Source organism: Mucilaginibacter gossypiicola (assembly GCF_900110105.1).
Lineage (GTDB): Bacteria > Bacteroidota > Bacteroidia > Sphingobacteriales > Sphingobacteriaceae > Mucilaginibacter > Mucilaginibacter gossypiicola.
This window is the reverse complement of the sequence record NZ_FOCL01000008.1, coordinates 288,037-343,348: the sequence shown is the minus strand read 5'-3', so window position 1 is coordinate 343,348 and position 55,312 is coordinate 288,037. Positions and strand designations below refer to the sequence as shown.

Here is a 55,312-nt window from a genome sequence, read left to right as displayed (position 1 = left end):
CATGCAACAGTTTTCTTATCCAACTTACAGGAAATCATTAGCAAACCAGCCCAGGAGAAAATCCATCATGAAGTTTCTAAGCGCAAATACGATTATCAAATAAATAAAAACACCGCTATTGGCATTATGAAGAACAGGGTCATAGGCCTTTTACTTTTTAAAGATCCCGAAAAAATATTAATCCAATTACAAAACCTCTTTGCTCAATATATTGAACCAGTAAGGCCAAACAGAAAACTGCCAAGAGTGAAAAAGCTCAAACGAAGGTCTGGCAAATACAAAACCTTAACCAATTACAAAAGAGCTATATAGTTCCTTAACTTAATGACATTGGCCGGTATCCGCTACCATCCCTAATGCTTTCTGCCTGAACCGGGATTTGGGAGGATTCTTTGGATTTACGGGATTTTCTGTTCCGATCGATAAGAATCCCATAATCCAGCAAATCCTATAAATTCAGGTTCAGACAAAATCGGCGAAATCAAAAATCAATCAGTGTAATCCCAATAAAAAAATCCGAAATCGAAAATCCCAAATCCGAAATCACTCCTGTGGCCTAAACTCCCTCTCACTCTTAGCAATCACAATAGTAGCCACGCCATTGCCTATTACATTGGTTATAGCCCGCGCTTCCGACATAAACCTATCCACACCTATTAATATCGCCAAACCTTCTACCGGGATAATTTTAATGGCTGTAAGCGTACTGGTAAGCACAATAAACCCGCTGCCGGTTACGCCTGCTGCACCTTTGGAGGTAATCATCAGTATGCCAATGATAGTTAACTCCTGCCCTAATGAAAGCGGGATATTAAACACCTGGGCTAAAAATATCACGCACATAGAAAGGTAAATGGTAGTGCCATCCAGATTAAAAGAATACCCTGTAGGGATCACCAAACCCACTACTGATTTGGAGCAGCCAAACTTTTCCATCTTCTCCATCATAGCTGGCAATGCTGATTCGGACGAGGACGTACCCAACACAATCAATATCTCCTGCCTGATGTATTTCAGGTATTCCCAAAGACTGAATTTGAACAGCCTGCAAATGATATTCAATATCACAAAAATGAACAGGAACATGGTCAGGTAAACCGAGCCCATCAGCAGGGCCAGCGGCTTCAATGTTTGGATGCCGTATTTACTCACCGTAAAAGCCATCCCCGCAAAAGCCCCTATTGGCGCAACCTTCATCACTATTTTCATGATGTTAAAAAACACTTTCGAAAGCTTATCAAACAGCACAATAACCGCTTCGCCGCTTTTACCCATCCGGCTTAGGCCGAAACCAAACAATATCGCAAAAAACAGGATCTGTAAAATATCGCCTTCAGCAAAAGCTTTAAACATATTTGAGGGAACAATATGGGCAATAAAATCACCCCAATGCATCTCGGCCGCGGCTTTTTCATAAACGGCCAGCTTGCTGGTATCCATTTTAGCAGCATGGTTTTCAAAGCCGGCACCGGGCTTAATGATATTAGCAACAGTAACCCCAATGATGAGTGCGAATGTGGTCACGATCTCAAAATAGAGCAACGCCTTGCCACCTACCCTACCTACCTTTTTCATATCGCTCATGCCTGCAATGCCCAGCACAATAGTTAAAAAAATGATAGGCGCAATCAGCATGGTGATGAGGCTGATGAATGTTTTGCTAATGAGCTCGGCAGTGGGGGCAAATCCTTTAACGTATAAGCCTGCCACTACCCCAAGGGCAATAGCAATAAGTACCTGGAAAGTTAGGTTTGATAAGAGGCGTTTCATGGTTTTGATAGATGCCCTTAATCAGACCATCGCCGTCTAATTTAAAAACCATGAAAAGCGTGGGACAGTGCGATTCCCCTCTTGAGAGGGGTGGAGGGGTGTGTTTCTGCTTTGCTAAGTTAATCGCATAAACACACCCCTGCTATCGCTCCTTTCCTGCGCGCCCCCTCTCAAGAGGGGACCTATTTCATGTTTAAATTGATGACTATGCTCTAAAAAGAACAAAGCTTTTGTCCACAATATAGTAAGTTATTATGGACGCACAAAAAAGCCCCGTACCGGAAACCGGCACAGGGCATAATTAATTGATTGAAAGATTGTGATTAAGCTGGTGTTGCAGTGCCGGTTATCAGGTCAATTAAGAATATCTTGTTAAGGAAAGTCAGCTTAGCTTTGTGGTTGCCCAGGAAAACAATAGTGCCGCTGTAATCCCAGCCACCGCCGTTTGTTTTTCCTTCCGAACGGAAAGTAGCTGTACCACTGGTGATATCAAAATTATCATCACCGTGTACGTACAGGTTAGTAAACGTGTAAGTATTATGTACCCTGCTAAATGTTTTGTATTTAGTGTACTCGTTATCGATATAAGCTTTCATTGGGCCATCAAGCGAGAAATTTGAGTTATTGGTATTTAAGCCTCTAACTTTATATTTCTGCACAATGTTGTAAACAAATGAATAACCCGGACCGCTGCCCACAGTGTTTAACGAATCAACCGAATCATAACCAACAGTTTTATTGCCATCGCACACAAAGTAGTATTTAGTACCGCCAGTTTTGGTTGCTTTCAGGGTATCGCCCTGGTTAAATACAACATTGAGGCTGGTATCAACATAAAAGCCGCAGCTGTAAGTGCTTTGTACTTTAAGCTTTGATGATGTAGCATTAGTTGATGGGGTAACACCGTCGTTAACGCTGGCGCCGCCAAATGAACCCGCTAATGATTTTGCAAGGTTATCTGCAATTGCAGAGCTTGCTACATTATCGCTTACTTTTGTAGTTGATGAATCGGATTTTGAATTGACCCCTGTTTTTGTACAGGCCGAGTAAAGAACAGCTACACCTGCTAATAAAGGTAATATACTGCGTAGATTTAGTTTCATAAACGTGGTTATCAGATTAAAGTTTAGATCTCTTTTTATGATACTTGGCAACAAGCATACCATTGGTGAAATAATTCGCCAAAAAAAACCTGATCTGTGATTTTGATAGATTTTTTTATTTCAAATAAACACATTCATCAATTTATATTCCTGATAGGAATACAAAACAAGATATTTCCACAGCAGACTTTCCCCATTTCGAGAAATGTTTGTAGAAAATATTCCCCGGCAAAAGACGTTGATTATTAAAAATTCAAAACGTAAAAAGCCCTGCGTCCGGGTTATGGAGCAGGGCTTTTTTTAAAAAAATCCGGACTAATTTACCTCGCCGGTCATCAAATCGGCAGTATAAGCAGTACCATCAATAGTGATCTTAGCTTTGTGACCACCTAAAAACATAATTGTTCCTTTATAATTCCAGGTGTTTTTTCCGATACTTCCTTTACTCGAAAAAGTAGCTCCTCCGCTTAAAATAAAATCCGGATCCTTTGTTGGGTCAACTACAATTGATTTAAAATTATAATTAAAAGTACCCTCAACGTTTGGCTGGTCTGCGGTAGGTTTAGTGTAACCAACTTTAGCATAATAGTTTACAGGGCCATCAAATGAATATTTAGCATGTTCAACACCTGGATTAAGGCTTCTTAAAGTCAGGTTTTCGCCCATCTTTAAAATCATTGAAAAATCGCCGCCTACCATGGTCATGTTTAAGCTATCATTAGCCGTAACGCCCGAAGGTATGCCATTGGTACAGGTAAGCTCATATTTAACCTTAGCCCAAATATCAAGTTTGGAAGTATCGCTTTGATCTAAATTTAACGATATCGTAGTATCTTTTTTAGCGCCGCACTCCGGTTTAGGATCAACTGATTGAACTTTGATTTTACCTTTTTTGTTCAGCGAAAGATCGGTTGGCATACTTAAACCATTCTTAAAATCAAACCCTCCGTTTTCGGGGTTAAAAATACCAACAAGGCTTTGTGCTATCTGTACGCTCGCATCTTTTTTACTTACCGTACTTTTATTAGGTGCCATATCAAGTTTATGGCAAGAGGTGTAAATGGCAGCAATGCCGGTAAGCAGCAATGCTATAATTTTGTAATTGTGTTTCATGTTTAGGATTTTAAATCGCCCGCAAATTTAACTTGTTATCAAATAATTAAAGAAGTTTTGAAGTTTTTAACGGTAGATGGTTATAATGTTATTCGTGTCCATTTGTACGGGCCAGGCATGCAAAAGGTTAGCCAAGATTAAAAGCTCCTATTGACTTTGTTATAGTGGCGGGTGTTGAGAAAACTTAGATTATGCTATTTTCCTTCTTGGGAGCAACGCTGTCAACTTAAGGAACTAAAAGCGGGGCAAGTGCAATTCCCCTCTTGAAAGAGGGGTGTGTTTACACATCTTGTCAATGAATATCCATAAATAAAACCGAATTTCATTTCCGACGAACCTGTTTGGGAATGTGCGGGCGTGGTTAGGAGAAACTATCTCTTGAGCGATAGCGAAAAGTCTTATACGCCCTGCTTTTACAGGTATAGTTGTAGAGCCTGACGTAGAAGATTTCTCTTTCGCTCCACACTCAATCCGCTGCTACTCTATCGAAATGACAATTCTTTAAAGATGCGTCCACAAGATAGTCTCCATAGGGGATTTTTAAAATCTTTTGCCCTGTTGTCTGCGGCTATGCTCTCAAGAAATCAACTTAAACCTGAGTTATTTTGTATACAATTCCCTAACTAATCCACTAATAACTACTAAACTAATAGGGAAATGCTTAATTTCGCAACCTCATACGCGTAAAAAATCAAATGGACTACCAATTTAAAGAGATAGAGCAAAAATGGCAGCAGTTTTGGGCACAAAACCAAACCTTCAAAGCCGAAGATAAAAGCAGTAAACCCAAGTATTATGTGCTGGATATGTTCCCTTACCCATCCGGAGCAGGTCTGCATGTTGGGCACCCGCTGGGCTATATCGCTTCAGATATTTTTGCACGCTACAAACGTTTAAAAGGCTTTAACGTGTTGCACCCTATGGGCTACGATAGCTTTGGCTTACCGGCCGAGCAATACGCCATTCAAACCGGTCAGCACCCTGCTATTACTACCGAAGATAATATTGCTACATATCGTCGCCAGCTTGATCAGATAGGTTTTTCGTTCGATTGGAGCCGCGAGGTACGTACCAGCTCGCCCGATTATTATAAATGGACCCAGTGGATCTTTATGCAATTGTTTAACAGCTGGTATAATAAAGATGCCGACAAGGCCCAGTCAATTGATCAACTGGTTGCACATTTTGAAACCAAAGGCTCTGCCGGTATCAATGCCGTTTGCGATGATGAAATATTAAGTTTTACTGCCGATGAATGGAAAGCATTCAGCAACCAGCAACAGCAGGACGAACTGTTAAAATACCGCCTTACCTACCTGCGCGAAAGCACCGTAAACTGGTGCCCGGCCCTTGGTACCGTATTGGCAAATGACGAGGTAAAAGACGGCTTCAGCGAGCGCGGTGGTTACCCCGTTGAACAAAAGAAAATGACCCAGTGGAGCATGCGCATCACTGCCTATGCCGAAAGGTTGTTGCAAGGCCTTGACGCTATTGACTGGCCCGAGCCTTTGAAAGAAATGCAAAGGAACTGGATAGGCAAAAGTACCGGTGCGAGCGTTAAATTCCCAATAGATAAATCAGGTCATAACGCCGCTTTGGATACCGAATTTATTGAGGTTTTTACCACACGTGTTGATACCATTTTCGGTGTTACCTTTTTAGTGATTGCACCAGAGCATGAGCTGGTGGCTTCACTTACCACCCCGGAACAAAAAGCCGATATTGAAGCTTACATTGCTCAAACCAAAAAGAAATCTGAGCTTGACAGGATGGCAGATGCCAAAACTGTATCCGGTGCATTTACAGGCAGCTATGTACTTAACCCACTAAACGGTCAGCAAATCCCAATCTGGATTGCAGACTATGTATTGGCCGGTTACGGAACCGGGGCGGTTATGGCCGTACCATCGGGCGATCAGCGCGATTTCCTGTTTGCAAAGCATTTTAATTTGCCGATAGTGCAGATCCTCGATATTCAGAATATAGAAACCGAGGCCGATCCAACCAAAGAAGGCACCTACGTCAATTCTGACTTTATCAACGGTTTGGCGTACAAGGAAGCAACAGCTACAGTGGTTGCCAAACTGGAAGAGATCAACGCCGGTAAAGCCAAAGTAAACTTCAGGATGCGTGATGCCATTTTCGGCCGTCAGCGTTACTGGGGCGAACCGGTGCCGGTTTACTTTAAAGATGGCTTGCCATATTTAATTGACGAAAGCCACCTGCCGTTGTTACTACCTGAGATTGATAAATACCTCCCTACCGAAACCGGCGAACCACCGTTGGGCCGTGCCGAGGATTGGAAATATGAAGGCGATTTAGCTTACGAGTTGAGCACCATGCCCGGCTGGGCTGGCTCAAGCTGGTACTGGTACCGCTATATGGATGCAAAAAACGATAAAGAATTTGCATCGCGTGAGGCTATTGAATATTGGAAAGACGTCGACCTTTACATTGGCGGCAGCGAACATGCAACCGGTCACTTGTTGTACAGCCGTTTCTGGAATAAGTTTTTGAAAGATCTTGACCTGGTGGTTGAAGAAGAGCCATTCAAAAAACTGATTAACCAGGGTATGATCCAGGGCCGCAGTAATTTTGTTTACAGGCTGATTGATGAGGAAGGCCGTGGCACCAACACCTATGTATCGCACGGATTGATCAAAGAATATAAAACTACGCCGATACATGTTGATGTTAATATTGTTGAAAACGAAGTACTAAACATTGCGAAGTTTAAACAATGGCGACCTGAATTTGCCGACGCCGAATTTATTCTCGAGGGCGGCAAATACATTTGTGGCGTTGAGGTTGAAAAAATGTCGAAAAGGTATTACAACGTTGTTAATCCTGATGATATAGCAACCCGTTTCGGTGCCGATACCCTGCGCATGTACGAAATGTTCTTAGGCCCGCTGGAGCAGAGCAAGCCATGGAATACCAATGGTATCGAAGGTGTATTCAAATTTCTGCGTAAATTCTGGAGGTTATTCCACAATGATGCCTGGGAATTTGGTGTAAGCGATGCCGCTCCGTCAAAAGCCGAATTGAAATCGCTGCACAAGATCATTAAAAAGGTTGAGGAAGATATCGAACGTTTCTCGTTTAACACTTCAGTTTCCAGCTTTATGATCGCTGTGAATGAGTTAACAGATCTGAAATGTAATAACCGCGCTATATTGCAGGATATGGTGATCATCCTTTCATCATACGCACCGCATATTTGCGAGGAGCTATGGTCGTTACTGGGCAATGCCGATGGTACTTTATCATATGCACCATTCCCTAAATTTAACGCCGAGTATTTGGTAGAGGATGAGTTTGCTTACCCGATCTCTATCAACGGTAAAATGAAAATGAACCTGAGCATCTCCTTAAGTCTTGATGTGAAAGAAATAGAAGCTGCCGTTTTAGCCAGCCCCGATGTACAAAAATACCTCGACGGCAAAACACCTAAAAAGGTAATTGTAGTTAAAGGCCGGATTGTGAATATGGTGGTTTAGCCCCCTCCGCCCCCTAAAGGGGGTACTTTTAGAATTTCCAGCCCCGGTCTTGCGTTGCAAAACCGGGGCTTTTTGTTAAACCTAAAACAAAAAAATGTCATTTCGAAACGAGGAACGAGTGAGAAATCTTATACGCCAGGATAAACCACCATGCTTACAGGATTTGCACGGCGTATAAGATTTCTCTTTCGCCCCAACGCACATGTCCATCTCTGCCCTGTCTGAAATGACAAGCTGTTTATTTATTGTTTTACAAACCCAATTCCTTCTTTATCTTCCCGGGCAGCTTATCAGCAATAAGCCTGTACGATTGCCTGATGTAATGCTCCCATTCCTTTTCACTTAAACTGCTGATATCACGCGCCAGCACCCATTTGTACCGGGCAATGTAGGGCTGTGGTTCCAGCCCTTCTTTGGAGATGATCTCTTCAAAATCCTCGGCAGGTACTTTGAACGATGCCGAAGGCGGCACACCGTCAGGGTAGGTAAACAGGAATGATTTACCGCCAACATTAAAGCACAGGTGTTCGCCCAGTTTAATTTCTTCGGCTACGCCGGGTAGCTTGTGGCAAATGGATTGAAGGGTTTCGATGGTCATGGTCATCTTCTATAAATACCGTAGAGATGCATAACTGCGTCTCCCGAATGCAAGGTAATTAACTGTTTACGGTCTTGCATAATCGGAGACGCAATTATGCGTCTCTACATAAAAATTTATCGCTTCTTCTTTGGCAATTTTATCAAACCGGATTTATACAGGTCAAGAGCCTCATTCAAAATAAACCGGATAGTATCAACAGGCAAATCTTCTTCAGGGTTAAAAACCATGATCTTGATCCGCGCACGATCTTCAAATGTTAAATTGGGATGATGCAGGTGTTTCCCCTCAACCATGCCTAAAAATGGATGTTGCGTTTTTTTATGGATCCACAGGTAGCAAAACATCTTACCCTTGTAATAAAAGAAAGGCATATTGTATTTCCACTCGGCGGTGATATCAGTATCTTGTGCCAGGATAATATCGCGCAGGGCAAGAAGGCAGCTTTTGTTGGGCTCCTCCTTGGTGAGGTAGAAGTGATCTATTGGGGTGAGCTGCATAACCTTATCATTCAGCCATATTGTTCAGTACTTCCAAAAACTTTTCCGATGGATAGATCTCGATATTATTACCCTCTATTTTATACCTCAGTTGTTCAAAAACTCCATCTTTATACCAGATTAAATTATTGTTGACTGTTCCAGGCCCCTGTTTACTCATATTATCAACTATGGGGACAATCGAAGTAACAGCGTTAACAACCGCTAATGTTTCAATTGGATATATAATTGCGGCATGCCGGTGAGGTACCCCGATAATCGCTCCCCAATTGCCAACGAGATGTTGTTTGTCCAGATCAAATATAATATTCGGTGCAAAAAAATGATCGCCCTGTGCAAGTAAGACTTCAAATTCGCCTATTTTTTCCCTCGAAATACTGCATGGATATTTCTTCCTTACATTTTCAATTCCTTTTTCAAATAGCTCATCATAGGTTTTATTCCATTTTGCCGCCCGCTCAGGTGTTATTGTTTTAATTGCATCAGGCAAGTCAAATACTAATACCTGAGCTATTTCACCTGCAATCATGCTATAAATCTTATTTTCTTCACCTCCGTATTCCAAGTAGTCTAAAGGGTAAATGCGGGTAGCAAGATATTTCTCTATCGTTTCGTAATCATCAATAATCTTATTAAAATCCTTATCAAATTGATTAGCCCTTATCATAGCATCAAAATGGCCGGAAATTAATTCATAGTAGTTTCGTCTCTCGTCCTGCCTGCATAATTGTGAAACGTTTGTTAAGCCCAATATATTCAATCCAAAATCATTAGGCCCTACCTTTATCGAGGCATCATCTCCTATCTCGTAACTGATGTTCTTTTTGTAAAAGAACTTATCAATTGCCTTGATAAAATCACGGTATTCAGCTTCACTAAAAAACGAAGCCCATTTGGGAACTACAATAGTATCTTTTTGGCGTTTAAAAAATGAAAACATAGCGTTTAGGATTTTATGTTAAAGATGCCGAACTTTTTTTCATCCACAAACAAATTAACTACAGCTATGGGATTTTCCCCACCATTATTTTGACATTCCCCTACCCAACCTTCACCTGCAAAATCCCTATCTTTGCGGCAACATAAATTACCCATCTATGCTTAAAGGATTTTTTAATGTTCCGGCACCAGTGAATGAGCCCGTTTTAAATTACGGTCCGCGGAGTTTGGAGCGTGTGGCGCTTAAGGCGGCTCTTGAAGCTGGCCGTGCCCAACAAATCGACATACCTATGTATATTGGCGGCAAAGAAGTACGTACCAACACCAAGTTGGAAATCCGTCCGCCGCATGATCATAAACATTTACTGGCTACCTTCAGCGAGGGCGATGCAAGCCATGTTACCGCCGCTATTGATGCTGCCCTTGCAGCTAAAGCCGACTGGGAAAACCTGGCCTGGGAACAGCGTGCCGCCATATTCCTGAAAGCTGCCGAACTTGTTGCCGGACCGTACCGCGCCGAGATCAACGCAGCCACCATGCTTGGCCAGTCAAAAAATGCTTACCAGGCCGAGATCGATTCGGCTTGCGAGTTGGTCGATTTTCTGCGTTTCAACGTAGAGTATATGACCGAGATCTATAAACAACAGCCACCTGTATCAGGCAAAGGTGTTTGGAACCGTGTGGAGCAACGTCCGTTGGAGGGTTTTGTGTTTGCACTTACTCCGTTCAACTTTACTGCTATTGCCGGTAACCTGCCCGCATCAGCAGCCATGATGGGCAACGTTGTGGTTTGGAAACCTGCTTACCCGCAGATCTATGCCGCTAACGTGATCATGAAGATCTTCAAAGAAGCCGGCGTACCTGATGGTGTTATCAACTTGATTTATGTTGATGGCCCGGTTGCAGGCGAGGTGATCTTTAACCATCCTGATTTTGCCGGCATCCACTTTACAGGTTCAACCAAGGTATTCCAGAACATCTGGCAAACAATTGGTACCAATATCCATAAATACAAAACCTACCCACGCATTGTAGGCGAAACCGGCGGTAAGGACTTTGTGCTTGCCCACCCAAGCGCCAATGCTGAAGTAGTAAGTACAGCCCTTGTTCGCGGCGCATTTGAATACCAGGGACAAAAATGTTCGGCTGCTTCAAGAGCTTATATCCCGGCGTCATTATGGCCTGCGGTAAAAGCAAACATGCAGCGTGATATTACCTCGTTTAAAATCGGTCCGGTAGAAGATTTTGAGAATTTTGTGAACGCAGTGATCACCGAAGTATCGTTTGATAAACTGGCAAAATACATCGATGCTGCCAAAGCCGACGAAGGAGTTGAAATTGTTGCCGGCGGTGGTTATGACAAAAGCCAGGGCTGGTTCATTGAGCCAACAGTACTGAAAGTTAAAGACCCGTATTACGTGACCATGTGCGAGGAGCTTTTTGGCCCGGTACTTACGGTTTACGTTTACGAAGACGATAAATTTGATGAGATCCTTGATATTGTAGATAAAACATCAATCTACGCGCTTACAGGCTCTATTATTTCTCAGGACAGGTATGCTATTGAAAAAGCTACTACCCGTTTACGTAACGCGGCAGGTAACTTCTATATCAATGATAAACCTACAGGCGCAGTAGTTGGTCAGCAGCCGTTTGGCGGTGCAAGAGGATCAGGCACTAACGATAAAGCCGGTTCAATGATCAATCTATTGCGTTGGGTATCGCCACGCACCATCAAAGAAACCTTTGATCCGCCAAAAGATTACAGGTATCCTTTTTTGGCTAAGGAAGTTTAGAATTAGAATCAGGAAGTCAAGATTCAGGAAGCAAGAATTAGCTTCTTTGAATAGATGACAAAAGATTAAAAAGAAACGTCATTGCGAGGTACGAAGCAATCCCCGATTTACAGAGCCGATCTGTATAGTTTGGGATTGCTTCGTACCTCGCAATGACGTTTTGTGTATATTCTTTTATTTAGTCCTTCTATCTTGATTCCTGAATCTTGGCTTCTTGATTCTTGACTTCTTTCTTCTTGGCTCTTGAATCTTGACTTCCTGACTCTCTTACTTAAATTTAAACACAGCATCCATCTTTTCATTGCTGGATGTGCTTACTTTCATATCGTTGATAACACCAGTGCTTAAGCTGTAAACCCAGCCATGTACAGAAAGGTCCTGGCCGTTTTTCCAGGCGTTTTGTACTATGGATGTTTTGCAAAGGTTGTTTACGTTCTCGATCACGTTTAACTCAACCAGGCGGTTGCTGCGCTCAGTTTCATCGGTAATGGCGTCAAGCTCATCGGCATGTAAACGGTAAACGTCTTTAATGTGGCGCAGCCAGTTATCAATCAGGCCGAATTGATTGTTACCCATAGCGGCATTAACACCGCCACAACCGTAGTGACCGGTTACAATCACATGTTTTACTTTTAGTACGTTTACCGCGTAGTCAAGCACGCTCAGCATGTTCATATCCGAGTGGATAACCATGTTGGCAATGTTGCGGTGCACAAAGATCTCGCCCGGGGCGGTATTGGTGATCTGGTTGGCAGGTACGCGACTATCGGCACAGCCAATCCATAGTACCGGTGGTTTTTGACCATTAGCCAGCTTATCAAAGTATTCTGGATCTTCGGCTAAAGCGCCTTCAATAAACTTTTTGTTTCCTTCCAGTAAACCTTCGTAGGTGATGTGACTGGTGTCATGAATTTGAGAACTCATAATTTTTTAAGATTGATGTTTTAAGATGCGGTTTGGCGTTTGCCCGGTGCAAACATACGGCTTAGTTTATGCAAAGCAAGCGGCGAAACGTCATAATACATTATGGTGAGCAAAATGAGTGGAATAAAGTAAAAAATGGCAAACTCATACAGGTTAAAGAAATAACCGCCGGCCAGTCCGCCAAATAAATAAAAGCCAAGCACGGTGCACCTTATCAGTATTTTATTGCCTGCTGCCTCGGTGTTTTTGGTACGCGGATGGAACCATTCGGCCACCTCACTGCCCAGGTCGGTAAATAAACCGGTTAAGTGGCTCGATTTGATCAACCCGCCCGAGATATTGGATACCAGACTGTTCTGCAGCCCCATCGAAAATAAAATAGCGCTGATCACTATTTCGCGTTCCAGTTGGGTTTCCTGGTAAAAATTATGGCCGTAAACGGCAACAGCCAGCAAAATAATAGCTTCTATTATCATGGGGGTAGAGTTTGCCCGCCACCGGCTCTTTTCCTCAAATGACCGCACTATAAAGCTGGATACAAATGCCCCGGCGAAGAACATCATCAGCCACACTAAAAAGATGATCATCTGGTGGTAATTCTGCTCAACAATATGCTTGGCCAAATTAGCTACATGCCCGGTTATGTTAGATGTAAAAGCCAGAAAAGCCAGCATCCCCGCTACGTTGGTAACCCCGGCTACAAATGCAGTCGATGAGGCCAGCATCAGGTTTTCTTTTAGCGTACGTTGTTCTTTTACGGCTTTAAGCATAGATATTTTCGCGGCAGAGGTTTCTGTTAAAATTACAAAAACTTAACCGCGTTTATGCTTGCTTGTTTGATACAACGGATAATACTTTAAACAGAATGGGAATAATTTTCATATCCCCTCTTCAGAGAGTAATAGCCCATGATTAGACAGTTAAATCAGAGTGGTGTGGCGCATAGTTGACTCACCCGGTCTGCGCTACGCTGGACCACCCTCTCTTCGCCTTTGGCGGAAAGAGGGTAAAGAAAAAATGAGAAGGAGGCCCCTCTTTACGCTTGCGTAGAGAGGGGTGACAAGCGTAGCGATGTCGAGGTGAGTCGATACGGCGGTTGTTCCTTACTTATGTCTTTTCATGGGCTATTACTCTCTTGAGAGGGGGCACCGGAGGAAAGAGCGACGGCAGGGGTGTGTTTCGTCCGCTATCCAATAACTGCATTGCTAAACACACCCCTCCGCCCCTCTCAAGAGGGGAATCGCACAAGTTCCCGCTTTTTAAACCCTTCCAGGGTGGGGTGCTGGCACAAAAAAATCCCGGCCACTTCCTAAGAGCCGGGATCAACTTAACAATCAAACCTCCCTTCGCCCCTTACAGCGTCGGAAGCACTGATCAAATTATATTTTAGTGTGCAGCCACCTCTTCAGTAGCAAACTCGTACACATAGCCTAAATTATGTGGGCTGCTGCTCGTAACCTGTTGGTCTTTAACCAGGCCACTGGCCAGGTCAATTACCCAACCATGCACTTCAAGGTCATGACGTTCTTTCCACGCGTTTTGAATAATGGTGGTTTTGCACAGGTTATAAACCTGCTCGCTCACATTCAGTTCAACCAGGCGCTTAACGCGGTCTGCTTCGTCAGCAATAGCGTCAAGCTCTTTGGCATGTAAACGGTAAACATCTTTAATGTGGCGCAGCCAGTTATCAATTAAACCAAACTGCTTATTGCTCATGGCTGCAGCAACACCTCCGCAACCATAGTGACCGGCAACAATAACGTGCTTTACTTTAAGTACGTTTACAGCGTAATCAAGCACGCTCAGCATGTTCATGTCAGAGTGTACGCATACGTTAGCAATATTGCGGTGTACAAACACTTCGCCGGGTTTGGTACCGGTTACTTCGTTGGCAGGCACGCGGCTGTCTGAGCAGCCTATCCAAAGCACTTCAGGGCTTTGGCCTTTGGCCAGGTTGGTGAAAAATTCGCTGTCTTCGGCCAGTTTACGCTCAACCCAGGCGGCATTGTTTTCAATTAACGTGTTATAGCTGTTTGCCTGAGCCAGTTTAATGTTGTTGATATCTATAACGGCTTTACCGTTTGTATTTTCTTGTGTTGACATTGTTTTTCGATTTTTTAGTTAGGGTTATAAACCATTTCTTTTAAAGGAGGTACATCATACTTCTCCTTTACTTCGTTCAGTTGCACAATAATGCCTTTTGTATAGGCATTGTGCTTGTAATTATGGATGATCTCCAGTACATCCGGATCAATATATCTTGAGCCCGATCCGTCGATCACTACTTCGGCCCCTTGCGGTAAGCTGGTAAGCGTTACCTGTATGGCAGCCTTGTTCAGGAAGGATACTTCCTCGGCAAGCTTGATTCTGATAACTTTTTTGCCGCCGTTTTTTTCCAGATGATAGAAATAAGGGTTACGCAGGTTAGTACGCAAAATATAAAAGATCCCTACCAGCATACCTATGCCTACACCGATAAGCAAATCGGTCATAACAACGGCTACAATGGTAACCACGAAAGGGATAAACTGGCTCAAGCCCTGATGCCACATGTGCTTGAAAAGGCTTATACGAGCCAGTTTATACCCAGTCATGAGCAGGATCGCTGCCAAACACGACAGCGGGATATGGTTAATCAAGGACGGTATCGCCAATAATGCAACCAATAAAAATATACCATGTATGATAGCGCTCATTTTGGTACGTGCGCCGGCATTTACGTTTGCCGATGAACGCACGATAACCGCAGTCATAGGTAAGCCGCCAAGCATACCGCTTACTATATTGCCCGCACCTTGAGCAAGTAGTTCGCGGTTGGTTGGCGATATGCGTTTGATAGGATCTATTTTATCTACAGCTTCAAGGCTCAGCAGTGTTTCCAGACTGGCCACAATGGCAATAGTGGCAGCCGTTATCCAAACCTGCTTGTTACCTATCTGCCCAAAATCCGGCGATTTAAACAGCGCGAAAAACTCAGCACTGCTGTTCACCAGCGGAATACGTACAAACTGCTTATCAAGCAAGGCAAGGCCTGTTCCGGAAAACGCAAGGCTTAGCCCGATACCGGCCAATACCACCAATAACGGGGCCGGAACTATAGCCAGCTTTTTAAACTTAGGCCAGTAGATCATAAAAGCCAGGGAGACGATACTTATGATCACCGCACCGTAGTTTATCCGGGCAAAAGCCCGCGTTATACCCGAAAAAGTATTGTGTTCGTCAATCTGCTTAAAACCTTCATCACCTTCAAAATCGGCATCATAGCCAACTGCGTGCGGAAATTGCTTCATGATTAAAATGATGCCAATTGCCGCCAGCATCCCTTCAATAACCGATGATGGGAAGTAGTTGGCTATAGTACCAGCTTTAATTATCCCCAGTATAATCTGGAAAGCGCCGGCAAGCACCAGGGCCATCAAAAAGGTTTCATAAGCACCTAATGAAGTGATTCCGTTAAGTACAATTACTGTTAAACCTGCCGCAGGGCCGGCCACGCTCAGTTGTGAACCGCTAAGCGTACCTACCACTATCCCGCCGATAATACCGGTTAATACACCGGCAAAAAGCGGTGCGCCTGAGGCCAGTGCTATGCCTAAACACAGCGGCAAAGCCACCAGGAATACAACGATACTTGAAGGAATGTCCCTTTTTAAGTTTTTGGACAAAAAATATTTTTTCAGGTTGAGATTGCCCATAGCAGACTCACCTTGCTTGATTTGCATAAGAATGAAAATTGAGTAAGATTGTTAAAATGAATTAAAAAGCATTGCTATCCGGATAGGGAAGTATCCGGTTAAATTCATTTTAAACGTTGGGCGGCGGTGTGGGTACTACAGGATGATATACCTGTTTGTATAAAGCATTTTCCTGGTTATGGAGAACCTTGCTTTCGGTAATGAATGTGATGAAGCTGATGGTGTGCAGGTCATACTCATCGAAGGTTTTTTTCTCCTTCATGAGGTCTTTCTCGGGGCTTTCCTTTTCAGTTTTGCTTTCCTGCTCCAGCTGGAGGATCACCGCACTTACCGTTTTATTATCAAGATATGAAAACAGGGGAGCAAGCGAAATGCCCATCTTTATTGCAAAGACGGTCATGAACAGCGCCACTACCCATATTTTATTATTCCTGATCTTCATCAACACAAATATATAAAAATCCGTTATCAAACTATCAGAATAAGTGACTAAAAGCTATTCTTACAATATAATTACTATTTTTAAGCAATTACTAACAACCTGAATTGTGGATAAAAAGCTTGATCTGTTAAGGCTTAAACGTCATGAAGCCATGCAGGGCGGAGGCCCGTTACGTATTGAAAGTCAGCATAAAAAAGGAAAATTAACGGCCCGTGAGCGATTACATTTCTTATTGGATGAAGGCTCATTCCAGGAAATAGGGATGCTGGTTACCCACCGCTCCATTGATTTTGGCATGGAGAAAGAAAAATATCCCGGCGACGGTGTTGTTACAGGTTACGGCACCATAAATGGGCGGCTCACCTATGTATTTTCGCAGGATTTTACGGTATTCGGCGGCTCACTTTCCGAAACCCATGCCGAAAAGATCTGCAAGATCATGGACCTCGCCCTTAAAAACGGGGCTCCCCTTATCGGCCTTAATGATTCGGGCGGTGCACGTATCCAGGAAGGCGTAGTATCCCTCGGCGGCTATGCCGATATTTTTTATCGTAATACTATGGCCTCGGGCGTTATCCCGCAAATCTCGGCCATTATGGGCCCGTGTGCAGGCGGCGCTGTTTATTCGCCCGCCATTACCGATTTTATTTTGATGGTTGAGCATACCTCGTACATGTTTGTTACCGGACCTAATGTTGTAAAAACCGTAACGCATGAGGTGGTAACATCCGAGGAGCTTGGAGGAGCCAACACTCACGCCAGTAAATCGGGCGTTACACATTTTGCCTGCGCTAATGAAATAGCCGCCATTCAGCATATCAAAAGCCTGTTAAGCTACATGCCTCAGAATTGTGAAGATAAGGCCCCTGCCGTTCCGTATGAAATTGGCGACGAGCTCAGGCCTGAGCTTAATACACTGTTACCTTCAGTTGCTTCTACTCCTTATGATATCCGTGAGGTTATTGATCATATCATCGACAAGAGTTCTTTTTTAGAAGTGCATAAAGATTTTGCCGAAAATATAGTGGTTGGCTTTGCGCGCCTGGCAGGGCGCAGCATTGGTATTGTTGCCAATCAGCCTGCTTTTTTGGCCGGTGTGCTTGACATTCATTCATCAACCAAGGCAGCACGCTTTGTGCGGTTTTGCGACTGTTTCAATATCCCGCTGCTGGTATTTGAGGATGTTCCCGGCTTTTTGCCCGGCACCGACCAGGAATGGAATGCCATTATTACCAACGGCGCCAAACTGTTGTATGCTTTTTGCGAGGCTACCGTTCCGCGGGTTACGGTAATTACCCGCAAGGCCTATGGCGGTGCTTATGATGTAATGAACTCTAAACATATCGGTGCCGACATGAACTTTGCCTGGCCATCGGCCGAAATTGCGGTGATGGGTGCCAAAGGTGCAGCCGAAATCATTTTTAAACGCGAGATCAGCAAGGCCGAAGACCATGAAGCCAAATGGCTGGAGATGGAGCAGCTGTATTCAGATACCTTTGCCAACCCCTATCGTGCTGCTGAGCGCGGCTTTATCGACGAAGTTATTGAACCCGCTGAAACCCGCATTAAGCTGATCGCCGCATTTAAAATGCTGGAGAATAAAGTGGTAAATAACCCAAGGAAAAAACACGGGAATATTCCGCTTTGATTTGAGGTGAAAGGCGAAAGGTAAAAGGTAAAAGGCGAAAGGTAATACCCAAAAGCGTCATTGCGAGCGGAGCGTGGCAATCCCCGATTAGCAGGTCCGCCTGTATAGTTCGCGATTGCTTCGTTCCTCGCAGTGACGTCTTTTTAATAGCATTTGACCTTTATAAGTTCTATTCCGTTTACTGGCGCAAGTATTGTGCGGCTGTCGGTGCCGGGATTACTTGTGCCTTCCGCATAAGACCTGATTGGACTTTCAGCACCAAATCCAAATTGAAAAGTCAGATTTGTTTACCTTTGCACTTCTAATTCCGAAATCGAACATCCGAAATCCGAAATGACAAATATCTCCATCGAACAAATCCGCCCCGAGCTTACGTGGCGGTTAAGGCAACGTATACTATATCCCGAAAGCAAGCTTTATGAAATGGAGATGGAGGAGGATAATCATGGGTATCATTTTGCTGCGTTTAATGATAATAATATCATAGCGGTAATATCCCTTTTTAAAAAGGATAACGACTGGCAGTTTCGAAAATTTGCTGTTGATGATACCATGCAAAACATGGGGATAGGTCGCACGGTATTACAGCATATCACTGATTTTGTCATTACAAATGGTGGTACCCGTCTGTGGTGTAATGCAAGGTTATCAGCCATAAACTTTTACCTTAAGGCTGGCTTTAACCATACCGGTAATTTCTTTTCAAAAAACGGCTTCGATTACGAGATCCTCGAAAAACAACTTATTCTTTCATCAAATCAACAATAATGGCTTTAGCAAAATCATTGGGTTGTTTTTGGTTTGATATTTTAGCCACATCAAGGGCAGCATCAATATCGCCCTGGGCTTCGTATACTACGGCAAGGTTGTAGGCCGCACGACTGGCAAGCTTCAGGTCGGGTCCATCAATAAGCGGATTAAGTACCTTGAAAGCCTGATCAAACTTTCCGGCTTTGATCAGTTCTACCGAACTGCTTAGCTGATCGCCATTGGCATACAAGGGCCTGTCATGATAATCGGTGTAGGGCAGATAGTCCTTCAGAGCGTCCAATGCCGAGTTGCGCATAGCATCAAATAAAGGGCCACCATGGGTAAGCAAGCTCGACGCACTGGCGTATGGATTGGTATCGTAGATCTCGGCTTCGCCATTTAACTTTTTCGAATAAATGCCGTTTGCTTCGTAAAGGGTAAAACTGGTATTGATCACTGTTGCGCGATAAACGGAAGGCACACCGTTATAGTTATCCTGCTTCCATTTGGTTTCACCCTTAAAATCTTCAAAGGCAAGCACATATGCAGCTTTATATTTTTTTGCCAAAAACTTAACCGAATCGGCATTGGCCGTAAAATTTACCGAATCAACCAATTGTACCACTTTTACCCCTGGCAATGCATGAAGCTGGATGGCGGCATTGTTGATAGCGGTATAGGCGGCAGCTTTAAATGTAGCCAATACGCGTTTGCCCCGGTTACGGGTTGAGTCGGGCATATAATGGTTAATCACCACTATGGTTGTTCTGGCCCGGCTAAAATTTAGTTTCGGAGCATAATCAACCGGTACATTTACATATTGAGGAACGCTGCATGCTGCTAAAAAACATGCGGCAAATAAGATACAAGTAAGCCTTAATAGTTTCACTTCAGTAAAAATTAAATATCGCGGAAAGGTATAACATAAGCATGAAAGCATTATGAAATAGCCGGTCATTTTTGTATCAAAACAAACAAGAGCCTTTATTGTGACTAAATATTTGCAACAACGTTTAACGGTACGGCAAATTTTGTTAACTCACGTTAAGAATATTATATCAGATTGTTAAAATCTAATTTATTAATAGTCCTTATCGAACATTTTAATAAAAAAACACTTTAATTAATATGAAATTGTTATTTTAGCTACCAATTAAGCTGTTGAAATTTGCAGCATTATTTAATTAGGTTTAATGTAAATATGGCTAAAAAGAAATCTGACGCTCCGCAGCATACCTCCGTTGTAAACGAAACTTCACTCGCGTTTTTCGAAAAATATATCAATAACCCGTCGCCTACCGGTTTTGAATGGAAAGGCCAGGAGCTATGGCTGGAATATCTGAAGCCTTATATTGACACCCATTATGTTGATAACTATGGCACTGCAGTTGGCATCATCAACCCCAAGGCAGATTACAAAGTGGTTATCGAGGCCCACGCCGATGAAATTTCATGGTTTGTGAACTATATCACCAACGATGGTTTAATATATGTTATCCGCAACGGCGGTTCAGATCACCAGATAGCGCCTTCAAAACGTGTTAATATCCATACCGATAATGGCGTTGTTAAAGCTGTTTTCGGCTGGCCCGCTATCCACACCCGCCTGGGCGGCGATAAGGAAGAGGCCCCTACCCTTAAAAATATCTTTTTAGATTGTGGCTGCACCTCAAAAGAAGAAGTTGAAAAACTGGGTATCCACGTAGGTTGTGTTATTACTTACGAGGATGAGTTTATGGTGCTTAACGACCGTTATTATGTTGGCCGCGCGCTTGATAACCGTGCCGGCGGCTTCATGATTGCTGAGGTAGCCCGTTTGCTCAAAGAGAATAATGTAAAGCTACCTTTCGGCCTGTATATAGTTAATGCAGTGCAGGAAGAAATAGGTTTACGCGGTGCCGAAATGATAGCCCATAAAATAAAACCCAACGTGGCTATTGTTACCGACGTAACACATGATACGCAAACGCCAATGATCAACAAAATTACCCAGGGCGATCTGGCCTGCGGTAAAGGTCCGGTTGTATCGTACGCTCCTGCAGTTCAAAATAACCTGAATAAGCTGCTTATTGAAAGTGCTCAAAAGGCAGGGATCCCGTTCCAGCGCCAGGCATCATCACGTTCAACCGGTACCGATACAGATGCTTTTGCTTACTCCAATGATGGCGTACCATCGGCATTGATCTCGTTACCATTACGTTATATGCATACCACTGTGGAGATGATCCACAAAGAGGATGTTGACAACGTGATCCGTTTGATATATGAATCGCTTTTAAATATACAGGCCGGCCAGGATTTCAGGTATATCAAATAACAAAAATGAAATTTGCAAAACAATAAAAGCAAAAATTCATTCATACATAAAAATTTAGTTAAGTATTAAAAATCACTCTTTTTAAATAACCCCCTCATTTATCTATGAAACCAACCTTACTGATACTGGCCGCAGGAATGGCCAGCCGCTATGGTAGCATGAAACAAGTTGACGGCTTTGGCCCCAACGGTGAAACAATTATTGACTATTCGATCTATGACGCTATAAAAGCCGGCTTTGGTAAAGTTACATTTATCATCCGCGAAGAGTTTGTTGATAGCTTTAAAGCCATTTTTGAGCCTAAACTGGCTGGCCGTGTTGAAACAGATTATGTTTTCCAGAGCTATGATCTTAAGCAATTCGGTATTGATAAAGAAATTGAGCGCGCTAAACCATGGGGAACAGCTCATGCAGTGCTTGCTGCACGCAACCAGGTAAACGAGCCTTTTTGCGTGATCAATGCTGATGATTACTATGGTTATGATGCATTTGAAAAAATGGCTAAATTTTTAACTACCGAAGTTAAAGACGACCTGTATTCACTGATCGGTTACCAGATTGACCGGACTTTATCTGATTACGGCTCTGTATCGCGCGGCGTATGTAAAGTGGACGATAACGGTAACATGGTTGAAATTAACGAACGTACTGAAGTTTATTTTAAAGAAGACGGCAGCGTGGCATACAAAGATGCTACAGGCGAATATGCGCTTCCTAACGATACCCGTGTATCAATGAACTTCTGGGGCTTTACTCCGGCTATCTTTAAACAAAGCGAGCAAATGTTTGTTGACTTTGTTGCTGCTAACGAAAACAACCCTAAAGCCGAATTCTTTATCCCGCTTGCCGCAGATAAACTGATCAAAGATGGTACTGCTGCATTTAAAGTGATCCCAACTGGCTCAAAGTGGTTTGGTGTTACTTATAAAGAAGATAAGCCTATCGTTCAAAAAAGCATATCTGAACTGGTAGCTAATGGTGTTTATCCTGAAAAGCTTTGGGACTAAATAGCTAACGAGTTTAAAAAGCAAAGCTCCCGCCGGTATAACCGAACGGGAGCTTTTTATTTATATATGTTTAATTAAAAATTAGTCCTGATAAATAAAGAATGTTTTTTGATTGTTTTCTTCGTAAACGTGTAAGGTTTTCTTAACCACCTGGTTGTTTGTTTTAACTTCCATGATGTAATCACCGTCTTCAAGGTTAGTTAAAACGTAGCCTCTTTCAACATCTGTTTTAGTTGATACCACATCTTTAAGCAAAAGCTCATTTTGTTTGCTGTAAACGCGTACAAATGAACGGCCGTTGTCTGATTTTGCAAGGGTCAATTTAACACCGCGGTCGTGATCAAGTGCGCGGAAGAATACAACATCTTTTGCTTTCGGGGTTACATCGGCTGCTTTAGCTGCTGTGGTAGCAAATACACCTGCGGTTAATAAGAAGAATAATGCTGATAATTTTATTGAAGTTTTCATGATTTTGAGCTTTTAAGTATTGTTAATATTTTGTGTTTGTTATTTTCAATGATCAAATGAACAACATTAATTTTAACTGCTAAAAAGTGTTATACCAGCGCTTTATAAATATAGACCAATGCCAAAAAGCACTCGGCAAACGCTTAAAACCTATTAATTATCAATATTTTACAAGTTGGTCGAAAATTCCGGGGCGTTGATCGGGCAGGAAGGCGGGTTTGTCGTTTTTGAGGGTGGAATAGAAAATTTCGTGCAACGTTTTGAAAGTTATATTTAAAGAATCAACAGCCTTTTAATACCGCCCCTTTAATCTTGCGCTCGTTTGTAACGAGCGCTTAATATGGTGTAGCGATTGCATCGCCAGTTGCGTTATAAACGCAAACCCAGGTTACGCACTCGTTACAAACGAGCGCGTAACCATAAGTTTTAAATAAAAAATTGTCATTTCGATAGAGCAGAGGAGGCCTAAGCATGGGAGCGAAAGAGAAATCTTATACGCCCTGTAGAGCCGCTTTACATAGTTTAGAGTTGGATGTATAAGATTTCTCCTCACCACATCCGCACATTCCCCCAACCGGGTTCGTCGAAATGACATCTTCTTTTAATTCATCATATAATTAAAAGATATGGATGCACGACAGATTACAAACGAGCGCGAGTCGATAAAAATAAATGCAACGTTTTCAAAATCCACATTTAACAAAACCAACCAAACCAAACAACGTTGCCTTTAAGTATCCTATCCATTCCGGATACATCACAGGCATGAATTTAGAAATAGCAGGCAACGTACAAGGCTTTAAACAACAGGATGGTGCTTTAACAATCAAAACTGCCGAAGCCGAAGCAAGGGTTTATATCTATAGTCCAACTATTATCCGGGTTAACATCAGCAAAAATTTTAATCCTGATGACACATCCTTCGCGGTGATCAGGCAGCCATTGGCCGATTTTGACTTTGACGAGTCATCAGCCAATATTGATATTATCACATCTGCCTTAAAGCTCAGCATCCAGAAATCACCGCTACGGTTCAACTTCTTTACTACAGATGGTATCTCACTGAGCGAGGACGACAGCCGATTTGGCACCAACTGGCAGGGCGAACGGGTAACCTGCTTCCGCCGCTTATTTGAAGGAGAAAGGTTTATCGGCTTAGGAGAAAAAACCGGTAACCTTGACAGGCGCGGTGCAGCCTATGTAAACTGGAATACCGATGCGCCTAACTATACACCCGAATCTGATCCTTTATATAAAACCTTTCCCTTTTTTATAGGTCTGCACAGCGGGTTAACCTACGGCCTGTTTCTCGACAATACCCATAAAAGTTATTTCGACTTCGGCGCATCTACAGATGAGGAAACAAGCTGGTTCGGCGCTGATGGCGGCGACCTGAATTATTATTTTTTCGGGGCGCAGGGAGTTGCTAAAATCATTGAAGACTATACCTGGCTCACCGGTCGTATGGAAATGCCGCCCCTCTGGAGCCTTGGCTACCAGCAATGCCGCTGGAGCTATATGAGTGCCGATGAAGTATTGAACATCGCCCAAACGTTTCGCAAAAAGCAAATCCCTTCCGATGTGATGTATTGCGATATCGACTACATGGACGATTTCAAGATCTTCACCTGGAACAAAAAAACCTTCCCCAAACCCAAACAACTGCTGGGTAAACTTAAGGCGATGAACTTCAAGCTGGTTACTATTGTTGATCCAGGCATTAAGGTGGAAGAAGGTTACAAAGAATATGATGAAGGCATTGAACGGGATTATTTTGCCAAATATCCCGATGGAGAAAATTATACCGGCTATGTATGGCCCGGCCGCTGCCACTTTCCCGATTTTTTCAGGGAGGATGTGCGCGAATGGTGGGGCGCAGCGTTTAAGGCTCTTACCAATCCTGGTGTTGAAGGTTTTTGGAACGACATGAATGAGCCCGCCGCATGGGGACAAAATATCCCCTGGATAGTAAAATTTGGTGATAAGTTTATGCCAGAGGTACGTAATGCTTACGGTATGCAAATGGCCCGGGCCACTTATGAAGGCACCAGGAAGATCCTGGGCAATAAACGACCGTTTGTACTTACCCGTGCCGCTTACTCGGGCACACAACGTTATTCGGCTGTGTGGACGGGCGATAATACCGCTACCGATGCCCACATGCTGTTAGGGCACCGGTTAGTGAATAGCCTTGGCCTTACAGGTATGGCCTTTGTTGGCGTTGATATCGGTGGCTTCAGCGGCAACCCTACGCCCGAGCTGATGGTACGGTGGAATTCACTGGGTACTTATATCCCAATGTTCCGCAATCATGCCATACAGGGCAGCAAAATGCGCGAGCCATGGGAATGGGGTGAAGATAATGAGCAGATCATCAAAAAAGATATAGAGCAACGTTATAAACTCCTGCCCTATTTGTACAGCAGCTTTTATCAATCAACCCAAACAGGTTTACCGGTAAGTCGTACATTGGCTATTGAGCACACGGCAGATGAAAACATTTTCGACAAGCGTTTTCAAAATGAGTTTATGTTTGGCGATGCTATGCTGGTTGTACCGGTTGAAAGCACTAAACTTAATGAAGATATTTACCTGCCTAAAGGATCCTGGTACCGGTTAAGCAGCGATCAGCTTTATGAGGGTGAACAGATTGTCAACGTGCCGGCGCCATTAACAGATCTGCCTGTATTTGTAAAGGCCGGCAGCATTATCCCTATGCAAAGTGTTGTTCAAAGTACCAATGATAAAGGCGATGGGATATTGCAAATCCATATTTGGAATGGCAGCGAGGCTAATAGCTTTGTTTATTATGAAGATGATGGTGTGTCATATGATTATGAGCAGGGTGTTTATTATAAACGTGTGATCCGTTTTGATCCTGTAAATAAAAGCATCAGTTTATCGGTGGTTGAAGGGGCATTTAAATCGCGGTTTGTGCAGTTGAAACTTGTTTTGCATGGGTTTGAGGGGATAAAATTGAACGATGAGGTCATTGTGAATGACAATAGGGAGATTCAGGTGAAATTATAAATCGTCATTGGTCATTTTGAAATTCTTGTGATACTAATTACATTCGGTTAAGTATCATCAAATAATGGCCAATACCTTTTCGCAGATTTACCTTCAATTTGTTTTCGCAGTTAAAGACAGGTATAATCTTATATCAGGCAATAATAAAGAAGAATTGCATAAATATATCACCTCATTAATTCAAGCCCGAGGTGCAAAATTGCTTGCTGTAAATTGCATGCCTGATCATATACACATTTTTGTCGGATTCAAACCCACCATATTAATCTCCGATTTTGTAAAGGAAATTAAGGTGCAAAGCAACGAATTTATTAATAGCAAAAATTGGATAAAAGGTAGATTTCAATGGCAGGAAGGGTATGGAGTTTTCTCCTATTCGCAATCACATATCAACTCGGTGATAAAATATATTCAAAACCAGGAAATCCATCATCAGAAAAAGACATTTAAGCAAGAATATATAACGTTGTTGGAAAAATTTGAAGTTCCGTTCGAAGAGAGGTATTTATTTGATTTTATTGAACAATAACGTATTCGTGATAAAAAGCTGTGAACACGAGGCACCTACGGAGCCGGAAAGCTGTTACTTGGTTATGCTATAAACACGTGACTCCTACCGGAGTCCTTAGACCGATTAGAAACAAAAAGAGCATACTTACAATTAAACCCCATAGGGGTACCGTGTTTATAGCAAATGAATAGAAATCTTTCCTGGCTCCGTAGGTGCCTCGTTCAACTCCATGCTTTAGCCACAAAGCTTCCCATCCCACAAAAAAGCCCGGTCTGGAATTAACCAAACCGGGCTTCTGTTATAAAACAAAATTAATTATTTCACTTCTTCAAAATCAACATCTGTTACAGTGTCAGAGTTGTCTTGTGCACCTGCACCGTTATCACCGGCATTTGGTGCACCTTGAGCGCCTTCGGCAGAAGCTTTGTACATATCTTCAGATGCAGCAGTCCAGGCAGTGTTAAGCTCGGTTTGTGCAGCTTCGATAGCATCAAAGTTTTTAGCTGAATAAGCTTCTTTCAATTTAGCTAAACCAGCTTCGATAGGTGCTTTTTTATCAGCAGGGATCTTATCGCCGTATTCTTTCAGTTGTTTTTCTGTCGAGAAGATCAGGGCATCGGCAGCGTTCAGTTTTTCAACTTCTTCTTTTGCCTTTTTGTCAGCATCAGCATTAGCTTCAGCTTCATCCTTCATCTTTTTGATCTCGGCATCAGTTAAACCTGAAGAAGCTTCGATACGGATTTTTTGCTCTTTACCTGTAGCTTTATCTTTTGCAGATACATGCAGGATACCGTTAGCATCAATATCGAAAGTAACTTCAATTTGTGGTACACCGCGAGGTGCTGGTGGAATGCCATCCAAGTGGAAACGACCTATAGTACGGTTACCCGCAGCCATTGGGCGCTCACCTTGTAATATGTGGATCTCAACTGATGGCTGGCTGTCGCTGGCGGTTGAGAAAGTTTCAGATTTTTTAGTAGGGATAGTAGTGTTTGACTCGATCAATTTAGTCATTACACCACCCATAGTTTCGATACCTAATGAAAGCGGGGTAACGTCAAGTAACAATACGTCCTTAACCTCACCTGTTAATACACCACCCTGGATAGCAGCACCGATAGCAACAACTTCATCTGGGTTAACACCTTTTGAAGGAGCTTTACCAAAGAATTTTTGTACAGCTTCCTGGATAGCAGGGATACGGGTTGAACCACCTACCAAAATCACTTCGTCGATATCAGAAGTGCTTAAGCCAGCATTTTTCAAAGCTGATTTACAAGGCTCAATAGTACGTTTGATCAGGTTATCAGCCAGTTGCTCAAATTTAGCACGGGTTAAAGTTTTAACCAAGTGTTTAGGCATGCCATCAACTGCAGTGATGTATGGCAGGTTGATTTCAGTTTGAGCTGAGCTTGATAATTCAATTTTAGCTTTCTCGGCCGATTCTTTTAAGCGTTGTAAAGCCATTGGGTCTTTACGCAGGTCGATACCTTCATCGCTTTTAAATTCTTCTGCCAACCAGTCAATAATTACCTGGTCAAAGTCGTCACCACCTAAGTGAGTATCGCCATCAGTTGATTTAACTTCGAAAACGCCATCGCCCAACTCCAGGATAGATACGTCATGCGTACCACCACCGCAGTCAAACACAGCAATTTTCATATCCTTGTGTGCTTTATCAAAACCGTAAGCCAAAGCAGCAGCAGTAGGCTCGTTAATGATACGGCGAACTTTTAAACCTGCAATTTCACCGGCTTCTTTAGTAGCCTGACGCTGAGCATCATTAAAGTAAGCAGGAACGGTAATAACCGCTTCGGTTACTTCGGTACCTAAGAAATCTTCGGCAGTTTTCTTCATTTTTTGAAGGATCATTGCAGAAATTTCTTGTGGGGTATATTTACGGTCGCCAATTTCAACACGTGGAGTGTTGTTGTCGCCTTTAACTACTTTATAAGGTACACGTGCCGCTTCACTTGTAACTTCACTAAACTGGTTACCCATAAAGCGTTTGATTGACGAAATGGTTTTTGTAGGGTTTGTGATAGCCTGACGTTTTGCAGGGTCACCAACTTTACGTTCGCCATTATCAATAAAAGCTACTACAGACGGCGTAGTACGTTTACCCTCGCTGTTAGCTATAACTACAGGCTCGTTGCCTTCCATTACAGCAACGCAGGAGTTAGTTGTTCCTAAGTCGATTCCAATTATTTTAGACATATATGATTGTTTTTTCTTTTTGATTTATTGTTTACTTACCACCGCTATTCATCAATGCGTGTGCCAATATGCCAATGGCAGTAAAAATTGCATGTAATTGTCAGTTCATGAACAAGGCGACAGGATAGCTTACTTTGTGATGACAGGTTGGCAGGGATTGTGGAGGTAGTTTAAGGTGAAAGGCGAAAGGTTAAAGGCAAAAGGTTGTTTTGTATTTGCTAATTGGCAGTATATCGTCTAACTTAAAACACGTTATCATAACACCGCTATGAAATATATCAGAGAAGGCAATAACAGGTTTGGAACCGTACTTTATACTATCGACGGCAATTATGTGCGGAAAGGCCAGGGCCGTTTTGGCGATATCTTATATACTATAGACGGCAAAATAGTAAAAAAAGGACAAGGGATGTTTGGGGATGTAGTTTGCAACATCGACGGTAACCTGATCAGGAAAGGCCGGACCCTTTTTGGCGATGTACTTTATAATATCGATGGAAATTTTGTACGCGAGGGTCGCAGCCGGTTTAATGATATCAAGTTTTATATTGATGAGTGACGGGTAAAGTTGTATTTGTATGAACGGGAGCTTATAGAATCAAGAAGTTAGCAGAATGTCGGGCAATTTTAAAAATTCTTTAATTCGTTTAATTCGAATTCAGACAAAAAATCAGCGGAATCAATGCAATCATTCTAATCAACGGTTCTAAGTAATGGCGTTGCCTGCGGCCCGGGCTATCCGCTACAAGTCCTCGCCTTACCTGCGCGCAAACCCTACCCACGCTGTGGGCTTTCCGCTACTATCCCTAACGCACTTTACGTTTTTATAATGCTAAAGGCTTTTAATAAAATCCTTACATTTATATCAATAAATAAAACGCCTCTGTTACTTAACACACTCAACAGGCTCATCACACTGCCTGGAATTGTATAACAAACAGCCAACAACACACCGGCTGTACCTTCTCTTTAAAAAAGCGAACTGGTTTCTTATTGTTATTTAATTCCCAACATCAAATGTTTTCTATACAGTCACAACGGTTACAAATGATACCGTTAACACACGAACAATTATTATTACTTAAACAAGACCGTAAGCTGCTGGAACTATCTATCGGCTTAACTCCATCGGCTATGCTGATCGATCCATTATATATCAAAGAGATTGAGGACGCCTTCGATAGTTTCTGGCTGCCCAATACGCTTGCCTTCCCCGATAAACACCTTTGGTATACCGGCTGGGAAATCGTTCTTAAAAGCACCAACACCGTTATCGGCGGCATGGGCTTCGCCGGATATCCTAATGACTTGGGCGAAGCGGAGATAGGTTATATGATCGATGCCAATCAGCAAAACAAAGGCTTCGCTACCGAAGCGTTGCAACTGCTTTCGCAATGGGCATTTACCCATGAATTTGTGAAAGCAATTATAGTGCATACCTATGCCGATAACCTGCCATCAAGAAGGATCCTTGATAAATGCGGGTTCACGCTAAGAGGTGACGAAGCAGGGTTGCTTACCTATAAGTTAAACAGGTAACAGTATCAAAAAAAGACTTACGATTATTCCCCCAGAGGGCGTCGTAAGTCTTTTAATATCTAAAACGTTTAACTTTCTAACTACTTTGAAGCATCGATAAGTGGAGTTTGATCGTAATAAGCTATCTCTACTGCAATTTTGCCGGCTTTATTAAACTCATCAAACTGTACCAGATGAAATTTAGCCGTTTTCTTTGTTTTTTTATTTACAGCAGTTACCGTCCACCACGATTGTACAGTAAAAGGATCTTTATCATATTGAAGACCGTCCGGGTATCCTACCTTCACTATTTTTATCTGGCCCCAATCTTTCGCTATAGCAGCCCAGCCCTTTTTCTGATCAGCAAGGGAAATTTTCTTAGGACTTGTTGGATCATAAAATATAGCTGTATCGGCATACAACTTTGCGAGGCCATTCCAATCCTGCTTTATAAACAGGTTGGTGGAGTTATTAACAATAGTAATATATGGATGTTCTTTATAAATGGTGCCGTTCTTTTTTGGCGCCTGGGCTAATGTATTACCAGCTAACAATACAAAAAGCACGATCAAAAAATTTTTCATTGTTTTAGGATTTAAGGGTTAAACTTGATTACAATACCACTTAAATTTAACAACAATAAATCAAAAAAATACGCTAATCAACTGACTATTAGAAATTTATACAAAAATTGTAAAATTTCTAACAATGAAACTTTTGTAAGCCTGAGAACATTAAAACAATACCAGGAGTTAAAGATTTAGTAAAACGCGTTCGGGGTTGGCGAAACGCACATTTACATCCACCGTTCAAAACAACCCGCTTACAGATAAAAGAAGCCAATTAAAACAAAAACGGCCTGCTCAATGAGCGGGCCGCTTTTAGTATCTGTTGAGATGAATAATTAATTATTCGCCTTTTTCAGCATTTTCTTCGTTTTCAGAAGGTGCAGGTGCTTCAGCAGCCGGCTCTTCTTTAACGTCTTCAACTACTACAGCTTCTTCTGCAGCTACAGGAGCAGCAGTTTTAGCTTTCGCACCAGAACCACCACGACGACGGGTTGATTTCTTAGCAGGAGCAGCAGCGTCAGCACCGTAAACAGTGTTGTAATCAACAAGCTCGATGATTGCCATTTCAGCATTATCGCCTAAACGGTTTTCTAACTTGATGATACGGGTGTAACCACCTGGGCGGTTAGCAATTTTCTCAGCAACTTCACGGAACAAGATTGAAGTAGCATCTTTATCCTGAAGGTAGCTAAATACTGTACGACGTGAGTGCGTAGTATCGTTTTTTGATTTTGTTAAAAGTGGCTCAACATAACCGCGTAAAACTTTTGCTTTTGCTAATGTTGTAGTGATACGCTTGTGTAAAATAAGCGAAGTTGCCATATTAGCCAGCATCGCTTTACGATGGGCTGTAGTACGGCCTAAGTGATTGTTTTTGTTTCCGTGTCTCATTGTTTTATATATTTCACGTGCATACCGTTGGGCGATAGGCTCAAGCCCTCGGAATTATGCTTTCGCTTAATGTTTGCAACAAGAACCAAGAGTTAAGAAATCAAGAAACAAGACATAATATCTTGATTCTTGCTTCTCAGCGTCTTGCTTCTTTCTTATTCTTCGTCTAACTTAAATTTAGACAGGTTCATGCCAAAAGATAAGCCTTTTGATTTAACCAGGTCCTGGATTTCAGTCAACGATTTTTTACCAAAGTTCCTGAATTTTAACATATCAGCAACATCGTACGATACCAGATCAGCCAGGCTGCGGATATCAGCAGCTTTAAGGCAGTTAAGGGCACGTACAGAAAGGTCAAGATCAACCAATTCGGTTTTAAGGATCTTGCGCATGTGCAGGATCTCTTCGTCAACTTCTTTGGTTTCTTCTTTAGCCTGTGCTTCAAGCATCATGTTTTCATCGCTGAACAGCATAAAGTGCTGGATCAGGATTTTAGCTGCTTCTTTCAAAGCATCTTCAGGATGGATTGAACCATCGGTAGCAATATCCAATACTAATTTTTCATAGTCGGTTTTTTGCTCAACACGATAGTTTTCGATGGTATATTTTACGTTTTTGATTGGGGTATAGATCGAGTCGATAGCTATAACACCAACATTAGCGTCAGGATTTTTATTTTCCTCGCTTGGTACATAACCACGGCCTTTACCTACAGTAAGCTCAACTTCAAGCGTTACTGAAGGGTCCATGTTGCAAAGTACCAAATCAGGATTTAATACAGTAAAGTTGTTAGAGAATTTGGTAATATCTCCTGCTTTAAATGCATCCTGGCCATTTACAATAACAAATATTTTCTCGCTGTCGCCAGATTCACCTGTTTTCTTAAAACGAACTTGTTTAAGGTTCAGGATGATCTCGGTTACGTCTTCAACAACACCTTTGATGGTTGAAAATTCATGAGTTACTCCCGAAAAACGAACAGAAGTAATTGCATAACCTTCAAGTGATGAAAGTAAGATACGACGCAGAGCATTACCAATGGTTACACCAAAGCCTGGTTCTAACGGACGAAATTCAAACGTACCATCAAAATCATTTGCTTTTTGCATGATAACCTTGTCTGGTTTTTGAAATGCTAAAATTGCCATTTATATCCTTTATTTATTGTTTACTAATTAATAGATCTGAGATTTGAGATATTAGATTTAAGACATTTAACCGTCTTTGTTCAACTATCTGGTACCTAAGAACATTCTTATGATTGATTTGTTTACGTATGTAACCAGAAATGAGATTTGAGAACAAGTCCCAAATCTCACATCTAATATCCAATATCTTATTATTTTGAGTACAACTCGACGATCAGGTTTTCCTTGATGTTTTCAGGGATCTCATCGCGGTTAGGATAGTTAAGGAATTTACCTGTTAAGTTATTCGCATCCCACTCTAACCAGCTGTATTTGTTGATTCTTCTACCGGCTACTGAAGTAGTGATAGCCTCTAATGATTTAGATTTTTCACGTACTGCAACCACGTCACCAGCTTTCAATGCATATGAAGCGATGTTTACAACAGCACCGTTAACAGTGATGTGTTTGTGGTTAACCAACTGACGTGCTGCTGAACGAGTAGGAGCAATACCTAAACGGAAAACAGCGTTATCTAAACGTGCTTCTAAGAATTTCAACAGGTTTTCGCCTGTGATGCCTTCTTTAGCTGAAGCACGGTGAAATAAGTTTTCGAACTGACGTTCTAATACACCGTAAGTGTATTTAACTTTTTGTTTCTCTTGCAACTGAGTTGAATACTCTGATTGCTTTCCACGACGTTTTGACGCGCCATGTTGGCCCGGTGGATAGTTTTTACGATCTAACGCTTTATCCGGACCGAAGATCGGCTCACGGAAACGACGGGCAATTTTGGATTTTGGTCCTGTATATCTGGCCATTTTTGTGTGTTCTTAAAGTATCAGGCAACCTGTAGCTGCTGAATCTTAGCTTTAAAAAATATGTTAATTAAACTCTTCTTCTTTTTGAAGGACGGCAACCGTTGTGCGGAAGCGGTGTAATATCTTTAATCGTAGTTACTTCGATACCTGCAGTTTGCAAAGTACGGATAGCAGATTCACGACCGGCACCAGGGCCTTTTACAAACACTTCAACTTTACGTAAACCTAAGTCATAAGCAACTTTACCGCAATCGGCAGCAGCTTGTGAGGCAGCGTAAGGAGTGTTCTTTTTTGAACCTTTAAAACCCATTTTACCAGCTGATGACCAAGATACTGCCTGGCCGGTTTTGTTGGTAAGGGTGATGATGATGTTGTTGAAAGTAGCATTGATATGCGCTTCGCCAACAGGCTCAACAATCACAATGCGTTTTTTGGTAACTTTTTTAGCTTTAGCCATTTTTTTAATTTTTGAATTAATGAATTACTGAATTAGCGAATAACTCGGACTCATTAATTATAATTTTCAAATGAGGTATTCCTGGCGATCTTAAAGCGACAACTACTCACCGCTCTCTGCTCACCAATCACTTACTACTTAGTAGCTTTTTTCTTGTTAGCAACTGTTTTACGTTTACCTTTACGGGTACGTGAGTTGTTTTTAGTACGCTGACCACGTAATGGTAAACCTTTACGGTGACGTGTACCACGGTAGCAACCAATATCCATCAAACGTTTAATGTTAAGCTGTACTTCTGAACGTAAAGCACCTTCAACTTTAATTTGCTCGTTGATGATACCACGTATAGCAGCTAATTGCTCATCGGTCCAGTCTTGTACTTTGATATTTACGTCGATGCCTGCTTCAGCTAAAATCCTTTGAGCTGTTGAACGGCCGATACCGTAAATGTAAGTAAGTCCGATTTCTCCTCTTTTATTCTTTGGTAAATCAATACCTGAAATCCTTGCCATATTTCTTGTAGTTTATTGAGTTATCGAATCATTGAATTATCGAATCGCTATCATCAGTAATTCAACATTCTCCAATTCAGTAATTGTTATTAGCCCTGGCGTTGTTTAAACTTCGGGTTCTTTTTGTTAATAACGTAAAGTTTCCCGTTACGGCGGATGATCTTGCAATCAGCGCTGCGCTTTTTGATGGATGCTCTAACTTTCATCTTTTTATTTATATCTATAGGTTATTCTACCCTTTGTTAAATCGTATGGGCTCATTTCCAATTTCACCCTGTCGCCAGGAAGAATTTTAATGTAGTGCATACGCATTTTGCCCGATATGTGCGCTATAATCTCATGACCATTTTCAAGTTCAACCCTGAACATTGCATTTGACAATGCCTCCCTAATTGTACCGTCTTGCTCAATCGAAGATTGTTTAGCCATATTTTGTTGATTATTACTTAATTATCCGCCCTAAAACCGGGATGCAAAATTAATAAAAAATTATTTAATTATTATTTTTTTCTTTTAAAACATTTTCTACGTAATCAAACGTCGATAAAATGTCTGGTGTACCTTTGCGTACTGCTACCGTATGCTCATAATGTGCCGAAGGTTTCTTGTCTGAAGTTGAAACTGTCCAGCCATCATCCCAGAATTTAACACCGGCACGGCCGGCATTGATCATCGGTTCGATAGCTATCACCATTCCTTCTTCAAGCTTGATGCCTGCGCCGCGTTTGCCATAATTAGGAACCTCAGGCTTTTCGTGCAGTTTTAAGCCAACACCGTGCCCTACCAATTCCTTCACTACGCCAAAGCCATTCTTTTCAGCATGCTCCTGTACCGCATGACCTATATCGCCTATACGCATTCCTACAACCGCTTTCTCAACACCCAGCTTTAAACATTCCTGGGTAACACGCATCAGTTTCTTAACTTCAGCGCTAACCTCACCAATAGCAAAGGTATAAGCCGAATCGCCGTAGTATTTATTTAAAATAACACCGCAATCAACAGATACCAGGTCGCCTTCGGTTAAAACATGCGATCCGGGGAAGCCATGTACAACCTGATCGTTCAGAGAGATACACAGTGAGTAAGGAAATCCGTGATAGTTTAAAAAGGCAGGCACACCGCCGTTGTCCCTGATAAAGGTTTCGGCAAGCTTATCCAGTTCTATTGTTTTAACACCCGGAGCGATAACCTTAGCTATCTCTCCGAGTGTTTTAGAAACAAGTAAAGAACTTTCTCTTATGAGTTCTATCTCTTCGACAGACTTATAATTGATTTTTGACATTACTAATTAAATCGCTGTCGGACTGGTACCGGCAGCGGCAGGCATAGCTGTACGTCCCTTAATCCGTCCGGTTTTCATTAAACCATCATAATGGCGCATCAACAAGTGACTTTCTATTTGCTGTAATGTATCAAGCACAACACCCACCAGGATGATCAGCGAAGTACCGCCAAAAAACCTTGCAAATACCGGAGATACACCAACCAAACTGGCAAGTGCCGGAATGATTGCTATAATAGCCAGGAATACTGATCCTGGTAAAGTTATCTTTGAAATTACGCCATCAATAAACTCAGCAGTAGTACGGCCTGGTTTAATGCCCGGTATAAAGCCACCGTTCTTCTTCATATCATCAGCCATTTGGTTAGGATTAACTGTAATAGCTGTATAGAAATAAGTGAACAGGATGATCAGGATACCAAACAACAGGTTATGCTCCCATGAGTTATAGTTAGCCAAAGCTATTAATATACCATTTGATGATACATTAGGGAAAAACTGCGATACAGTTTGCGGTATAAACATTAATGCCTGAGCAAATATGATTGGCATTACACCGGCAGCATTTACCTTTAAAGGTATATACTGGCGCACACCACCATATTGTTTGTTACCCACAATACGTTTAGCGTATTGTACCGAAATTTTACGTGTTCCCTGTACAATCAGTATAGTAAACATTACCACACCAATAAGGGCCACTATCTCAACAATAAATGCGATCAAACCACCTGCGCCGCCATTACGCGAAACAAACTCGGTAGTAAATGCCATTGGTAACTGGGCTATGATACCCACCATGATGATGAGTGATATACCATTACCGATACCTTTATCAGTGATTTTTTCACCTAACCACATTACAAATAATGTACCTGCCGTTAACACGAAAGTGTTAAGGAAGATAAAGGTGAAAGGATCTGCGATAGTCCTTGCATCGGCAGCAACCTGCGATTTAAGATAGCCTATAGCCTGTAAAAAGGTAATACCTATTGTTAGGTAGCGGGTCCATTGGTTTAGCTTGTTGCGGCCGCTTTCACCTTCTTTTTGCAATTTGGTAAAATACGGAACGGCAATACCCAGCAGTTGCACCACAATTGAAGCCGAAATGTAAGGCATAACACCTAACGCGAAAATAGAGGAACGTGAAAACGAACCTCCTGCAAACATATTCAGCAATCCTACTAATCCTTCTGCCTTTTGGGTTGATGCTATCGCAGCGTTAACGCCGGGTAAAACAACGAATGAGCCTACACGATATATTAAAAGAAATAAGAGTGTGTTAATAATACGCACTCTCAGATCTTCGATTTTCCAGATATTGGATAATGTGGTGAAAAATTTCTTCATCGAAATTATAACTTAACTATGGTACCACCTGCAGCTTCAATAGCTTTTTGAGCTGTAGCAGTAAATGCATGTGCTTTAACTTCTAATTTGGCAGTAAGCTCACCACGGCCCAGGATCTTAACCAGGTCGTTACGTGATACCAAACCGTGCTCTTTCAAAGTATCAAAATCAACAGCAGTAAGTGAAAATTTTGTTACTAATTCCTGAAGTACGTCAAGGTTTACACCTGTGTACTCAACACGGTTAGGGTTTTTAAAGCCTACCTTAGGCACACGGCGCTGTAAAGGCATCTGACCGCCTTCAAAGCCTACTTTGGTGCTGGTGCCTGAACGTGAACCGGCGCCTTTGTGGCCACGGGTTGACGTACCGCCACGGCCAGAACCTGTACCACGGCCAATTCTTTTTCTATTTTTGGTTGAACCTTCTGCAGGTTTTAAATTACTTAAATTCATGATATTAAATATTTTCAACCGCTACCAGGTGGTTCACTTTTCTAACCATCCCAACTATAGCAGGTGTAGCCTCAACTTCCACACTGTGGTTAATTTTACGCAAGCCTAAAGCCTCGATTGTTTTTTTCTGGCGTTCCGTTCTGTCGATCACGCTCTTAATCTGTGTTATTTTGATCTTAGCCATGACTGATTATCCGTTAAATACTTTACCTAAACTAATTCCGCGTTGTTGTGCTACTGTATTTGCATCACGTAACTGGGCTAATGCCGATACGGTTGCTTTTACCACGTTGTGCGGGTTTGATGAACCTTTTGATTTTGCCAATACGTTGTGTACGCCTGCCGACTCTAATACGGCACGCATAGCACCACCTGCAATTACACCGGTACCATTAGCTGCTGGTTTAATGAAAACAAAACCACCGCTAAATTTACCAATTTGCTCATGAGGTACAGTTCCGTTAATGATTGGAACTTTTACCAGGTTCTTTTTAGCATCATCAATGCCTTTTGCAATAGCTTCAGTTACCTCTTTAGCTTTACCCAAGCCGTAACCTACAACACCGTTTTCATCACCTACTACCACAATGGCAGAGAAGCTGAAAGTACGGCCACCTTTGGTTACTTTGGCAACACGCTGTATGCTTACCAAGCGGTCTTTTAATTCGATCTCGCTTGTTTTTACTCTTTTTATGTTGATTGTTGACATTTCTCTTTTCGATTAAAAGTTTAAACCACCTTCACGTGCACCTTCGGCCAATGACTTAACACGGCCATGGTACAGGTAACCGTTCCTGTCGAAAACCACATCTTTAATACCTGCAGCAATAGCTTTTGAAGCTACTAATTTACCTACAGCTACTGATTGATCTGATTTTGTACCTTCAGCGGCAAAATCTTTTGATAAAGATGATGCTGAAACTAAAGTTTTACCGGTTACATCGTCAATGATCTGCGCATAAATACCTTTATTACTTCTAAATACTGACAGGCGAGGACGCTCTGACGATCCTGAAAGGCGTTTTCTGATGCCTTTTTTAATCCTGTCTCTTCTTGATAGTTTAGCTCCCATGACGATTATTTTTTAGATGCTGATTTACCTGCTTTTCTTCTTAAAATCTCGCCCTGGAACTTGATACCTTTACCTTTGTAAGGCTCTGGAGCACGTAATGAACGGATTTTAGCTGCTACCTGACCAATTAACTGTTTGTCAATTGACTCAAGGATGATGGTTGGGTTTTTACCCTTATCAGCAGTGGTTGTAACTTTAATTTCTTGTGGCAATTCAAATACGTAGTGGTGAGAGAAACCCAACACTAAATCTAATGTATTGCCTGTATTGGTAGCACGGTAACCTACACCCACTAATTCCTGGGTTACTTTGTAACCTTCGGTTACACCAATTACCATGTTATTTAAAAGCGCGCGGTATAAACCATGTAACGCTTTGTGACGTTTTTGATCAGACGGGCGTTGAACCAGTAACTGACCGTCTTCCTGTGCAATAGTGATATCGCTATCAATTGCCTGCTGCAACTGGCCTTTAGGACCTTTTACGGTAACAACATTATCTGCTGCAACTGTAACGGTTACTCCTTGTGGCAGTGCTATCGGTGCTTTTCCTACTCTTGACATTGCTTAAATTTCTTCGATTAATAAACGTAGCATAAAACCTCACCACCAACATTTTGCTGACGAGCTTCTTTATCAGACATAACGCCTTTAGAAGTTGACAGGATGGCGATACCTAAACCATTTAATACACGTGGCATGTTTTCCATACCTGCGTATTTCCTCAAACCTGGTTTGCTGATGCGCGAAATGCTGCGGATAGCAGAAATTTTAGTTATCGGGTGGTATTTCAAAGCAACTTTGATAGTGCCCTGAGGACCATTTTCCTCAAACTTGTAATTTGCAATGTAACCTTTGTCGAAAAGCACCTTAGTGATTTCCTTCTTCAGATTTGATGCAGGAATTTCAACAACCCGGTGGTTGGCTTTAATAGCATTCCTTACTCTTGTAAGATAATCTGCGATTGGATCTGTATTCATTTTATTGTGTTATGACGGTGGTTTCCTTCCGGTAACATCCCGGGCGACCTTCCATCGGTTAATTCATTCATTTCAAGCTTAATGCATAAAGCAAAAAGCCTAAAGCTTTTATGCCTTACGCTTTTCGCATTTTTGCTTTCAGCTTTTGCTTACCAGCTTGCTTTTTTTACTCCCGGGATCTTGCCTTCAAGAGCCATTTCACGGAATGTAACACGTGAAATGCCAAACTGACGCATATAACCACGAGGGCGGCCGGTTAATTTGCAACGGTTGTGCAATTTTACCGGTGATGATGCTTTTGGTAATTTATCTAAAGCAGCGTAATCACCTGCTTCTTTCAAAGCAGCTCTTTTTTCAGCGAATTTAGCTACTAATTTTGCGCGCTTTACTTCACGTGCTTTTACACCTTCTTTAGCCATTGCTATTTTGATTTTTAAATGGTAAACCAAATTGTTTCAACAACTCCAATGCTTCAACATCGTTTGTTGCGGAGGTTACAAAGGTAATATCCATACCTTGGATTTTATTGATTTTATCAATATTTATCTCAGGGAAGATAATTTGCTCAGTAATACCTAATGTATAGTTGCCTCTTCCGTCAAAACCTTTATCGTTAATGCCTTTGAAATCACGGATACGTGGCAGGGCAACAGCGATTAAACGATCCAAAAACTCATACATTGTGTTGTCACGCAGGGTAACACGTACGCCAACCGGCATATTTTTACGCAATTTAAAGTTTGAGATATCTTTTTTAGATTTTGAAGATACTGCTTGCTGACCAGTGATGGTAGTTAACTCAGTGATGGTGTTCTCGATCAATTTCTTGTCGGTAGTTGCACCACCTACACCCTGGTTAATGGCAATTTTCTCCAATTTAGGAACCTGCATTACGCTTTTGTACTGAAATTTATCTTTCAGTGCGGTGCGGATCTCTTCCTTGTATTTTGATTTTAATCTTGGTACGTAAGTCATTACTTAATTTCCTCCCCTGATTTTTTTGCTACCCTTACTAATTTGCCGGCTTCGTTTTTCTGACGGCCAACACGGGTTGTATTACCTGTTTTAGGATCAACCAGCATTAGGTTTGAAATATGTATAGCAGCTTCTTGTTTAACAATTCCGCCGTTAGGGTTAGCAGCATTAGGTTTAGTATGTTTTGATACCATATTGGCACCTTCAACAATAGCCCTGTTCTTATCTACCAAAACCTCAACGATTTTGCCTTGTGATCCTTTTGAATCGCCGGCGATAACTTTAACCAGGTCGCCTTTACGGATCTTTAATTTTACTTTCTTTTCCATGTTACAATACCTCCGGTGCTAATGATACAATTTTCATAAATTGTTTCTCGCGCAGTTCCCTTGCAACAGGGCCAAAGATACGTGTACCTCTTGGCTCGTCCTGGTTGTTTAACAACACAGCTGCGTTATCGTCGAAACGGATATATGAACCGTCTTTTCTGCGGATCTCTTTTTTAGTACGCACAACTACGGCTTTTGATACGGTACCTTTTTTCACGTTACCTGATGGTAAAGCGCTTTTTACGGTAACCACAATTTTATCGCCGATTGATGCATACCTTTTACCGGTACCACCTAATACACGGATCACTAAAACTTCTTTAGCGCCGCTATTGTCGGCTACTGTTAATCTTGATTCCTGTTGTACCATCTTATTTAGCCCTTTCTAAAATTTCAACTAATCGCCAGTTTTTGGTTTTGCTCAGCGGGCGGGTTTCCATGATCAATACTGTATCGCCTACGCCACAAGTATTGTTTTCATCATGAGCCTTGAATTTGGTAGTTTTCTTTACGAATTTACCATAGATAGGGTGTTTCACCTTACGCTCAACGGCCACAACAATAGATTTTTCCATCTTGTTGCTTACTACGAGGCCGGTACGTGTTTTTCTTAAATTTCTTTCCATTTTTACTAATGTTTAAAAAATTAATTCTTTTCAGAAGCGGCCGCCGCTTTACGTTTTGTTAATTCAGTATTTAACTGAGCAATTCCTTTGCGTACTTTGGTTATACGGGACGGGTTCTCAATAGCTGAAACTGCATGAGCAAATTTCAATTTGGTTAGGGTAGCCCTTTCCTCGCTGATTTTAGCAACAATCTCTTCAGTTGATAGGCCCAAAATTTCTGAGTTCTTCATTTTTCTTTGTTATTTGTTGTCTGTTGGCAAGTTTAAACGTTGTATCGTTTTATTAATGATGGGTGAAATTCGGCATCAACTTCACAACATTAAAACTTTACAACTCTTCAACTAACTCCTCAATTTATGCTTCTACGTAATCCCTACGTACAATAAATTTAGTTTGCACTGGTAATTTCTGTGCTGCAAGGCGTAAAGCCTCTTTAGCAACTTCCAAAGGTACACCTTCGGCTTCAAAAATGATCCTTCCGGGGCGTACTACCGCAACCCAGTATTCAGGAGCACCTTTACCTTTACCCATACGTACCTCTGCAGGTTTTTTAGTTACAGGTTTGTCAGGGAATATCCTGATCCAAACCTGTCCTTCACGTTTCATAAAACGTGTTACAGCGATACGTGCAGCCTCGATCTGACGGCTGGTGATCCATGCCGCTTCGAGTGATTTAACACCAAAAGATCCGAATGAAAGTTCAGCACCACGAGTGGCTAAACCTTTCATCCTGCCTTTTTGCATCTTTCTGAACTTCGTTCTTTTTGGCTGTAGCATTTTCTTAAGCTTTTATATCGTTATTCGATATTTGTCTTGTACTTTAATTATTATCTCTTACCTGGGCCACCTGGGCGGTTTCCACCTTGTCCACCCGGACGGTTTCCACCTGGCCTGTTACCACCACCACGGCGGTCGCCACCTGGTTTCCTGTCGCCACGACGCTCACCGCCGCGCTCGCCGCCTCTTTCGTTACCACGGCCACCAAAGCCTGGCGCACCGCCTTCTGGCCTGCCACCTTTGCCGCTTGCGCTGCTGGTACCGCCAATGTTTGGAGAAAGATCGCGTTTGCCATAAACCTCGCCTTTGCAGATCCAAACTTTAACACCTATTTTACCATAGGTAGTTAATGCTTCTGCCAATGCGTAGTCAATGTCAGCACGGAAAGTGTGCAAAGGAATCCTGCCTTCTTTATATTGCTCGCTACGTGCCATCTCAGCGCCACCTAAACGGCCTGAAGTCATTACCTTGATACCTTCGGCACCCATACGCATGGTTGCAGCGATTGTGGTTTTCATGGCACGACGGAAAGAGATACGTGCTTCTAATTGTTTTGCAATGCCTTCTGCTACTAATTGTGCATCAAGCTCAGGGCGTTTGATCTCGAAAATGTTGATCTGAACTTCTTTTTTAGTAAGTTTTTTCAACTCTTCTTTGATCTTGTCAACTTCCTGACCGCCTTTACCGATCACAATACCCGGACGGGCAGTGTGGATAGTTACGGTAATGCGTTTTAAAGTACGCTCAATAACTACTTTAGATACACCACCTTTAGCAATACGAGCTGAAAGGTATTTGCGGATTTTTTCGTCTTCAACTAATTTGTCGGAGTAGTTGTTACCACCGAACCAGTTAGAATCCCAACCTCTGATGATTCCTAACCTGTTACCTATTGGATGTGCTTTCTGTCCCATTTCAAATTAATTGTTTTCGTTTTTACTATCCACAACAAGTGTTACGTGGTTTGAGCGTTTGCGGATACGGTATCCCCTTCCTTGCGGAGCAGGGCGTAACCTTTTTAACTGACGGCCACCGCCTACAGATACTTCCTTAACAAAAAGGTTGCTGTCTTCAACACGTTTGCCTTCGTTTTTTGCTTCCCAGTTTTTGATTGCTGATAACAAAAGTTTCTCTACACGAATAGCAGCTTCTTTGTTAGTAAATTTTAATATGTATAACGCTTTCTCAACGTTTTCACCGCGGATCAAATCAACCACCAAACGCATTTTGCGTGGTGAAGTTGGACAGTCCTGTAACTTAGCAACAGAAGCGCCGCCTACAAGAGCTTTCGCAGCTTCTTTTTGTTGCCTGATCAGTACAGACTTTTTAATTTTTGTTGTTGCTTCCATTGCCTGTTATTTTTTCTTTTCTGCGTGTCCGCGGAATGTACGGGTTGGGGCAAACTCTCCAAGCTTGTGACCAACCATGTTTTCTGTTACGTACACAGGGATAAACTTGTTACCGTTGTGTACAGCGAATGTATGACCAACGAAATCAGGAGAGATCATGGAACGACGTGACCATGTTTTTACAACTGATTTTTTATTTGCATCATTCAGCACCATAACTTTCTTGTCTAAGTTATGATCGATGTAAGGTCCTTTTTTTATTGAACGAGCCATTATTTCTTCCTTCTTTCAATGATGTAACGATCCGATGTTTTCTTCTTGTCACGAGTTTTATAGCCTTTAGCCAATAAACCTTTACGTGAACGTGGATGACCACCTGAGGCACGGCCTTCACCACCACCCATAGGGTGATCTACCGGGTTCATGGCTACACCACGTACCCTTGGCCTGCGGCCTAACCAACGGTTACGGCCTGCTTTACCTAACACAGCATTTGCCCTTTCGCCATTTGAAACGGTACCGATAGTTGCCAAGCAAGTTGACAATATCATACGTGTTTCGCCTGAAGGCAATTTAATGATAGCATATTTACCATCACGTGCTGACAATTGAGCGTATGTACCGGCGCTGCGGGCAATTACACCACCCTGGCCAGGATTTAACTCAATGTTGTGGATAATTGAACCAAGAGGGATATTTTTCAATGGTAAAGTGTTACCTACTTCAGGAGCTGCTGTAGCACCTGCAGTAACAATTGTACCTACTGTTAAGCCTTCCGGAGCAATCATGTATCGTTTCTCACCATCAGCAAAGTGTAGCAGGGCTATACGTGCCGAACGGTTAGGATCGTACTCGATAGTTGCAACTTTTGCCGGGATATCAAACTTGTTACGTTTAAAATCAATTAACCTGTATGCTTGTTTATGACCACCACCTAAGTAGCGCATAGTCATTTTACCGCTGTTGTTACGACCGCCCGATCTTGTGTTGGCTGCTACAACCAACGACTTTTCAGGAACGTTTGTTGTAATATCTGAGTTAGATACATCAACTCTGAAGCGGGTACCCGGGGTAACCGGTTTAAATCTCTTTACTGCCATTTCTATAATTATATATTGCTGTAAAAATCAATTACTTCTCCGTCCTTCAACGTAACGATCGCTTTTTTGTAAGTAGCTGAACGGCCTTGAACAGCGCCAGCCTTAGTATTGCGGGTTTTTAGTTTACCGACGTATTTCATGGTGTTCACCGCAGTGATATTTACACCATACATTGCCTCAATGGCATTTTTGATCTGAATTTTGTTAGCCCTGTGATCAACTTTGAAAGCATAACGGTTAAGCTTTTCAGTTAACTGAGTAACTTTTTCAGTAAGTAGGGGTTGTTTTAAAATTTCCATAATTACTTAGCTAATGCTTCCTCCAAAGTTTTAACAGCACCTGTAGTAAGCAAAAGTTTGCCAGCATTCAACACATCATAAGTGTTTAATTGCTCAACAGAAATTACTTTGCTTTTTTTCAGGTTTCTGCTTGATAAATAAACATTGTTATTTTCAGCGCCTGCTACTACTAATAATGTTTTATCATTAGTAACATTCAAATCGGCCTCCAACTTAATGTAGTTTTTAGTTTTGATGTTATCAAAATTAAAATCCTCTAACACTAAAATGTTGTTATCCTTTGCTTTGTATGATAAAGCAGAGTTACGGGCCAGTGATTTAAGCTTTTTGTTTAATTTGAAGCTGTAATCACGTGGTTGCGGACCGAATACACGGCCACCACCGTTAAATAATGGTGATTTAATACCACCGGCACGGGCACCGCCTGTACCTTTTTGCTTATATAGCTTGCGGGTTGAACCTGCAATCTCATTACGCTGTTTTGATTTGTGTGTACCCTGACGTTGATTAGCAAGATATTGCTTAACATCAAGATAGATAGCGTGATCATTTGGCTCAATACCGAAGATCGATTCAGGAAGCTGCACCTTGGCACCTGTTTGTTTACCTGATACGTTTAATACGTTAACTTCCATCTTATTTATCCACTATTACAAATGAACCCTTAGCTCCGGGGATGGAACCTTTAACTACTAACAGATTCTGCTCAGCGAAAACCTTAACTACTTCAAGGTTTTGTACTTTAACGCGAACATTTCCGGTTTGACCAGCCATACGCATACCTTTAAATACACGTGAAGGCCATGATGACGCACCCAAAGAACCTGGCGCACGTAAACGGTTATGCTGACCGTGAGTTTGCATACCCACACCGCCAAAACCATGACGTTTTACCACACCCTGAAAACCCTTACCTTTTGAGGTACCTACCACATCAACAAAATCTCCCGCAGCAAAAATCTCGACAGTAACGGTGTCGCCTAATGATTTTTGATCTTCGAAAGTTTTGAATTCAACCAATTTACGCTTTGGAGCGGTGTTGGCTTTCTGGAAGTGTCCTTTTAAAGGGGCAGAAGTGTTTTTTTCCTTTTTGTCGCCATACGCTAACTGAACAGCAGCGTATCCGTCTGTTTCCACAGACCTAACTTGTGTTACTACGCAAGGGCCAGCTTCGATTACTGTACAAGGAATGTTTTTCCCTGTCTCGTCGAAAATGCTGGTCATTCCTACTTTTTTACCAATAATTCCTGACATTTTTTTAATTGTTTTTGTGCCCATCGAAGCAGTAGGGCTTCGTTCAAGGCATATTTCTCCCCCGAAAGGGACGGCAAAGATAGAAACTTTGTATTAATTATCAAATAGTTAGTACGTTATTTTTTTATAATTTTTGCACCTGTGTTTTAACATATGTTTGAAAGGTATTTAACTAAGCATTAGCTGGTTTAATTTTTTGACTTTTCGAAGCCATTTTGGATGGCATGTTACCGCACCATCCAATTGGCGGCGTAAAACCGGTGATGGGTTGAGGAAATTTTTAAGGATTGATAAGCTTAACACGGCAATCAACCAAAAAATCGCCGGTATTATCTAATTCAGAAAACCCTGCCTATCTTTACCGCATGAAACCTTATTACTTTACCGTAGCTGCCATGCTCATGGGCCACGTTGTATTTGCCGGCAACGCCACGCAAACCGACACTACTAAAAAAGCGAAACATTCCGCAGCTTATACATCAATTGAACAGGTACCTGAATTTCCGGGTGGCCTCGCCGCCTTTGGTAATTATATAAGCAAAAACCTAAAATACCCGGAAATAGCGCGTTTGATAGGAATTAATGGCAAGGTTGTTTTATCGTTTATAATTGAAAAAAATGGCGAAGTAAGCACCGTTATGCCCATGAATTGTATTGGCGCCGGTTGCGAGGCTGAAGCTGTTAAAGTTTTGGAACAGAGCCCTAAATGGCTTCCGGGTATACAGAATAGCAAACCTGTGCGGGTGCAGTATACAGTACCTATAACTTTTGTGATACCACAGGGCCGGATTAGTTTTAAAGACCTCCAAAATTCAGATTATGGCTTCATTTTCGATATTAAGGGTAAACTTTATACCGCTGCCGAAGCTCAGGCCATATTGGGCAGCAACTTCCCGAGTACTGACATACAAATTGCCGAGCCTTATTACAACTATGATAAAAATCAGCAATTTACAGTGGCCGGTAAAAAAGAAGTATACCTGATCAGAATGAAAGATAATTAAAGACGGCTACGGCAGCTACCTTCAATAAGGTACTGCAAATCCTGAAGACGTTTCAATTACGTATTTTGCATTAGTTACTTTAAAGGAATCACGAGCATTCCCCCTAACCCTACGCCGCATACCCGCGTGGCTATATGCTATAAATGGAGTATTTTTCCTCCTTATCGTTAGTAAAACGCCTGTATACTTAATTTAGTCCTTTATCCTGCCCTATTTATTCCCTATACTTATACCCGAAAAGAGGTATGATTTACTTAGAACCACAGGGGGGGCTGGCCAACAGGCTGCGGGTTATTGCAAATGGCATCTGGCTTAAACGGATGCTCAATACCCAACTGTGCATTATCTGGAACGAAACGCACGAGCTTAACTGCCCCTATCACCTGCTCCTTGAGCCAATTGCCGATTTTACCATTATCCCCAAAAAGCGGGTATTTGATTTTGTAACGCGCACCGTTCAGCCCGATAAAAAAAGCACGGTTAAGGCCAAACTTAAAAACTTTATTGCCCGGGTTGACATCTGCATTACCGATGCAGATTACCAGCTTGCAGATGTTTACGAAACGGTACGCCATCATAAACGCATCTACATAAAAACCTGCCAGCGCTTTACCGATAGTATTGACGAGTTTAAGCTTTTTAAACCTATTGCCATGCTTAGCTTTAAAATTAATGAACTGTTAAGTACACTTAACCCAACCGGCGTGGGCGTACAGGTTAGACGAACGGATAACGCAATGGCAATAGCTAACAGCCCGCTGGAGCTGTTTACTGCCCGCATGCACGAACTGCTGGCTGCCGATGATACAACCCGTTTTTTTCTTGCAACAGATGATGTTAACGTTGAACTTGAATTGAAATTAACATTTGGCGACCGGATCATCAGCCCCCCGAAAGACCTGAGCCGCCAAACAGTTGCCGGTATCCAGGCCGCTGTAGTTGACCTGTTTGTACTTGCCGGTACAGGGCGCATCCTGGGTTCGTACTGGAGCTCATTTTCGGAAGTGGCAGCCTGGATGGGCGACATCCCTTTGGAAGTAATTAAAAAGGACAGCGTAAACGTGTAAATAAAAGTTACCTTAACCCTGATCTTTGCCAGCCAGCTCATCAAGCATTTGCACGGTTTCCTGTTCAGCTTCTGCCTGGCGGGCTTTTTGTTTCAGAGATGGATACAATGCATACCCAAACAACAGGCCACTGAGCAAGCCGCCTATATGCGCAGCATTATCAATGCCGCCCGATAAGCCCGCCAAAAGATTATATCCTACAAAAACAGCAGTATTGAGCAAAAATGGCTTCTTAAATTCGGGAGGGAACAAATTGGTAGTAAGCAGTGCCAAAAACACGCCATACATGCCAAATATGGCGCCCGAGGCCCCTACGCTAACCGTAGCGGGGTGCCACCAGATACTGGCAATACTGGCTATTATTCCTGTTAACAGGTAAAGTACGGTGTATTTGCCGGTACCAAGCAGGGGCTCCAGAAAGATGCCTACAAACAGCAAGCCATACATATTAAACAATACATGCATGATGCCGCCATGCAAAAACATATTAGTTAACAACCGCCAGTATTGCCCGTTTTGCACCGATGGCCTGAAATTGCCGCCCCAGATCAACAAGTCATGTGTGTTGAAATTAATAAAGCCCAAACCACTGCAAACCATAATGATAAACAGCAGCAGATTAAGATCAATGATGATAGCCGTACTAAAAAAGCCCTGACGCGGCACTACCAGATCTCTGATTATTTTAAAGCCAAAAGGGTCGGCCGGCTTTTGCGATACCGGTTCGGCATCAACATTTAGTGGCCAGTAAGCTATTATCATTAACAGGATGACGCAGCAAATACCCAAAATAGCAAATACCCAAAACAGCTTATTACCATTCCTGGCCGCGAAAGGTTCATTTACCGGCGATAAAATAACAGGATAAGCCCTGGTCAGGCTATCTTTTGTGCGCACTGCAGCAATATAATTGTCCCTCATGCTGCTGGGGCCAAGCCTTTCCAGGTAAACAAATTCATTTAAGTTTTTAGCGTCAAAATCGCGCTGGCTTTCATCGGCAAAAACTTTATATTCTGCCTGTTTTTCTGAATCTGATAACCTGTTGCTAATGGTTTTGCTATAGCTGGTTGTTAACCACGCAACCGGCGGTGTTATAGAGGCCGGCACCGGCGGGTCTGTAATTTCAGCCAGTATATCTTCAACTTTGTATTGTTTTTTCAGGCTGATTAATAATACACCATTCTTTCCCCTATCGCCATATATACTAATTGCGGCGTTGCCATGTAAAACATTTACGGTTTCAACCTTATCCGGATCTATCTTTTTTAGCTGTTGCCCTGTAATAGGCTTGCCATTAAGCAGCACAAAGGGATTTTTAAAATTACCTTTTGGGTTTAACATTTTGCCGGTAGTGTCTGGCTGGGCAAAAGCTGTATCAAGTACAGGGCTTACGGCATATATGCCCATATCAAAATTGTTATTGTGCTTGCCGCTTACCTTAAATGTAACTTTAAAGCGCGCAAACCGCTTATCGGTATGAAAATGGTTTACCTCATAATATTTGGTTAGGGGCAAATGGTTTAAACTGCTTATATGATCAAGTACAGTGAGTTTGCCTGTAGCCGTTTCCATATATGTTTGTGCAATAATACAGGGCCCCAGCATGCCTATGTAAGTTATCAACAGGGCAAAACTGAGCGGATCGCTGCGCCTGTTACTTACCATGTTAAGCAGTTTAAGGCGCGGCTTCATCCATAACAAAATAATTACCAACGCTATTACCCCCGGACCGGCAATTTCCGTAAACACATCATCAACAACAAAAAGACTAAGCTTTACAAATATGAACCAGTTTAAAAAGGTATAGGTAGTTATAAACAATACCGTAACCGCAACAAAGGGGACAAATATTAATTTGAGTTTGGTAAAAAATTGGTTCATGATAAGGCGCACTGTTATTTTGTAAAGCTAATATATCATATTAGCCGCAATTAACAGCAAACTGGTCGGCGCCCTCATTTTCAATTTATAACCACCGAACTCGTGGGCACCTCATCGGCATGCGAAAACGAGCGTGTAAAACCGGCCTTGTAATAAGGCAGCTTATCGGTACGGTTTTGCGCCTTTAAACTTTGGTACATGCCCAGCATCGACCAGCCGTTGCCCGGGTTGCGCTCCAGATCTTCACGGAAAACAGTTTCGGCCTGCGGGTTATAATCTGTCTTGAGCAGGTAGGCGCCCAGGAATTGCCGTGCCGGGATAGGCCACTCGGCGGGTTCTGAGTAAATCATGTTATCTTCTGTTTGCACTGCTTTTTTAAACGCCGCCATACCATCATCAAACTTATTACGGCCAAGCAAAATAGCACCATCCAATATATTTTCGGCAACGGTTGCGCCATCCAGAGCGGTATTAAAAGGGATATGCCGCTGTTTTAAAGAGGCATCATCAAGCCTGCCACGCAATAAAGCAAGCTGGGCAACGGCCGAATCCTGCCCGCCGGTATACAGGAATGCCAGTCCCCGTGCAAAATGGTGCAGCACCCGTGCATAAGCCCAGGCAGAGTTAGGGCCAATACTATCTTTCAGCAACTCATGCCATTTGCCAAGGCGCACCATGGTAAGCACGGGCATCATATACAGGTATTGTGAATAAGTATCGCCTGCCGAAGGTTTTACAGCATTGCGGCAGCGTTGTGCTGCCTCCATCCCCCTGTTGTACATAGCACCGTTAAAGGCACAAAGCGTTTCAACCGCATAAAAGTGCGAATTGACTTTTGTCAGCTTTAAATTGGGGGCCAGGCTGGCATAAGTAACAATACATTTAGCCGCTTTTTCATTGGCATCAACACCCTGAAAATACAAGCCGCTTCGCTGATAAACATGGCTCGACATGTGTACCATGTGCCCGATACCCGGAAACAGTCTTTTTAAAGCCCCGGCATTGGCCAATGCAACACCGGGGTTACGCGAGGCCTCCGTTAAATGGATGTAATAGTGCAACGCTGCCGGATGATCAGGATTGGTATTTAAAACGCTTTTACACAGCGTAACCAGTTCGGCGGTCCAAGGTTTATCGGTACCGTCGGGAGCCCAAAAATCCCAGGGGTGAATGAGCATTACCGCGTCGATGTACAGCATTTTAAGGTCGGCATCGGTTGGGTAAGCCAGCATCAGCTTTTTCATACCCTGGGCGTAAGCTTCGTTGTCACTTGCATTAGCACCTGCTTGTGGATAACGCAGGTTCATTACCGCTATCAGTGCCTTTTCCTTTTCAGAGGCGTTGCCGGTAACAGCATTCATTTGTTTCAAAACAGCAGGTAAACCGGCAGGTGCAACATAAGGTCCGCCGGCATTATAATAAGGGCCAAGGCTTAATGCTTGTCCCCAATAAGTCATAGCCGCAGCGGGATCAAAGCGCGATGCCTCCCTGAACGAGGCAAATGCCTCTTTCATGTGATAGCTATAATACATAGTTAAACCCTGGTTAAAGTAAAACCGCGCACTATCGTTACCGGTAGTTATAGCATAACTGTGATGTCCCCAGCCGGGCAGGCGCTGTACAAACTTGCTGCTGCCTGCCGTGTCTGCATCATCTGCTGCACCCGATGAGCACATTACCGGGATTACCGGTTTTATTTTACCCGGTACTTTTAGCTTTTTTCCCTGGAACGCAAACAAATATGTAGCGAACAGCACCACAGGAAACACAAATAACAGCGATACCTTTTTCATGTTCGGCTTTTTTTAAATGAGAAACCGGAATACAATTGGCTGGTTGTGAAAACCTATACTAATATAAGGTATTATAGGCAGGAATGGATGGGGAATTGAATTGAATTGAGATGTGTTTAGGTAGAATGTAGTGAATATAAATTGAGATGAAAGGGAGGAAAGGTTTTATTTAAGAGTTTAGGTTTTGATGAGATGTTCAATCCTCTACTGAAAGCAGCTAATGGCGTTGCCTGCGGCCCGGGCTTTACGCTGCAAATCCTCGCCTTGGCTATACCACGAAGGCTACCCGCGCTGTGGGTTTTCCGCTGCAATCCCTAACGCTGGGTGGCGGAACATTTATTCATTAGTTGGCCGACTCACTTATTATCTTTAACTGAAAAAAAGCAAAAGCTTAGAGTCAAAAATTCAAAAATCAAACTATACGTTACCATGAATATAATTTCAGTTAGTGCAATATCAAATTTAGACTCATTGATGGATTTTCTAATTTCTTCCGGCCCGTAAGTTAAGATAGCATTGTTAGCATTTCCCGTTTTAGCAATCATGTATCTTAAATCACTATTCATCTTAAATGGTAACAGAATAGAAGTATCATATTTGGATATATTTATATTTTGCATCTCAAACATGATAATATAAGCTATAAAAGTCAAACAAAACAATAAAAGAAAAACTAAACCCCAATTTCTCAATTTCGGCCATGGTTCTCGTTTAATCTTCGAAGATTTTACCTGAAATGCTATAATGGTCAAGGCACCAAGACTTTCAGTAATTCCAAATACCACACCTCGATTTAATTCTACTGGCAACCATAAGTTATAAAAAATTGCTAATAGCCCAGGAATCAGCATCCAAGTAGATTTGGCAGATTTTAGTGTTTTTTCCATCTCTATCAATTTAATTTTCGATAAATTGAATCCATTGGATTGAGGTGGTTTGGTTCAAACTGAGATATTACAAACTTTTTTTTGTAAGCAAAAACAGTGATATATACATATTCTTGAACTATAGTAGTAACAGGGGTTAAGCCTTGATTAACTCGATAAGGGTTCAGGGCTTGTAAGTTGTATTTAGCTAATTGATGATTTCTCTCCCAATACAACTTAGGTATTAAATAAACTTCAGCACCTGATGGATCAGATTTGATTTTAACTTTTATTTGAACAATTGATTGTTCTTTTTCTTGCAAATACCCAGATATACCCCCTTTAGTTTTACTGCCCAAATACAAAAATGGACTTATGGAAATCATCGATCCAACGGAAAAAAAATTATTAGGAACTGCTAAAGAAAAAGACACTGAATCTCTCCATTGAAGGAGCTCGTCGGCTTTGATAAACAAAGAATCTATTTTTTTTCCTCTTATTGATTGATATACCTCTGCCCCTGCTGATTTGAATCTTGCAGTGTCAGAATAGGCAAAACTGTTTTTTGAAGTTAGTTTTTGAATAAAATAAATTTTGGTTGTCTGTTGAGGTAAACCTGCAATAGGTCTTACAAATAATAATATTAATAAAAGTAATTTCTTTATCATCTATCTTAAATAATCTAATCTTTTAGAAAAATAATCACGAACAAATTTCTTCATATTTTTTATGTCAGTATCACTTGTAGGTATAGAAAGAGGATTAATAGCATAGTCACGATTTTTTTGTTCCTTAAATTCTTTTTCATCTTTTAAAGAAATCTCAAAAACTTCTGTGGCATTATCCATTTTTGAATCCGTGACGGTAATAATTATTTCGTTATCTAACTTTCTAAGATTAAAATTTGGATAGATGGCTTTCTTCGCGTCATTAACAGATACTATTCCGATATTGATCCCTCCAGTAGATTTTTCGCAATCCGTTTGGAAATTAAAATCACTTTTAATTTTATATTTCACTCCCTTGCTTAACTCATAGTTCAGGCTGCTAATAACTGTTCTAATTCCTATTTCGTAAATCCCGTTAAACAATGTAGTGAGCTTACCACAAAATTCATCCTTTCTTATTTTTTCGACGAATGATGGATCGCTATTTATTTCATCTTTAAACTTTTTTAGATTAAGTTCAGGATCAATTTCATTTTTCCTGTTTTTCGTTTGTTCTTTAACGGAAAAAATGGAAACGTGCTTCTCTTCCGGTAGCCATACGAAACCAGTTCCATCGCTGGAAAAAGCTAACCCTTTAGGCGATGTGACGAAAGGCAGTGATTCAATAATCTCGTTATTGCCATTACTGATCATTAATATTTTAGAGCTGCTCATCGCAAATACATACTTTGAGTCTTTTGTGAACGCAAACGAAGTGGCTTCGCCTACAACAGTATTCAAAATTTTAAATGTATTTATGTCAATTATGTTGATTTTGCTATCATCCGAATTACTCGTATAAAGTTTTTGATTATCTGGAGTAACCCCTATGGCCTTGCCTATAAAGCCCTCGCTGCTTTTCATTTTTATCTTTTCCAGCCGCGCGTCAATAATCGTTAAACCATTGGGTAAGGATTTAGGAGAGAGATACAGGTATTTGCCATCTGCGGACATAATCATCTTTGATACACCATTTTTTATCGCACGAGTTTTCGTCACCTTATTTGATGCTATATCTAAGTAAGACACGTAGCCGCTTTCTTTGTTATTTCCTGAAATATATAAAATTTTATTATCAATGGATGGTATTATATCGCTTGGAACATAATCAAGTTTCATGTGCATCGAAAGTTTGTTGGCTTTCACATCAAAAACATTTGCTGTATGTCCTATACTGTCAATATAATAAAGCCACTGTTTATCTCTCGCATTTAGAGATACCAATTTACCAACTCCATTTGCTAAAGTTGAAATTATATTTGTAGTTTTCGCATCTCGTATATTTATTTCCCCTGTGCCCGTTTCAACAGTAAACAAATATTGCTCATCACTTGAAATTACCATTTCCGACGATGGTTGGAGGAAAGTTGATTTCTTTAAATCATTCGAAAATTTAAGTTTTCGAGACACACTAAAGCAATAGTCCGAAATAAACGAGCTATTTTTGAAAGGTTTCTGTCTTCCCCCGGTTGATGTTGTTACATATGCGTTTACACGCGTAAATATCTGATCTATTGTAAGGTCCGGCACAGTTATATTCTTCAATATTCCCTCTGTATAGGCTCCATTTCTTCTTTCTCCATCCGATGCTGTTTCACCGGGAGTAGCAGCAAAGCCAATAAATGTTCCTTTCGCTGCCATTGAAGCCAAACCTTCGTTAGATGCCCCTCTTGACCAACTCTTTGTAAATGGATTATTTCGACATGCATCCAAAATCAAAATGCTATACTTCAGATTGCTATTACTTAATCTATCGAGTATTTTATTTGCCGAATATGCTGAATAAGCTAAGTCTGATGGACCTTTGGGATTAATATCAACAGGAAACAGATAGTTTTTTCCATCCACTTCCGCTCCATGCCCGGAAAAATAAAATAAAGCAACATCATAGTTTTTAATTTTATCGAACCAATGATCGATGTTA

The 55,312-nt window shown here is 41.9% G+C and carries 62 protein-coding genes (1 of these 62 cut by a window edge); 13 read left to right on the top strand and 49 right to left on the bottom strand.

The window, feature by feature from the left end:
- Nucleotides 1–312: hypothetical protein (locus BMX50_RS34780; protein WP_208864790.1), on the top strand; the 312-nt coding region annotated here is incomplete at its 5' end.
- A 231-nt stretch (nucleotides 313–543) separates the two neighbouring features.
- Here the strand turns inward: BMX50_RS34780 and dctA are convergent.
- The 3 genes from dctA to BMX50_RS24840 all read right to left on the bottom strand — a co-directional run bounded on the left by dctA (nucleotide 544) and on the right by BMX50_RS24840 (nucleotide 3,986).
- The gene (dctA, locus tag BMX50_RS24850; RefSeq protein ID WP_091216088.1) at nucleotides 544–1,770 is read right to left on the bottom strand and encodes a C4-dicarboxylate transporter DctA; all 1,227 of its coding nucleotides are present in this window, start codon (nucleotides 1,768–1,770) and stop codon (nucleotides 544–546) included.
- Nucleotides 1,771–2,093: 323 nt separating this feature from the next.
- Complete coding sequence (locus tag BMX50_RS24845) at nucleotides 2,094–2,873, bottom strand: hypothetical protein (RefSeq protein ID WP_091216084.1); 780 nt, start codon at nucleotides 2,871–2,873, stop codon at nucleotides 2,094–2,096.
- A 315-nt stretch (nucleotides 2,874–3,188) separates the two neighbouring features.
- Nucleotides 3,189–3,986 (bottom strand): hypothetical protein, encoded by a 798-nt coding sequence (locus BMX50_RS24840; RefSeq protein ID WP_091216080.1) that lies wholly within the window; start codon nucleotides 3,984–3,986, stop codon nucleotides 3,189–3,191.
- A 695-nt stretch (nucleotides 3,987–4,681) separates the two neighbouring features.
- Between BMX50_RS24840 and leuS the strand changes: the two genes are divergently transcribed.
- Complete coding sequence (gene leuS, locus BMX50_RS24835; RefSeq protein ID WP_091216076.1) at nucleotides 4,682–7,486, top strand: leucine--tRNA ligase; 2,805 nt, start codon at nucleotides 4,682–4,684, stop codon at nucleotides 7,484–7,486.
- 250 nt (nucleotides 7,487–7,736) lie between these two features.
- Here the strand turns inward: leuS and BMX50_RS24830 are convergent, their stop codons facing one another.
- From BMX50_RS24830 to BMX50_RS24820, 3 genes are all read right to left on the bottom strand, one after another.
- Entirely contained in the window at nucleotides 7,737–8,084 is a 348-nt protein-coding gene (locus tag BMX50_RS24830; protein WP_167668104.1) for an MmcQ/YjbR family DNA-binding protein, read from the bottom strand.
- A gap of 116 nt (nucleotides 8,085–8,200) precedes the next feature.
- A complete protein-coding gene (locus BMX50_RS24825) occupies nucleotides 8,201–8,584 on the bottom strand; it encodes a DUF1801 domain-containing protein (protein ID WP_091216068.1) in 384 nt (127 codons plus the stop codon).
- A gap of 7 nt (nucleotides 8,585–8,591) precedes the next feature.
- Nucleotides 8,592–9,524, bottom strand: a complete 933-nt coding sequence (locus BMX50_RS24820) for a DUF1444 domain-containing protein (RefSeq protein ID WP_091216064.1) — start codon at nucleotides 9,522–9,524, stop codon at nucleotides 8,592–8,594.
- A 157-nt stretch (nucleotides 9,525–9,681) separates the two neighbouring features.
- Here BMX50_RS24820 and pruA point away from each other — a divergent pair, with 157 nt between their 5' ends.
- On the top strand, nucleotides 9,682–11,319 hold the full coding sequence (gene pruA, locus BMX50_RS24815) for an L-glutamate gamma-semialdehyde dehydrogenase (protein WP_091216060.1): 1,638 nt from the start codon (nucleotides 9,682–9,684) through the stop codon (nucleotides 11,317–11,319).
- 267 nt (nucleotides 11,320–11,586) lie between these two features.
- On the opposite strand, the gene can (BMX50_RS24810) is transcribed toward pruA, so the two are convergent.
- From can (BMX50_RS24810) to BMX50_RS24790, 5 genes are all read right to left on the bottom strand, one after another.
- Nucleotides 11,587–12,243: a carbonate dehydratase gene (gene can / locus BMX50_RS24810; protein WP_091216057.1), complete on the bottom strand. Its 657-nt coding sequence runs from the start codon at nucleotides 12,241–12,243 to the stop codon at nucleotides 11,587–11,589.
- Nucleotides 12,244–12,263: 20 nt separating this feature from the next.
- Complete coding sequence (locus BMX50_RS24805; RefSeq protein ID WP_091216054.1) at nucleotides 12,264–13,013, bottom strand: YoaK family protein; 750 nt, start codon at nucleotides 13,011–13,013, stop codon at nucleotides 12,264–12,266.
- 616 nt (nucleotides 13,014–13,629) lie between these two features.
- Nucleotides 13,630–14,346, bottom strand: coding sequence for a carbonate dehydratase (can, locus tag BMX50_RS24800; protein ID WP_091216048.1), 717 nt, complete (start codon nucleotides 14,344–14,346; stop codon nucleotides 13,630–13,632).
- Nucleotides 14,347–14,360: 14 nt separating this feature from the next.
- On the bottom strand, nucleotides 14,361–15,965 hold the full coding sequence (locus BMX50_RS24795; RefSeq protein ID WP_394332325.1) for a SulP family inorganic anion transporter: 1,605 nt from the start codon (nucleotides 15,963–15,965) through the stop codon (nucleotides 14,361–14,363).
- An 82-nt stretch (nucleotides 15,966–16,047) separates the two neighbouring features.
- Nucleotides 16,048–16,380, bottom strand: coding sequence for a hypothetical protein (locus BMX50_RS24790; RefSeq protein ID WP_091216044.1), 333 nt, complete (start codon nucleotides 16,378–16,380; stop codon nucleotides 16,048–16,050).
- A 106-nt stretch (nucleotides 16,381–16,486) separates the two neighbouring features.
- Between BMX50_RS24790 and BMX50_RS24785 the strand changes: the two genes are divergently transcribed.
- Together BMX50_RS24785 and BMX50_RS24780 are read left to right on the top strand one after the other, a co-directional pair.
- Nucleotides 16,487–18,028, top strand: coding sequence for an acyl-CoA carboxylase subunit beta (locus BMX50_RS24785; RefSeq protein WP_244281096.1), 1,542 nt, complete (start codon nucleotides 16,487–16,489; stop codon nucleotides 18,026–18,028).
- 333 nt (nucleotides 18,029–18,361) lie between these two features.
- Nucleotides 18,362–18,796 carry a GNAT family N-acetyltransferase gene (locus tag BMX50_RS24780; RefSeq protein ID WP_091216040.1) on the top strand — a complete coding sequence of 145 codons (435 nt, stop codon included), beginning with the start codon at nucleotides 18,362–18,364 and terminating at the stop codon, nucleotides 18,794–18,796.
- On the opposite strand, the gene BMX50_RS24775 is transcribed toward BMX50_RS24780, so the two are convergent.
- Complete coding sequence (locus BMX50_RS24775) at nucleotides 18,771–19,667, bottom strand: DUF6340 family protein (RefSeq protein ID WP_143065256.1); 897 nt, start codon at nucleotides 19,665–19,667, stop codon at nucleotides 18,771–18,773. The genes BMX50_RS24780 and BMX50_RS24775 overlap by 26 nt on opposite strands.
- A 312-nt stretch (nucleotides 19,668–19,979) precedes the next feature.
- Between BMX50_RS24775 and BMX50_RS24770 the strand changes: the two genes are divergently transcribed.
- Nucleotides 19,980–21,095 carry a M42 family metallopeptidase gene (locus BMX50_RS24770; RefSeq protein ID WP_090534250.1) on the top strand — a complete coding sequence of 372 codons (1,116 nt, stop codon included), beginning with the start codon at nucleotides 19,980–19,982 and terminating at the stop codon, nucleotides 21,093–21,095.
- Between the two features lie 104 nt (nucleotides 21,096–21,199).
- The gene (locus tag BMX50_RS24765) at nucleotides 21,200–22,102 is read left to right on the top strand and encodes a nucleotidyltransferase family protein (RefSeq protein ID WP_091216032.1); all 903 of its coding nucleotides are present in this window, start codon (nucleotides 21,200–21,202) and stop codon (nucleotides 22,100–22,102) included.
- An 81-nt stretch (nucleotides 22,103–22,183) separates the two neighbouring features.
- Here BMX50_RS24765 and BMX50_RS24760 read toward each other — a convergent pair whose 3' ends face one another.
- The gene (locus BMX50_RS24760; protein ID WP_091216028.1) at nucleotides 22,184–22,570 is read right to left on the bottom strand and encodes a hypothetical protein; all 387 of its coding nucleotides are present in this window, start codon (nucleotides 22,568–22,570) and stop codon (nucleotides 22,184–22,186) included.
- A 672-nt stretch (nucleotides 22,571–23,242) separates the two neighbouring features.
- Here BMX50_RS24760 and BMX50_RS24755 point away from each other — a divergent pair.
- Nucleotides 23,243–25,600 carry a glycoside hydrolase family 31 protein gene (locus BMX50_RS24755; protein ID WP_091216025.1) on the top strand — a complete coding sequence of 786 codons (2,358 nt, stop codon included), beginning with the start codon at nucleotides 23,243–23,245 and terminating at the stop codon, nucleotides 25,598–25,600.
- 64 nt (nucleotides 25,601–25,664) lie between these two features.
- Nucleotides 25,665–26,129 carry an IS200/IS605 family transposase gene (tnpA, locus tag BMX50_RS24750; protein WP_091216022.1) on the top strand — a complete coding sequence of 155 codons (465 nt, stop codon included), beginning with the start codon at nucleotides 25,665–25,667 and terminating at the stop codon, nucleotides 26,127–26,129.
- 297 nt (nucleotides 26,130–26,426) lie between these two features.
- On the opposite strand, the gene dnaK is transcribed toward tnpA, so the two are convergent.
- Complete coding sequence (gene dnaK / locus BMX50_RS24745) at nucleotides 26,427–28,328, bottom strand: molecular chaperone DnaK (protein ID WP_091216017.1); 1,902 nt, start codon at nucleotides 28,326–28,328, stop codon at nucleotides 26,427–26,429.
- 268 nt (nucleotides 28,329–28,596) lie between these two features.
- On the opposite strand from dnaK, the gene BMX50_RS24740 reads away from it, so the two are divergent.
- Entirely contained in the window at nucleotides 28,597–28,887 is a 291-nt protein-coding gene (locus BMX50_RS24740) for a hypothetical protein (RefSeq protein WP_091216013.1), read from the top strand.
- A 488-nt stretch (nucleotides 28,888–29,375) separates the two neighbouring features.
- Entirely contained in the window at nucleotides 29,376–29,867 is a 492-nt protein-coding gene (locus BMX50_RS24735) for a GNAT family N-acetyltransferase (RefSeq protein ID WP_167668102.1), read from the top strand.
- Nucleotides 29,868–29,947: 80 nt separating this feature from the next.
- Here the strand turns inward: BMX50_RS24735 and BMX50_RS24730 are convergent, their stop codons facing one another.
- The 30 genes from BMX50_RS24730 to rplC form a co-directional block, all read right to left on the bottom strand.
- The gene (locus BMX50_RS24730) at nucleotides 29,948–30,430 is read right to left on the bottom strand and encodes a nuclear transport factor 2 family protein (RefSeq protein ID WP_091216007.1); all 483 of its coding nucleotides are present in this window, start codon (nucleotides 30,428–30,430) and stop codon (nucleotides 29,948–29,950) included.
- A 324-nt stretch (nucleotides 30,431–30,754) separates the two neighbouring features.
- A complete protein-coding gene (rplQ, locus tag BMX50_RS24725) occupies nucleotides 30,755–31,306 on the bottom strand; it encodes a 50S ribosomal protein L17 (RefSeq protein ID WP_091216004.1) in 552 nt (183 codons plus the stop codon).
- Between the two features lie 155 nt (nucleotides 31,307–31,461).
- Nucleotides 31,462–32,454: a DNA-directed RNA polymerase subunit alpha gene (locus BMX50_RS24720; RefSeq protein WP_091216000.1), complete on the bottom strand. Its 993-nt coding sequence runs from the start codon at nucleotides 32,452–32,454 to the stop codon at nucleotides 31,462–31,464.
- 191 nt (nucleotides 32,455–32,645) lie between these two features.
- Nucleotides 32,646–33,254, bottom strand: coding sequence for a 30S ribosomal protein S4 (gene rpsD, locus BMX50_RS24715; RefSeq protein WP_091215997.1), 609 nt, complete (start codon nucleotides 33,252–33,254; stop codon nucleotides 32,646–32,648).
- Nucleotides 33,255–33,321: 67 nt separating this feature from the next.
- Entirely contained in the window at nucleotides 33,322–33,711 is a 390-nt protein-coding gene (gene rpsK / locus BMX50_RS24710; protein ID WP_090529224.1) for a 30S ribosomal protein S11, read from the bottom strand.
- Between the two features lie 134 nt (nucleotides 33,712–33,845).
- Nucleotides 33,846–34,223, bottom strand: a complete 378-nt coding sequence (gene rpsM / locus BMX50_RS24705) for a 30S ribosomal protein S13 (protein ID WP_091215993.1) — start codon at nucleotides 34,221–34,223, stop codon at nucleotides 33,846–33,848.
- An 89-nt stretch (nucleotides 34,224–34,312) separates the two neighbouring features.
- Nucleotides 34,313–34,429, bottom strand: coding sequence for a type B 50S ribosomal protein L36 (gene ykgO, locus BMX50_RS24700; RefSeq protein ID WP_022833269.1), 117 nt, complete (start codon nucleotides 34,427–34,429; stop codon nucleotides 34,313–34,315).
- Between the two features lie 4 nt (nucleotides 34,430–34,433).
- Nucleotides 34,434–34,652: a translation initiation factor IF-1 gene (gene infA, locus BMX50_RS24695; RefSeq protein ID WP_022833270.1), complete on the bottom strand. Its 219-nt coding sequence runs from the start codon at nucleotides 34,650–34,652 to the stop codon at nucleotides 34,434–34,436.
- 64 nt (nucleotides 34,653–34,716) lie between these two features.
- The gene (map, locus tag BMX50_RS24690) at nucleotides 34,717–35,508 is read right to left on the bottom strand and encodes a type I methionyl aminopeptidase (protein WP_091215989.1); all 792 of its coding nucleotides are present in this window, start codon (nucleotides 35,506–35,508) and stop codon (nucleotides 34,717–34,719) included.
- Between the two features lie 6 nt (nucleotides 35,509–35,514).
- Nucleotides 35,515–36,858: a preprotein translocase subunit SecY gene (secY, locus tag BMX50_RS24685; protein WP_091215986.1), complete on the bottom strand. Its 1,344-nt coding sequence runs from the start codon at nucleotides 36,856–36,858 to the stop codon at nucleotides 35,515–35,517.
- 5 nt (nucleotides 36,859–36,863) lie between these two features.
- Entirely contained in the window at nucleotides 36,864–37,310 is a 447-nt protein-coding gene (gene rplO / locus BMX50_RS24680) for a 50S ribosomal protein L15 (RefSeq protein WP_090529235.1), read from the bottom strand.
- A gap of 4 nt (nucleotides 37,311–37,314) precedes the next feature.
- Entirely contained in the window at nucleotides 37,315–37,494 is a 180-nt protein-coding gene (rpmD, locus tag BMX50_RS24675) for a 50S ribosomal protein L30 (protein WP_022833274.1), read from the bottom strand.
- A 6-nt stretch (nucleotides 37,495–37,500) separates the two neighbouring features.
- Nucleotides 37,501–38,019, bottom strand: coding sequence for a 30S ribosomal protein S5 (rpsE, locus tag BMX50_RS24670; RefSeq protein WP_090529238.1), 519 nt, complete (start codon nucleotides 38,017–38,019; stop codon nucleotides 37,501–37,503).
- Nucleotides 38,020–38,031: 12 nt separating this feature from the next.
- Nucleotides 38,032–38,382: a 50S ribosomal protein L18 gene (rplR, locus tag BMX50_RS24665; RefSeq protein ID WP_091215983.1), complete on the bottom strand. Its 351-nt coding sequence runs from the start codon at nucleotides 38,380–38,382 to the stop codon at nucleotides 38,032–38,034.
- A 5-nt stretch (nucleotides 38,383–38,387) separates the two neighbouring features.
- Nucleotides 38,388–38,945 (bottom strand): 50S ribosomal protein L6, encoded by a 558-nt coding sequence (rplF, locus tag BMX50_RS24660; protein WP_091215980.1) that lies wholly within the window; start codon nucleotides 38,943–38,945, stop codon nucleotides 38,388–38,390.
- A gap of 17 nt (nucleotides 38,946–38,962) precedes the next feature.
- The gene (gene rpsH / locus BMX50_RS24655; protein WP_091215977.1) at nucleotides 38,963–39,361 is read right to left on the bottom strand and encodes a 30S ribosomal protein S8; all 399 of its coding nucleotides are present in this window, start codon (nucleotides 39,359–39,361) and stop codon (nucleotides 38,963–38,965) included.
- A 149-nt stretch (nucleotides 39,362–39,510) separates the two neighbouring features.
- Nucleotides 39,511–39,780 (bottom strand): 30S ribosomal protein S14, encoded by a 270-nt coding sequence (gene rpsN / locus BMX50_RS24650; protein ID WP_091215973.1) that lies wholly within the window; start codon nucleotides 39,778–39,780, stop codon nucleotides 39,511–39,513.
- Nucleotides 39,773–40,336 carry a 50S ribosomal protein L5 gene (gene rplE / locus BMX50_RS24645; protein ID WP_091215970.1) on the bottom strand — a complete coding sequence of 188 codons (564 nt, stop codon included), beginning with the start codon at nucleotides 40,334–40,336 and terminating at the stop codon, nucleotides 39,773–39,775. Before rplE ends, rpsN begins: the two co-directional genes overlap by 8 nt.
- A complete protein-coding gene (gene rplX / locus BMX50_RS24640) occupies nucleotides 40,336–40,665 on the bottom strand; it encodes a 50S ribosomal protein L24 (protein ID WP_091215966.1) in 330 nt (109 codons plus the stop codon). The genes rplE and rplX overlap by 1 nt, the downstream gene beginning before the upstream one ends.
- Nucleotide 40,666: 1 nt before the next feature.
- The gene (gene rplN / locus BMX50_RS24635) at nucleotides 40,667–41,035 is read right to left on the bottom strand and encodes a 50S ribosomal protein L14 (protein WP_090529260.1); all 369 of its coding nucleotides are present in this window, start codon (nucleotides 41,033–41,035) and stop codon (nucleotides 40,667–40,669) included.
- A gap of 1 nt (nucleotide 41,036) precedes the next feature.
- Nucleotides 41,037–41,291, bottom strand: a complete 255-nt coding sequence (gene rpsQ, locus BMX50_RS24630; RefSeq protein WP_090529263.1) for a 30S ribosomal protein S17 — start codon at nucleotides 41,289–41,291, stop codon at nucleotides 41,037–41,039.
- Between the two features lie 20 nt (nucleotides 41,292–41,311).
- Nucleotides 41,312–41,521 carry a 50S ribosomal protein L29 gene (gene rpmC / locus BMX50_RS24625; protein WP_090529266.1) on the bottom strand — a complete coding sequence of 70 codons (210 nt, stop codon included), beginning with the start codon at nucleotides 41,519–41,521 and terminating at the stop codon, nucleotides 41,312–41,314.
- 124 nt (nucleotides 41,522–41,645) lie between these two features.
- Nucleotides 41,646–42,068, bottom strand: coding sequence for a 50S ribosomal protein L16 (gene rplP, locus BMX50_RS24620; RefSeq protein WP_090529269.1), 423 nt, complete (start codon nucleotides 42,066–42,068; stop codon nucleotides 41,646–41,648).
- Between the two features lie 50 nt (nucleotides 42,069–42,118).
- The gene (rpsC, locus tag BMX50_RS24615) at nucleotides 42,119–42,982 is read right to left on the bottom strand and encodes a 30S ribosomal protein S3 (protein WP_091215961.1); all 864 of its coding nucleotides are present in this window, start codon (nucleotides 42,980–42,982) and stop codon (nucleotides 42,119–42,121) included.
- A 6-nt stretch (nucleotides 42,983–42,988) separates the two neighbouring features.
- Complete coding sequence (gene rplV / locus BMX50_RS24610; protein ID WP_091165379.1) at nucleotides 42,989–43,417, bottom strand: 50S ribosomal protein L22; 429 nt, start codon at nucleotides 43,415–43,417, stop codon at nucleotides 42,989–42,991.
- Nucleotides 43,418–43,423: 6 nt separating this feature from the next.
- The gene (gene rpsS / locus BMX50_RS24605; protein WP_022832979.1) at nucleotides 43,424–43,690 is read right to left on the bottom strand and encodes a 30S ribosomal protein S19; all 267 of its coding nucleotides are present in this window, start codon (nucleotides 43,688–43,690) and stop codon (nucleotides 43,424–43,426) included.
- Complete coding sequence (gene rplB, locus BMX50_RS24600; RefSeq protein WP_091215957.1) at nucleotides 43,690–44,517, bottom strand: 50S ribosomal protein L2; 828 nt, start codon at nucleotides 44,515–44,517, stop codon at nucleotides 43,690–43,692. Before rplB ends, rpsS begins: the two co-directional genes overlap by 1 nt.
- An 8-nt stretch (nucleotides 44,518–44,525) precedes the next feature.
- On the bottom strand, nucleotides 44,526–44,816 hold the full coding sequence (gene rplW, locus BMX50_RS24595) for a 50S ribosomal protein L23 (protein WP_091215952.1): 291 nt from the start codon (nucleotides 44,814–44,816) through the stop codon (nucleotides 44,526–44,528).
- Between the two features lie 2 nt (nucleotides 44,817–44,818).
- Entirely contained in the window at nucleotides 44,819–45,451 is a 633-nt protein-coding gene (gene rplD / locus BMX50_RS24590) for a 50S ribosomal protein L4 (RefSeq protein ID WP_091215947.1), read from the bottom strand.
- A gap of 1 nt (nucleotide 45,452) precedes the next feature.
- Complete coding sequence (gene rplC, locus BMX50_RS24585) at nucleotides 45,453–46,070, bottom strand: 50S ribosomal protein L3 (protein WP_091216158.1); 618 nt, start codon at nucleotides 46,068–46,070, stop codon at nucleotides 45,453–45,455.
- A gap of 365 nt (nucleotides 46,071–46,435) precedes the next feature.
- Here rplC and BMX50_RS24580 point away from each other — a divergent pair, with 365 nt between their 5' ends.
- Nucleotides 46,436–47,074: an energy transducer TonB gene (locus BMX50_RS24580; protein WP_143065255.1), complete on the top strand. Its 639-nt coding sequence runs from the start codon at nucleotides 46,436–46,438 to the stop codon at nucleotides 47,072–47,074.
- 245 nt (nucleotides 47,075–47,319) lie between these two features.
- Nucleotides 47,320–48,141, top strand: coding sequence for an O-fucosyltransferase family protein (locus tag BMX50_RS24575; protein ID WP_091215939.1), 822 nt, complete (start codon nucleotides 47,320–47,322; stop codon nucleotides 48,139–48,141).
- A 12-nt stretch (nucleotides 48,142–48,153) separates the two neighbouring features.
- On the opposite strand, the gene BMX50_RS24570 is transcribed toward BMX50_RS24575, so the two are convergent.
- From BMX50_RS24570 to BMX50_RS24550, 5 genes are all read right to left on the bottom strand, one after another.
- A complete protein-coding gene (locus BMX50_RS24570; RefSeq protein ID WP_091215935.1) occupies nucleotides 48,154–50,022 on the bottom strand; it encodes a rhomboid family protein in 1,869 nt (622 codons plus the stop codon).
- Nucleotides 50,023–50,102: 80 nt separating this feature from the next.
- Nucleotides 50,103–51,815: a hypothetical protein gene (locus tag BMX50_RS24565; RefSeq protein ID WP_091215930.1), complete on the bottom strand. Its 1,713-nt coding sequence runs from the start codon at nucleotides 51,813–51,815 to the stop codon at nucleotides 50,103–50,105.
- 356 nt (nucleotides 51,816–52,171) lie between these two features.
- Nucleotides 52,172–52,702, bottom strand: a complete 531-nt coding sequence (locus tag BMX50_RS24560; protein ID WP_091215924.1) for a hypothetical protein — start codon at nucleotides 52,700–52,702, stop codon at nucleotides 52,172–52,174.
- A 5-nt stretch (nucleotides 52,703–52,707) separates the two neighbouring features.
- Entirely contained in the window at nucleotides 52,708–53,349 is a 642-nt protein-coding gene (locus BMX50_RS24555) for a hypothetical protein (RefSeq protein WP_091215921.1), read from the bottom strand.
- Nucleotides 53,350–55,312: the 3' portion of a caspase family protein gene (locus BMX50_RS24550; protein ID WP_091215915.1), read on the bottom strand. 260 nt of this gene lie beyond the right edge of the window; 1,963 of the gene's 2,223 nt are visible here — the last part of the coding sequence; the start codon falls outside the window, past its right edge; it ends in the stop codon at nucleotides 53,350–53,352.

Bases quoted from the DNA above. Each gene is read 5' to 3' on its own strand.
- BMX50_RS24565 (WP_091215930.1), bottom strand. From the start codon at position 51,815: ATGAAAAAGGTATCGCTGTTATTTGTGTTTCCTGTGGTGCTGTTCGCT.
- BMX50_RS24805 (WP_091216054.1), bottom strand. From the start codon at position 13,013: ATGCTTAAAGCCGTAAAAGAACAACGTACGCTAAAAGAAAACCTGATG.
- rplC (WP_091216158.1), bottom strand. From the start codon at position 46,070: ATGTCAGGAATTATTGGTAAAAAAGTAGGAATGACCAGCATTTTCGAC.
- rplQ (WP_091216004.1), bottom strand. From the start codon at position 31,306: ATGAGACACGGAAACAAAAACAATCACTTAGGCCGTACTACAGCCCAT.
- can (WP_091216057.1), bottom strand. From the start codon at position 12,243: ATGAGTTCTCAAATTCATGACACCAGTCACATCACCTACGAAGGTTTA.
- BMX50_RS24560 (WP_091215924.1), bottom strand. From the start codon at position 52,702: ATGGAAAAAACACTAAAATCTGCCAAATCTACTTGGATGCTGATTCCT.
- rplR (WP_091215983.1), bottom strand. From the start codon at position 38,382: ATGGGAGCTAAACTATCAAGAAGAGACAGGATTAAAAAAGGCATCAGA.
- rpsN (WP_091215973.1), bottom strand. From the start codon at position 39,780: ATGGCTAAAGAAGGTGTAAAAGCACGTGAAGTAAAGCGCGCAAAATTA.
- BMX50_RS24770 (WP_090534250.1), top strand. From the start codon at position 19,980: ATGGCTAAAAAGAAATCTGACGCTCCGCAGCATACCTCCGTTGTAAAC.
- rpsC (WP_091215961.1), bottom strand. From the start codon at position 42,982: ATGGGACAGAAAGCACATCCAATAGGTAACAGGTTAGGAATCATCAGA.
- rpsK (WP_090529224.1), bottom strand. From the start codon at position 33,711: ATGGCTAAAGCTAAAAAAGTTACCAAAAAACGCATTGTGATTGTTGAG.
- ykgO (WP_022833269.1), bottom strand. From the start codon at position 34,429: ATGAAAGTTAGAGCATCCATCAAAAAGCGCAGCGCTGATTGCAAGATC.
- BMX50_RS24730 (WP_091216007.1), bottom strand. From the start codon at position 30,430: ATGAAAAATTTTTTGATCGTGCTTTTTGTATTGTTAGCTGGTAATACA.
- dctA (WP_091216088.1), bottom strand. From the start codon at position 1,770: ATGAAACGCCTCTTATCAAACCTAACTTTCCAGGTACTTATTGCTATT.
- BMX50_RS24795 (WP_394332325.1), bottom strand. From the start codon at position 15,965: ATGCAAATCAAGCAAGGTGAGTCTGCTATGGGCAATCTCAACCTGAAA.
- BMX50_RS24780 (WP_091216040.1), top strand. From the start codon at position 18,362: ATGACAAATATCTCCATCGAACAAATCCGCCCCGAGCTTACGTGGCGG.
- rplB (WP_091215957.1), bottom strand. From the start codon at position 44,517: ATGGCAGTAAAGAGATTTAAACCGGTTACCCCGGGTACCCGCTTCAGA.
- rplW (WP_091215952.1), bottom strand. From the start codon at position 44,816: ATGGAAATTTTAAAACAACCCCTACTTACTGAAAAAGTTACTCAGTTA.
- BMX50_RS24740 (WP_091216013.1), top strand. From the start codon at position 28,597: ATGAAATATATCAGAGAAGGCAATAACAGGTTTGGAACCGTACTTTAT.
- rplP (WP_090529269.1), bottom strand. From the start codon at position 42,068: ATGCTACAGCCAAAAAGAACGAAGTTCAGAAAGATGCAAAAAGGCAGG.
- BMX50_RS24555 (WP_091215921.1), bottom strand. From the start codon at position 53,349: ATGATAAAGAAATTACTTTTATTAATATTATTATTTGTAAGACCTATT.
- BMX50_RS24735 (WP_167668102.1), top strand. From the start codon at position 29,376: ATGATACCGTTAACACACGAACAATTATTATTACTTAAACAAGACCGT.
- BMX50_RS24765 (WP_091216032.1), top strand. From the start codon at position 21,200: ATGAAACCAACCTTACTGATACTGGCCGCAGGAATGGCCAGCCGCTAT.
- rpsQ (WP_090529263.1), bottom strand. From the start codon at position 41,291: ATGGAAAGAAATTTAAGAAAAACACGTACCGGCCTCGTAGTAAGCAAC.
- rplD (WP_091215947.1), bottom strand. From the start codon at position 45,451: ATGGAAGTTAACGTATTAAACGTATCAGGTAAACAAACAGGTGCCAAG.
- rplE (WP_091215970.1), bottom strand. From the start codon at position 40,336: ATGACTTACGTACCAAGATTAAAATCAAAATACAAGGAAGAGATCCGC.
- secY (WP_091215986.1), bottom strand. From the start codon at position 36,858: ATGAAGAAATTTTTCACCACATTATCCAATATCTGGAAAATCGAAGAT.
- BMX50_RS24580 (WP_143065255.1), top strand. From the start codon at position 46,436: ATGAAACCTTATTACTTTACCGTAGCTGCCATGCTCATGGGCCACGTT.
- rpsS (WP_022832979.1), bottom strand. From the start codon at position 43,690: ATGGCTCGTTCAATAAAAAAAGGACCTTACATCGATCATAACTTAGAC.
- tnpA (WP_091216022.1), top strand. From the start codon at position 25,665: ATGGCCAATACCTTTTCGCAGATTTACCTTCAATTTGTTTTCGCAGTT.
- BMX50_RS24820 (WP_091216064.1), bottom strand. From the start codon at position 9,524: ATGTTTTCATTTTTTAAACGCCAAAAAGATACTATTGTAGTTCCCAAA.
- rpsE (WP_090529238.1), bottom strand. From the start codon at position 38,019: ATGTCAACAATCAACATAAAAAGAGTAAAAACAAGCGAGATCGAATTA.
- infA (WP_022833270.1), bottom strand. From the start codon at position 34,652: ATGGCTAAACAATCTTCGATTGAGCAAGACGGTACAATTAGGGAGGCA.
- BMX50_RS24845 (WP_091216084.1), bottom strand. From the start codon at position 2,873: ATGAAACTAAATCTACGCAGTATATTACCTTTATTAGCAGGTGTAGCT.
- rplN (WP_090529260.1), bottom strand. From the start codon at position 41,035: ATGGTACAACAGGAATCAAGATTAACAGTAGCCGACAATAGCGGCGCT.
- rplO (WP_090529235.1), bottom strand. From the start codon at position 37,310: ATGAATTTAAGTAATTTAAAACCTGCAGAAGGTTCAACCAAAAATAGA.
- rplX (WP_091215966.1), bottom strand. From the start codon at position 40,665: ATGGAAAAGAAAGTAAAATTAAAGATCCGTAAAGGCGACCTGGTTAAA.
- BMX50_RS24790 (WP_091216044.1), bottom strand. From the start codon at position 16,380: ATGAAGATCAGGAATAATAAAATATGGGTAGTGGCGCTGTTCATGACC.
- BMX50_RS24760 (WP_091216028.1), bottom strand. From the start codon at position 22,570: ATGAAAACTTCAATAAAATTATCAGCATTATTCTTCTTATTAACCGCA.
- BMX50_RS24840 (WP_091216080.1), bottom strand. From the start codon at position 3,986: ATGAAACACAATTACAAAATTATAGCATTGCTGCTTACCGGCATTGCT.
- BMX50_RS24720 (WP_091216000.1), bottom strand. From the start codon at position 32,454: ATGGCAATTTTAGCATTTCAAAAACCAGACAAGGTTATCATGCAAAAA.
- rpmD (WP_022833274.1), bottom strand. From the start codon at position 37,494: ATGGCTAAGATCAAAATAACACAGATTAAGAGCGTGATCGACAGAACG.
- BMX50_RS24575 (WP_091215939.1), top strand. From the start codon at position 47,320: ATGATTTACTTAGAACCACAGGGGGGGCTGGCCAACAGGCTGCGGGTT.
- rpsH (WP_091215977.1), bottom strand. From the start codon at position 39,361: ATGAATACAGATCCAATCGCAGATTATCTTACAAGAGTAAGGAATGCT.
- BMX50_RS24570 (WP_091215935.1), bottom strand. From the start codon at position 50,022: ATGAACCAATTTTTTACCAAACTCAAATTAATATTTGTCCCCTTTGTT.
- rpsD (WP_091215997.1), bottom strand. From the start codon at position 33,254: ATGGCCAGATATACAGGACCAAAATCCAAAATTGCCCGTCGTTTCCGT.
- dnaK (WP_091216017.1), bottom strand. From the start codon at position 28,328: ATGTCTAAAATAATTGGAATCGACTTAGGAACAACTAACTCCTGCGTT.
- map (WP_091215989.1), bottom strand. From the start codon at position 35,508: ATGTCAAAAATCAATTATAAGTCTGTCGAAGAGATAGAACTCATAAGA.
- rpmC (WP_090529266.1), bottom strand. From the start codon at position 41,521: ATGAAGAACTCAGAAATTTTGGGCCTATCAACTGAAGAGATTGTTGCT.
- rplF (WP_091215980.1), bottom strand. From the start codon at position 38,945: ATGTCAAGAGTAGGAAAAGCACCGATAGCACTGCCACAAGGAGTAACC.
- BMX50_RS24830 (WP_167668104.1), bottom strand. From the start codon at position 8,084: ATGACCATCGAAACCCTTCAATCCATTTGCCACAAGCTACCCGGCGTA.
- rpsM (WP_091215993.1), bottom strand. From the start codon at position 34,223: ATGGCAAGGATTTCAGGTATTGATTTACCAAAGAATAAAAGAGGAGAA.
- leuS (WP_091216076.1), top strand. From the start codon at position 4,682: ATGGACTACCAATTTAAAGAGATAGAGCAAAAATGGCAGCAGTTTTGG.
- pruA (WP_091216060.1), top strand. From the start codon at position 9,682: ATGCTTAAAGGATTTTTTAATGTTCCGGCACCAGTGAATGAGCCCGTT.
- BMX50_RS24825 (WP_091216068.1), bottom strand. From the start codon at position 8,584: ATGCAGCTCACCCCAATAGATCACTTCTACCTCACCAAGGAGGAGCCC.
- rplV (WP_091165379.1), bottom strand. From the start codon at position 43,417: ATGGAAGCAACAACAAAAATTAAAAAGTCTGTACTGATCAGGCAACAA.
- can (WP_091216048.1), bottom strand. From the start codon at position 14,346: ATGTCAACACAAGAAAATACAAACGGTAAAGCCGTTATAGATATCAAC.
- BMX50_RS24755 (WP_091216025.1), top strand. From the start codon at position 23,243: ATGCAACGTTTTCAAAATCCACATTTAACAAAACCAACCAAACCAAAC.